Source organism: Cetobacterium sp. 2G large (assembly GCF_014250655.1).
Classification (GTDB): domain Bacteria; phylum Fusobacteriota; class Fusobacteriia; order Fusobacteriales; family Fusobacteriaceae; genus Cetobacterium_A; species Cetobacterium_A somerae.
On record NZ_JACHTH010000007.1, the window covers coordinates 230,686 to 288,356 of the forward strand.

At 29.0% G+C, this 57,671-nt stretch carries 48 protein-coding genes and 1 tRNA gene (2 of these 49 only partly in view); 10 read left to right on the forward strand and 39 right to left on the reverse strand.

Going from position 1 to position 57,671, the window contains the following annotated elements:
* The 21 genes from H5J23_RS11705 to H5J23_RS11805 form a co-directional block, all read right to left on the reverse strand.
* Positions 1–203 carry the beginning of a 1-propanol dehydrogenase PduQ gene (locus H5J23_RS11705; RefSeq protein WP_185892381.1) on the reverse strand. The gene continues 916 nt to the left of window position 1, outside the view, so 203 of the gene's 1,119 nt are visible here — the first part of the coding sequence; its start codon is at positions 201–203; its stop codon lies beyond the left edge, outside the window.
* An 8-nt stretch (positions 204–211) separates the two neighbouring features.
* Positions 212–658 (reverse strand): cupin domain-containing protein, encoded by a 447-nt coding sequence (locus H5J23_RS11710; protein WP_023050586.1) that lies wholly within the window; start codon positions 656–658, stop codon positions 212–214.
* Positions 655–1,743, reverse strand: coding sequence for an ethanolamine utilization protein EutH (gene eutH / locus H5J23_RS11715; RefSeq protein WP_023050585.1), 1,089 nt, complete (start codon positions 1,741–1,743; stop codon positions 655–657). The genes H5J23_RS11710 and eutH overlap by 4 nt, the downstream gene beginning before the upstream one ends.
* Positions 1,733–1,999, reverse strand: coding sequence for a hypothetical protein (locus H5J23_RS11720; RefSeq protein ID WP_185892383.1), 267 nt, complete (start codon positions 1,997–1,999; stop codon positions 1,733–1,735). The genes eutH and H5J23_RS11720 overlap by 11 nt, the downstream gene beginning before the upstream one ends.
* The gene (locus H5J23_RS11725; RefSeq protein WP_023050583.1) at positions 2,000–2,251 is read right to left on the reverse strand and encodes a EutN/CcmL family microcompartment protein; all 252 of its coding nucleotides are present in this window, start codon (positions 2,249–2,251) and stop codon (positions 2,000–2,002) included.
* A gap of 4 nt (positions 2,252–2,255) precedes the next feature.
* Positions 2,256–2,852 carry a hypothetical protein gene (locus H5J23_RS11730; RefSeq protein ID WP_185892385.1) on the reverse strand — a complete coding sequence of 199 codons (597 nt, stop codon included), beginning with the start codon at positions 2,850–2,852 and terminating at the stop codon, positions 2,256–2,258.
* Complete coding sequence (gene pduL / locus H5J23_RS11735; RefSeq protein WP_023050581.1) at positions 2,845–3,492, reverse strand: phosphate propanoyltransferase; 648 nt, start codon at positions 3,490–3,492, stop codon at positions 2,845–2,847. Before pduL ends, H5J23_RS11730 begins: the two co-directional genes overlap by 8 nt.
* Positions 3,479–4,237: a hypothetical protein gene (locus H5J23_RS11740; RefSeq protein ID WP_185892386.1), complete on the reverse strand. Its 759-nt coding sequence runs from the start codon at positions 4,235–4,237 to the stop codon at positions 3,479–3,481. The genes pduL and H5J23_RS11740 overlap by 14 nt, the downstream gene beginning before the upstream one ends.
* 11 nt (positions 4,238–4,248) lie before the next feature.
* Positions 4,249–5,685: an acetaldehyde dehydrogenase (acetylating) gene (locus H5J23_RS11745; RefSeq protein WP_185892388.1), complete on the reverse strand. Its 1,437-nt coding sequence runs from the start codon at positions 5,683–5,685 to the stop codon at positions 4,249–4,251.
* A 19-nt stretch (positions 5,686–5,704) separates the two neighbouring features.
* Complete coding sequence (locus H5J23_RS11750; RefSeq protein ID WP_170207986.1) at positions 5,705–6,223, reverse strand: BMC domain-containing protein; 519 nt, start codon at positions 6,221–6,223, stop codon at positions 5,705–5,707.
* 59 nt (positions 6,224–6,282) lie between these two features.
* Positions 6,283–6,567 (reverse strand): ethanolamine utilization microcompartment protein EutM, encoded by a 285-nt coding sequence (gene eutM / locus H5J23_RS11755; protein ID WP_023050577.1) that lies wholly within the window; start codon positions 6,565–6,567, stop codon positions 6,283–6,285.
* A gap of 17 nt (positions 6,568–6,584) precedes the next feature.
* Positions 6,585–6,989 (reverse strand): BMC domain-containing protein, encoded by a 405-nt coding sequence (locus H5J23_RS11760; RefSeq protein WP_023050576.1) that lies wholly within the window; start codon positions 6,987–6,989, stop codon positions 6,585–6,587.
* 17 nt (positions 6,990–7,006) lie between these two features.
* The gene (gene eutL / locus H5J23_RS11765) at positions 7,007–7,660 is read right to left on the reverse strand and encodes an ethanolamine utilization microcompartment protein EutL (RefSeq protein WP_023050575.1); all 654 of its coding nucleotides are present in this window, start codon (positions 7,658–7,660) and stop codon (positions 7,007–7,009) included.
* A gap of 10 nt (positions 7,661–7,670) precedes the next feature.
* Positions 7,671–8,549 carry an ethanolamine ammonia-lyase subunit EutC gene (gene eutC / locus H5J23_RS11770; protein WP_185892389.1) on the reverse strand — a complete coding sequence of 293 codons (879 nt, stop codon included), beginning with the start codon at positions 8,547–8,549 and terminating at the stop codon, positions 7,671–7,673.
* A gap of 12 nt (positions 8,550–8,561) precedes the next feature.
* Positions 8,562–9,926 (reverse strand): ethanolamine ammonia-lyase subunit EutB, encoded by a 1,365-nt coding sequence (locus H5J23_RS11775; RefSeq protein ID WP_023050573.1) that lies wholly within the window; start codon positions 9,924–9,926, stop codon positions 8,562–8,564.
* 28 nt (positions 9,927–9,954) lie between these two features.
* The gene (eutA, locus tag H5J23_RS11780) at positions 9,955–11,385 is read right to left on the reverse strand and encodes an ethanolamine ammonia-lyase reactivating factor EutA (RefSeq protein WP_185892391.1); all 1,431 of its coding nucleotides are present in this window, start codon (positions 11,383–11,385) and stop codon (positions 9,955–9,957) included.
* Between the two features lie 101 nt (positions 11,386–11,486).
* Positions 11,487–12,881, reverse strand: coding sequence for a sensor histidine kinase (locus tag H5J23_RS11785; protein WP_185892392.1), 1,395 nt, complete (start codon positions 12,879–12,881; stop codon positions 11,487–11,489).
* A complete protein-coding gene (locus H5J23_RS11790; protein ID WP_185892394.1) occupies positions 12,878–13,456 on the reverse strand; it encodes an ANTAR domain-containing response regulator in 579 nt (192 codons plus the stop codon). The genes H5J23_RS11785 and H5J23_RS11790 overlap by 4 nt, the downstream gene beginning before the upstream one ends.
* Before the next feature lie 4 nt (positions 13,457–13,460).
* The gene (locus H5J23_RS11795) at positions 13,461–13,880 is read right to left on the reverse strand and encodes a EutP/PduV family microcompartment system protein (RefSeq protein ID WP_185892396.1); all 420 of its coding nucleotides are present in this window, start codon (positions 13,878–13,880) and stop codon (positions 13,461–13,463) included.
* A gap of 3 nt (positions 13,881–13,883) precedes the next feature.
* Positions 13,884–14,225, reverse strand: coding sequence for an ethanolamine utilization microcompartment protein EutS (eutS, locus tag H5J23_RS11800; protein WP_023050568.1), 342 nt, complete (start codon positions 14,223–14,225; stop codon positions 13,884–13,886).
* A gap of 133 nt (positions 14,226–14,358) precedes the next feature.
* Positions 14,359–15,351, reverse strand: coding sequence for a D-cysteine desulfhydrase family protein (locus H5J23_RS11805; RefSeq protein ID WP_185892397.1), 993 nt, complete (start codon positions 15,349–15,351; stop codon positions 14,359–14,361).
* 168 nt (positions 15,352–15,519) lie between these two features.
* Here H5J23_RS11805 and H5J23_RS11810 point away from each other — a divergent pair, with 168 nt between their 5' ends.
* The 3 genes from H5J23_RS11810 (at position 15,520) to H5J23_RS11820 (ending at position 22,032) form a co-directional block, all read left to right on the forward strand.
* Positions 15,520–17,286, forward strand: coding sequence for a hypothetical protein (locus tag H5J23_RS11810; protein WP_185892399.1), 1,767 nt, complete (start codon positions 15,520–15,522; stop codon positions 17,284–17,286).
* A 2-nt stretch (positions 17,287–17,288) separates the two neighbouring features.
* On the forward strand, positions 17,289–21,806 hold the full coding sequence (locus tag H5J23_RS11815; RefSeq protein WP_185892401.1) for a discoidin domain-containing protein: 4,518 nt from the start codon (positions 17,289–17,291) through the stop codon (positions 21,804–21,806).
* Positions 21,807–21,956: 150 nt separating this feature from the next.
* Positions 21,957–22,032: transfer RNA gene (locus H5J23_RS11820), tRNA-Met, on the forward strand.
* A 102-nt stretch (positions 22,033–22,134) separates the two neighbouring features.
* Here H5J23_RS11820 and H5J23_RS11825 read toward each other — a convergent pair.
* Genes H5J23_RS11825 through H5J23_RS11835 form a run of 3 tightly spaced genes read right to left on the reverse strand, consistent with a single transcriptional unit; the run spans position 22,135 to position 24,995 of the window.
* Positions 22,135–23,601, reverse strand: a complete 1,467-nt coding sequence (locus H5J23_RS11825; protein ID WP_185892402.1) for a tripartite tricarboxylate transporter permease — start codon at positions 23,599–23,601, stop codon at positions 22,135–22,137.
* Positions 23,602–23,610: 9 nt separating this feature from the next.
* Positions 23,611–24,045, reverse strand: coding sequence for a tripartite tricarboxylate transporter TctB family protein (locus H5J23_RS11830; RefSeq protein ID WP_185892404.1), 435 nt, complete (start codon positions 24,043–24,045; stop codon positions 23,611–23,613).
* Positions 24,046–24,068: 23 nt separating this feature from the next.
* The gene (locus tag H5J23_RS11835; protein ID WP_185892406.1) at positions 24,069–24,995 is read right to left on the reverse strand and encodes a tripartite tricarboxylate transporter substrate binding protein; all 927 of its coding nucleotides are present in this window, start codon (positions 24,993–24,995) and stop codon (positions 24,069–24,071) included.
* 330 nt (positions 24,996–25,325) lie between these two features.
* Here H5J23_RS11835 and H5J23_RS11840 point away from each other — a divergent pair, with 330 nt between their 5' ends.
* Genes H5J23_RS11840 through H5J23_RS11850 form a run of 3 tightly spaced genes read left to right on the forward strand, consistent with a single transcriptional unit; the run spans position 25,326 to position 29,145 of the window.
* Positions 25,326–26,345 (forward strand): ABC transporter substrate-binding protein, encoded by a 1,020-nt coding sequence (locus H5J23_RS11840; RefSeq protein ID WP_185892408.1) that lies wholly within the window; start codon positions 25,326–25,328, stop codon positions 26,343–26,345.
* Positions 26,346–26,360: 15 nt separating this feature from the next.
* The gene (locus H5J23_RS11845; protein WP_185892410.1) at positions 26,361–28,058 is read left to right on the forward strand and encodes an iron ABC transporter permease; all 1,698 of its coding nucleotides are present in this window, start codon (positions 26,361–26,363) and stop codon (positions 28,056–28,058) included.
* Between the two features lie 13 nt (positions 28,059–28,071).
* Entirely contained in the window at positions 28,072–29,145 is a 1,074-nt protein-coding gene (locus tag H5J23_RS11850) for an ABC transporter ATP-binding protein (RefSeq protein ID WP_185892412.1), read from the forward strand.
* 77 nt (positions 29,146–29,222) lie between these two features.
* On the opposite strand, the gene H5J23_RS11855 is transcribed toward H5J23_RS11850, so the two are convergent.
* From H5J23_RS11855 to H5J23_RS11895, 9 genes are all read right to left on the reverse strand, one after another.
* Positions 29,223–29,672, reverse strand: coding sequence for a TSCPD domain-containing protein (locus H5J23_RS11855; RefSeq protein WP_185892414.1), 450 nt, complete (start codon positions 29,670–29,672; stop codon positions 29,223–29,225).
* Positions 29,673–30,055: 383 nt separating this feature from the next.
* Entirely contained in the window at positions 30,056–31,537 is a 1,482-nt protein-coding gene (locus tag H5J23_RS11860; RefSeq protein WP_185892415.1) for a bifunctional UDP-sugar hydrolase/5'-nucleotidase, read from the reverse strand.
* Positions 31,538–31,632: 95 nt separating this feature from the next.
* On the reverse strand, positions 31,633–31,926 hold the full coding sequence (locus H5J23_RS11865) for a nucleotidyltransferase family protein (protein WP_023050559.1): 294 nt from the start codon (positions 31,924–31,926) through the stop codon (positions 31,633–31,635).
* A complete protein-coding gene (locus H5J23_RS11870; RefSeq protein WP_185892417.1) occupies positions 31,927–32,328 on the reverse strand; it encodes a nucleotidyltransferase substrate binding protein in 402 nt (133 codons plus the stop codon). It abuts the gene before it with no gap.
* A 96-nt stretch (positions 32,329–32,424) separates the two neighbouring features.
* Complete coding sequence (locus H5J23_RS11875; RefSeq protein ID WP_185892419.1) at positions 32,425–34,176, reverse strand: bifunctional UDP-sugar hydrolase/5'-nucleotidase; 1,752 nt, start codon at positions 34,174–34,176, stop codon at positions 32,425–32,427.
* 122 nt (positions 34,177–34,298) lie between these two features.
* The gene (locus H5J23_RS11880; protein ID WP_185892421.1) at positions 34,299–35,261 is read right to left on the reverse strand and encodes an ROK family protein; all 963 of its coding nucleotides are present in this window, start codon (positions 35,259–35,261) and stop codon (positions 34,299–34,301) included.
* Positions 35,262–36,173: an ABC transporter substrate-binding protein gene (locus tag H5J23_RS11885; RefSeq protein ID WP_023050555.1), complete on the reverse strand. Its 912-nt coding sequence runs from the start codon at positions 36,171–36,173 to the stop codon at positions 35,262–35,264.
* A gap of 22 nt (positions 36,174–36,195) precedes the next feature.
* Positions 36,196–37,161: an ABC transporter permease gene (locus tag H5J23_RS11890; protein ID WP_211231174.1), complete on the reverse strand. Its 966-nt coding sequence runs from the start codon at positions 37,159–37,161 to the stop codon at positions 36,196–36,198.
* Between the two features lie 10 nt (positions 37,162–37,171).
* Positions 37,172–38,671, reverse strand: a complete 1,500-nt coding sequence (locus H5J23_RS11895; protein WP_185892423.1) for a sugar ABC transporter ATP-binding protein — start codon at positions 38,669–38,671, stop codon at positions 37,172–37,174.
* A gap of 214 nt (positions 38,672–38,885) precedes the next feature.
* Between H5J23_RS11895 and H5J23_RS11900 the strand changes: the two genes are divergently transcribed.
* Positions 38,886–43,940 carry an autotransporter outer membrane beta-barrel domain-containing protein gene (locus tag H5J23_RS11900; protein WP_185892425.1) on the forward strand — a complete coding sequence of 1,685 codons (5,055 nt, stop codon included), beginning with the start codon at positions 38,886–38,888 and terminating at the stop codon, positions 43,938–43,940.
* Between the two features lie 183 nt (positions 43,941–44,123).
* Here H5J23_RS11900 and H5J23_RS11905 read toward each other — a convergent pair whose 3' ends face one another.
* Positions 44,124–45,818 carry a flavocytochrome c gene (locus H5J23_RS11905; RefSeq protein WP_185892428.1) on the reverse strand — a complete coding sequence of 565 codons (1,695 nt, stop codon included), beginning with the start codon at positions 45,816–45,818 and terminating at the stop codon, positions 44,124–44,126.
* 167 nt (positions 45,819–45,985) lie between these two features.
* Here H5J23_RS11905 and H5J23_RS11910 point away from each other — a divergent pair, with 167 nt between their 5' ends.
* A complete protein-coding gene (locus H5J23_RS11910; protein WP_185892430.1) occupies positions 45,986–46,879 on the forward strand; it encodes a LysR family transcriptional regulator in 894 nt (297 codons plus the stop codon).
* 28 nt (positions 46,880–46,907) lie between these two features.
* On the opposite strand, the gene H5J23_RS11915 is transcribed toward H5J23_RS11910, so the two are convergent.
* Entirely contained in the window at positions 46,908–48,590 is a 1,683-nt protein-coding gene (locus H5J23_RS11915; protein WP_185892432.1) for an FAD-binding protein, read from the reverse strand.
* 82 nt (positions 48,591–48,672) lie between these two features.
* Positions 48,673–50,775, reverse strand: a complete 2,103-nt coding sequence (locus H5J23_RS11920; protein WP_185892435.1) for a BglG family transcription antiterminator — start codon at positions 50,773–50,775, stop codon at positions 48,673–48,675.
* 217 nt (positions 50,776–50,992) lie between these two features.
* Here H5J23_RS11920 and H5J23_RS11925 point away from each other — a divergent pair, with 217 nt between their 5' ends.
* Positions 50,993–52,927: a fructose-specific PTS transporter subunit EIIC gene (locus tag H5J23_RS11925; protein ID WP_185892437.1), complete on the forward strand. Its 1,935-nt coding sequence runs from the start codon at positions 50,993–50,995 to the stop codon at positions 52,925–52,927.
* Entirely contained in the window at positions 52,920–54,566 is a 1,647-nt protein-coding gene (treC, locus tag H5J23_RS11930) for an alpha,alpha-phosphotrehalase (protein WP_185892439.1), read from the forward strand. The genes H5J23_RS11925 and treC overlap by 8 nt, the downstream gene beginning before the upstream one ends.
* A gap of 41 nt (positions 54,567–54,607) precedes the next feature.
* Here the strand turns inward: treC and H5J23_RS11935 are convergent, their stop codons facing one another.
* The 3 genes in view from H5J23_RS11935 to H5J23_RS11945 are tightly spaced (at most 12 nt apart) and all read right to left on the reverse strand, a layout consistent with a single transcriptional unit that may run on beyond the window.
* Positions 54,608–55,756, reverse strand: coding sequence for a MalY/PatB family protein (locus tag H5J23_RS11935; RefSeq protein ID WP_185892441.1), 1,149 nt, complete (start codon positions 55,754–55,756; stop codon positions 54,608–54,610).
* A gap of 8 nt (positions 55,757–55,764) precedes the next feature.
* Entirely contained in the window at positions 55,765–57,528 is a 1,764-nt protein-coding gene (locus tag H5J23_RS11940; RefSeq protein ID WP_185892443.1) for a helix-turn-helix domain-containing protein, read from the reverse strand.
* A gap of 12 nt (positions 57,529–57,540) precedes the next feature.
* Positions 57,541–57,671 carry the 3' end of a M42 family metallopeptidase gene (locus H5J23_RS11945; RefSeq protein WP_185892445.1) on the reverse strand. 919 nt of this gene lie beyond the right edge of the window, so only the last 131 of its 1,050 coding nucleotides appear in the window; the start codon falls outside the window, past its right edge; it ends in the stop codon at positions 57,541–57,543.

Sequence of the window (57,671 nt, forward strand, 5' to 3'; positions counted from 1 at the left end):
TCTACTGTTGGATTAGGAGTTACATCTTTAAATATTTTTATTTTTGAATCTTTAGGTAATTTTTCTAAAATTTTATCCACTATTTTTAAATCTACCATAGCTTTATCTGTTACTATAAGGTAACTTGAATATTTTAATGTTTTTAAACAGTCTAAAGAATCTTCACCTGATTTTATTTTTGGTTTTATGAAATATTCTCTCATAACCCCACCTACTTCTGTTCCATCCAGTTAGCTGGATAGACAACATAGATAAACTTAGCATATTCTGTAGCTTTAAACTTTATACTTGATCCCTTTGGAATTAAAAGGACATCTCCTTTTTCACCTGTAATTGTTCTTCCATCTATTACAATTTCTAATTTACCCTCTATTACATAATCAATCTCATCATAATTTAATGTCCAATCGAAAGTACTTTTTGTCATCTCCATCATACCCGCACCAATTCTAGGGCTTTCTTCTAAAGAGAATAAATCTGTTACATAAACTTGATCTTGAGGATTTCCTGTATCAAACTTAACTTTTTCTATCTTTTCAGCTTTTACAACAGCCACACCAGATGGATCTACATACTTTATACTTTTTTCTCCTCTTAACTCTTTCTCTATAACTTTTCTAATTATTTTTTCTAGTTCTAACTCATCTATATTTATCATTTTGCTTCACCCTCTATATTTCTGAACATAAATTTTGCTAAAATAACTGCTGTTACTCCACCAACTAACTTTCCAACAACCATTGGGAATATCATTTGCGAATCTACTCCTGCAGTAAATCCTAAGTGATCTCCAAATACGAAAGCCGCACTTACAGCAAATGCTACGTTTATTACTTTACCTTTTTTATCCATCTCTTTCATTAATCCAAACATTGGGATATTGTTAGCAAGTGTTGCTACTAATCCTGCTGCTGCTTTTTCATTCATTCCCAATGATTCTCCAAGTTTTGTAAGTGGCTTATTTAAAACTTTAGTTAAGAATAATACTAACGGGAATGCACCAGCTAATGTAATTGCAATGCTTCCTACAATTTCAATACCATCTGTTATTGGAGCCATTCCTGGGATAACAACAATTCCTGTTAATGTTTCAATTATTGATGCAGCTAATCCAATTGTTATAACGATGACTACTCCTTTTCCAAAAATTGTGAATCCACTAGTCATCTTTTCAGGCATTTTCCAAAGACCTAAAGATATTAATGCTGAGAAGATTATTATTGGAAGTATATTTGAAAGTACTAACTCTAATGAGAATCCTGCTGTTAATCCACCAGCTAAACAACCAATTGGAATTGTAATCATACCTGCTAATATACCTTTTGCTAAGTATGGTCTATCCTCTTTTTCAATTATTCCAAGTGCTACTGGAATTGTGAAAACAAGAGTTGGACCCATCATTGCCCCTAGTATTAGCCCTGCAAATTTTCCAGCTTCAGGTGAAAGTGCTAGCTCCATTGCTAGTGGATATCCACCCATATCATTTGCCAATAATGTCGTAGCAAACATTGCTGGGTCTGCCCCAAGCATTGTATAAGCTGGAGAAATTATTGGACGAAGTATCTTGGCTAATACTGGAGCAAGTGATATTACTCCAACCATTGCTAGAGCTAGAGCACCCATTGCCATAATTCCCTCTTCAAACTTCTCACCATAACCAAATTTATTTCCCAAACACTTATCAATTGCTCCAATTACCATAAATAAAACCATTATATAAATGATAATCTCATTAATACCCATTATTTATACCCCCTTTAACTTTTTTTAAGACTTCACCGATTACTCTTTCATCTGATATATTAAAGTCTTTAGTCAAAATCAGTTTGATTCTTTCTTCTAAACTTTTGCAACTATCAGATACATATCTAATTTTTACCCCTTTATTTTTTAAATAATCATTTACTTTAGGAAGAAGAATCATATATTTTGACATATTTAATTCATCTCCTACTATAAACTCCTCTACATTTTCCAAGGTAATAAGTTTCTTTTTCATCTATTCACCTTCCTCAAATCCATCTATAATACCAATTGTTACTGCATCAATTGGTATACTTTCATTTTCTAAAACTTTTCTTGCTCCACTTCCTTTTGTTATAAGAACCATATCTCCTGTTCCAGCCCCAATATAATCACATACAACTATTTTTTCTCCGTTTTCAAGTTGAGCTATCATAAATTTCAAACCATTTAAAGACTCATCTTTTCTTGTTGCCCAAACATTTCCAATAATCTTTCCTATAACCATAAAATCACCCTTTTTTTATTTCTAAAGCTGAATTTTTTAAATATTCTTTGGCTGAGTCTGTTATAAAGATTTTATCTGAAATAACTATTTCATCTGCTGCTTCTCTTTCAATCTCTTTAACATCCTTTAAAGTCATCACTTTTTTATCAAAATATTTTTTCCTTTTAGTATTATCCAAATAATCAAGAACTTCCATTTTTTTAATAATTTTTATCCCCATATCTTTCAGTTCTTTTTCATAACTTAAATACTTATCGGCTATTTTTTTAACTTCACAACTGTAACTTCGCCAAGATATTCCCTCCTCTATTAAATATATATATTTATTTTTTAATAGAGATTTTATTATCAACTCTGTTTTTGGATTTATATATGTTGCATTTGAAATGGAAAATAACTCATCAATTTCCAATGAAAAAACTACTATTTTATCGCTTTCATCTGAAATCTCAAATCTTTTTTTTAACTCCTCTTTAAGTATTAAATCCTCTCCTAAAAGAGTTATTTTTTCTTTTATGTTTTGTTCTTGTGAACTATTTTTTTCTCTTATATACTTCTCTATCTCTTTTCTTATAATATCTAATAAATCATTTTCATTCATAAATCTCTCCATAAGAGTCTTTAGTTAAAAAACAAGCATTGGCTTCATCATAGTCTATATGCATATTTAGAGAAAATCTATTATTCACTCTCACAACAACATCTTCAAAAATCATTGGTCTTAAACTACCACAAATTTTTACTTTTACCTTATCCTTATCTTTTAAGTTTAACCTTCTTGAGTCTTCTTCTGTCATATGAATATGATTTTTAGCTACTATTACTCCCTCTTTTAACTTTAAGTATCTATCACCATTTGTTATTAAAATTCCTGGAGTATCCTTTGTACTTCCTGATTCTCTTAAAATAGGAGTTACACCTAAAGTTCTAGCATCTGTTAATGAAAGTTCAATTTGAGTACTTCCCCTAAATGGTCCTAAAACTATTACTCCTTCAATTACTCCTTTTGGACCAACTAGTCTAACTCTTTCCTTACAAGCATATTGTCCAGGTTGAGATAGATCTTTCACTTTATTAAATTGATATCTCTCTCCAAATAAAACCTCTGCATCCTCCTCTGAAAGGTGAATATGCCTACCTGAAGCTTCTATTGGAATTCTTTTCATATTTTTATACTCTTTTTGATTCAACTCTTTTTCTACAGCATCCTTTACTAATTTTACAATCTCATCGATTTCCATACTCTCCTGTCACCCCTCTTAACATCATTATATAGATAGCACTACTTAATCTATTTAGTGCTAATAGGATGTCTCTTCTTTCGATTGTTCCATTCTCTTTAACAAAAGCTTCTACACCTTTAATCTCTAACTCTCTAGATAGTGCTCTCATCTCATTTAATTTTATAACTGGATAACTATCCTTTGAACATATTCCAAAGAGATGCTCTCTATTAAAATATTTTTTAGGATTATGAGAGATATCTCTAATCTCATCTAAACTTTTTTCTAAAACCTTTATATCAACTAATGCCTCTCCTATAACCTCTGAAACTAAAATGTTTTTTATAAATTTTTCAATACTTTCTAAATCTTTTTGGAGTTTAACATTTTTAATCTCTTCTAAATCTTTCATTAAAACTAGCCAACGACTTTGAAAAGAATCTATTACACCTCTAAAAATTATCCTTTTATCATCTTTTTTTACTAAAACATTTCCATATATTTGAGTCATATACTCTGGTTTTTCAACGTAAAGCTCTCCTAATATTCCTTTGTACTTAGGTTTTGATTCTTCATTTCTTATCTCTTTAAACTCTCTAGCCTCTTCGGTTTTTCCAGCTATTTTATCAACTACTTTTATATCTTTATCTATTAAAAATTGTCTTGCTGAAGGAGTTAAAATTGTTCCTTTTTCTAAAGAAATCTCTTTCATATTTTCATCTTTTTTATAAAGAGATCTTAATTTTTCCTCTGTTAGAACCATAAGTACCTCTCCTATCTATTTAATATATCTGCTACTATTTTCTTTACCATCTCTTCTAATTTATCTTGTGATGTTTCACAGCTTTTCTTTTCCCCTTTTATATCCTCTAGCTCTCTAACTCCCCAAGCCACTCTTCTTATATTTATAAGATTTAATGGTGTTATATTATCAGAAGTTGAACTTCCTCCAACTGCACCACATCCTAGAGTTAGTGCTGGAGCAAGATTAGTTGTTCCACCAATTCCACCTAAAGCACCTGGTGTATTAACTAAAAGTCTTGAAACTGGTTTTTTTAGAGCAAACTCTCTTATAACCATCTCATTCTCAGAGTGAATAACCATAGTATGTCCTTTTCCTTCTACATTTAATATCTCAATAGATCTTTCACACGCTTCTTCCCAACTATTTTCAACATAAAATGCTAAAATTGGAGCTAATTTCTCTCTAGAGTATGGATTTCTTTTTGAAACTTCACACTCTTCTGAAATTAAAACTTTAGTGTCACATGGAACATTTATTCCTGCCATCTGTGCTAATCTTAAAGCATTTTTACCTACAATTTGTGGATTCATAGTTCCATTACTTCTTAAAATGAAATTAGCAAGTTTTTTAGATTCTTCTGGATTTAAGAAATATCCACCTTGAGCTAATAACTCCTCTTTCACCTGTTCTCTTATCACTTTTTCTACAATTATAGATTGCTCAGAAGCACATATAACACCATTATCAAAAGTTTTACTATCTATAATTCTTTTCACAGCTAATTTTATATTTGCACTTTTCTCTATAAATGCTGGTCCATTTCCTGGTCCAACTCCTATTGCTGGATTCCCTGAACTATATGCAGCTTTTACCATAGCTTCTCCACCAGTAGCTAAAATCAGTGCTGTATCCTCATGTTTCATTAGCTCCTCTGTTGCATCCATAGTTACTGTTTTTACTACACCTATTAATCCTTCAGGTGCTCCAGCTTTTTCTGCAATCTCTATCAATAGATTAGCTGTTTCAATTATACAATTTTTAGCATTTGGATGAGGACTTACAATTATTCCATTTCCAGCTTTTAATGATATTAATGTTTTATAAATTGTTGTAGATGTTGGATTTGTCGATGGAATTAATCCAGCTATAACACCTAAAGGAACACCAATCTCTAAAACTCCATTTTCATTTTTTAACTCACCAATAGTTTTCATATTTTTTATATACTCATATACATATTCTGAAGCGAACTTATTTTTTAGAACTTTATCTTGCCAATTTCCAAAACCAGTTTCTTCAACAGCCATCTTAGCTAATTTTTCACTGTACCCTTTTATTCCCTCTACCATAGAACATATAATACTATCTATTTTCTCTTGAGAAAATGTAGCATATATTTTCTGAGCTTCCTTTGATTTTCTTATTAAATCTCTTACCTCTTGTCTTGACATCAAATCTCTATCCATTTTGCCTCCCTATTAAAACTTAAATATAATCAAGTATGTTTTCAACTGGGTTATTTATTTTACTAATATCCATATATTTATAAGATGATCCTGTAACTAAAACTATTGCCTCATCTATAGAACTCGTTTCTCCTCCTACAACAAAATAACATTTTCCTGCTAGTGTCCATCCTAAAACTAATTTAACTATATCTACATCAACACTTTTAATCACATGATCTAAAACTTTAACACCATCAGCTATATTCAAAAATTCAACTACACCTATTGCTTTAAATTTTTTATCTTCTCTTTTTCTATTTAATGCTTCTAAAAGCTTTTCACTTACTCCAGAGATAACTTGTTTACAACGTTCCCCTGTTAAATCTTTTAATCCATCTTTAACTGAAGAGTTATCTCCATAAACTATAAAATAATATTTTCCAGGACAAGTTACTCCAGCCTTATATATTTTTAATTCATTAAATTTTATAATTTTATCTAATTCCTCAATTCCCTTTGGAATACTATTGAATTCAACTATACCTAACGCTTTCATCTCTTCTCCTTTCATTTTTTTTAGGGAGTGACTAGCATGTCACTCCCTAATATATTTTACTACTTTGCTTCTTTTGGTAAGATTGCCTCTACATCTGAGTGTGGTCTTGGAATTACGTGAACAGAGATTAACTCTCCAATTCTATCTGCAGCTGCTGCTCCAGCATCTGTTGCTGCTTTTACAGCTCCAACGTCTCCTCTAACTAAAACACTCACAAGTCCTCCTCCAACAATCTCTTTTCCTATTAAAGTTACGTTTGCTGCTTTCACCATTGCATCTGCTGCCTCTATCGCTGCTACTAATCCTCTTGTTTCTACCATTCCTAATGCATTTAAAGTTGCCATAAATATCCTCTCCTTATCTATTTTTTAGTTTTATCTCTTCTATTTACTACTGATTTTGTTTCTACTTCATCTACTATTTCTTCTACTATCACTTCATTTTCTTCTGGAAGCTCTACAATTATCTCTTCCTCTACTACCTTTTCTGTTGGAACCTCTTTTTTTTCTAACATATTGTATACTTCTTCAGTTGGTCTTGGGATTACATGACTTCCCATATAAACTCCTAATCTTTTAACTGCTTCAGCTGCTGCTTCTACTGCAACTTTTACAGCTCCAACATCACCAACTATTTCAACTGTCACTATTCCACCTTTTACAAGATGTCTATTTAGTACCTCTACATCTGCCGTCTTACACGCCACATCTACAGCCTCTATCGCTCCAACCATTCCTCTTGTTTCAATCATTCCTAACGCTTTCATAATTTAAACAACTCCTTTTAGAACTTTAATGGATTTTGAGCAACATATTTCACAGCATCAGCAAAAGCATCACATGCTGCTTTACATGCTGATTGACTACCTGTTAAAAGTCCTCCTCCAAAGTTAGTTTCTGATGGTGGTCCAAAGAAAGCTGCTAATCTTACATCTGCTGCTTTTAATGCTACATCAAGTGCATACATAGCTTCTAAAGGTGGTGCTATTAAATATGCTAAAGCTTCTCCCTCTGGTACTCCTGCAGTTTTTGACAAATAAGTTCCTGTTCTTGAAACACAGTGAGCATAATATGCAATTGTATCATCATCATTAGCACTATAGAAACATGCTTCATTTTCTATAAAGTCTACTATTGCATTTAATCCACTTTTTACTTCAGCAGGTGTAGGTCCAGCTATTATTCCAATAACTTCTCCAGCTAATTTTGTATTTGCATTTGCTGCTCCACCATAAAATGATCTACCATAAACTACTTCAACTTCTGACATTTTTGTTGCATAATCTAATGCTGTATATGTTACATCATCACAATCTGCTGTAACTATTCCAATACTCTTATACCCTTTTGGAAGTTTGAACTCTTCCGCCATTTTATCATCTACATTTGGTATTAGCTTAACTGCTAAAACACTTGGTTTTATAGGATCGTTTGTCATTTTTTCCTCCTTATAATTTTAAATCTTGTCCGCTTGCTTTAGCGTCTAATATTTTCTTAATTATATGTGCCACATGTGCTCCTGCTTCCACTGCTGGAGTTCCTTTTTCATGTATATTTGATACAACTGTTCTCTTAGCTTCTGGTATTCCTACATATCCTTTATACGTTATATATGCACTCATACTTTCTGCAGTTGCTAGCCCTGGTCTCTCTCCAATTAATACACAAGTTACTGTTGCACCAAGTGTTTCAGCTACGTCATCTGAAGCAGCAACTCTTCCATATTTCAAGAAAAATGGTGTTCCTGTATCTATTCCATAAGCTTTTAATCCATTTAATAGTGCTGGAAGTATATTTTCAACGTTTACTTCTACTGCTGTTGAACTAAGACCATCTGAAACATAAACTTGAACTGTTGGATTTTGTTTACATCTCTCTTTTAAAACCTTTACAGCTTCATCTGATAATCTTCTTCCTAAATCTGGTCTTGTTATATATTCATCTTTAGAGTTACATCTTGTTTGAACTGTAAATAGATTATTTTTAGCTAATACTTCATCTGAAACATCAGTAAATACAGCATCTTGTGCTGAAGCGTGGTCAGCTCTAAATCTTAACATTGTTGATGTTGTATATCTTGTTCCAGCTCTTCCAATTCCAACTCTTGCTGGTGTTTTTCTTTTATACTTTAATAACTCCTCTCTATTTTTTGGATTCACTACGTCTATAACTTCTCTTAAATCAATTTTAGTTATATCCTCTACCTCTTCCAAATTAGAAAGTGTTTTTTCAACTCTCTCTTTTACTTTTTCTAAAGCCTTTCCCTCTCCATCCATCTCTTTTAAAACTTGTGATATTATATCTTTCAACTCTTTTTCAGAAATCATTATTCTCTCCTCCTATAAAAATAGTGATGCATCTCCTGCAAGATTAGTTAAATTTCCATCCTCATCTCTGATACCTACTTTTTCTAGCCACTCCTCAAACTCTTTTATAGGTTTAACATTTAATGTTTCTCTTAAAGTTTGAATATCATGATATCCTGTAGTTTGGTAGTTTAACATAATATCATCTCCAGCTGGAACTCCCATAAAATAGTTACATCCAGCTGCTGTTAATAAAACAGCTAAGTTTTCAATATCGTTTTGGTCTGCCTTCATATGGTTTGTATAACAAACGTCAACTCCCATAGATAATCCATGAAGTTTTCCCATAAAGTGGTCTTCTAATCCAGCTCTTGTAACTTGTTTACTATCGTAAAGATACTCTGGACCTATAAATCCAACTACGGTATTAACTATAAATGGATCGTATTTTTTAGCAAATCCATAACATCTTGCTTCCATTGTTAATTGATCCACACCATTATGTCCATCTGAAGAAAGTTCAGAACCTTGTCCTGTTTCAAAATACATTACATTTGGTCCAGCTGCTGTTCCATGAGTTAAAGCTAACTGTCTTGCTTCCTCTATCATATCTCCTGTTATTCCAAAAGCTTCATTTGATTTTTGTGATCCAGCTATACTTTGGAATATTAAATCTGTAGGAGCTCCTTTTCTTATAGCTTCCATTTGAGTAGTTACGTGAGCTAGTACACATATTTGTGTTGGTATATTAAATTTTTTCTTTATCTCATCAAATCTTTGTAAAACTCTAACAACACTATCTACAGTATCATCAACTGGGTTTAATCCTATTAAAGCATCTCCAACTCCATAGCTTAATCCTTCTAGTAGTGAAATCATTATTCCATCTGGATCATCTGTTGTATGATTAGGTTGCAGTCTAGCTGCTAGAATCCCTTTTCCTCCAATTGTTGTGTTACAATGTTTTTTTACTTGAATTTTACTCGCCGCTCTAATCAAATCTAAATTTGACATTAACTTTGTAACTGCTGATATCATCTCTGAAGTTAATCCTCTTCTTATCCACTGAATCTCTCTATCTCCATTTTCAGTAGCTAATAACCACTCTCTTAATTCACCAACAGTCCATTCTTTTATCTCTTCATATACCTTTAAGTTTAAAGCGTCTATTATAATTCTTGTAACCTCATCTTGATCATAAGGAACTGCAGGATTCTCTTTAAACTCTTTAAGTTTTATATTAGATAATACCTCTTTTGCTGCCACTCTTTCCTTTGTACTTCTTGCTGCTATTCCAGCTAACTCATCACCTGATTTTTCTTCATTTGCTTTAGCCATAACATCATATAAATTTTCAAATACATAGTCTTGGCCAAAAAGTCTTGTGTGTAATCTCATCAAACTCACCCCAATCTATTTTTTTTATTTAATAACTTAAAACTAATGTCTTTACAATTACTGGTAATACGCTTCCACTTCCAAGAGGAAGTCCAATATCTACAAAGTCACCATCATTAACTTTTATACTGTCTATACAAACTATTGGAATCCTATTTTCAGATTCTAATATTAAGCACTGTCCTAAAACTTTTCCTATGTCTTCCTCTACTATAATCACTAGTCTTTTAAATCTTTTCATCACCTCATAAATATTTTTAGACATCTCTTGTATATCTTTATATTTAAGTCCTTTTCTACCGCTTAATCCAATGGCTACATCTTGATATCCATCATCTGCTTTAAACCACTCTAATTTTTTTTCCAAAACTTTTACTAAATCTTTATAATCAAAATTTTTATCTGCATCATTTATTTTCAATATAGGGAGATTTTTTATTGGAAGAACCTCTTTAGCGTAACTTATTGTACTTCCACTTATCTCAGTTGTATGAGAACCTGCTCCTACAACTGTAGCTCTTATAGTTTCTCCTAATCTCACTATATTTATTTTTTCTTTTTCAAATTTTCTTTTTATACAAACTCCTAAAAGTGGACCGATATCATCATAGGTATAGTAATCTTTCTTTTCAGGTTCAGTGTAGATAAAATCAGCTACACCTCCTGAGAAACTAATAAATTCACCTTTCAATAGAGTTCTATAGTCTTTATCTGTTATTAGTAATCTGTAATCTTCACTTTTAAGTTGATTATTTCTTACTGCTTCTAAAAGAATTTCAGCTATTTTATCACATAAAATTTCTAAATCTCTTTCACTAGCAATCTCTCCAACTTTTAAACTTCTTAAATTCAATCTTTCAATAAGCTTTTCATATTTTTTAAAAATATATGCTATCTTTAAACTATTTTTTTCAAACTTTATTAATCTACCACCTATATCTAAACAAGTTGTGTCTTCAACCTCACCCTTATCAAATAAAGAGATATTTGTTGTTCCACCACCTATATCTAAATTATAAATACTTGTATTATTCTCTTCTGAAAACTTCATAGCCCCAGAGCCTTTTCCAGATATTATACTTTCTAAATCTGGTCCAGCTGTTGCTACGACAAAATCTCCAGCCATTCCACTTAAAGCCTTTAGTACCTCTCTAGCATTACTTTTTCTAGCTGTTTCTCCAGTTATTATCACAGCTCCTGTACTTATCTTATCTCTAGGAACTTTAGAAGCTTCATACTCATCTTTTAATATTTTTTTTAAAGCTTCTATATCAATTTCGTAAGAATTTACAAGTGGTGTTGTATAGATTTTACTTCTGTAAAAAATCTCTTTGTCCACAATTTTTATTTGAGGAACTCTTGCTCCAGAAGATAGATTTTCTAAAGTTATTTTCGAAAAAACTAACTGGGTTGTAGATGTTCCAATATCAATTCCCACACTTATAATCTCTTCCTTCACTAAATTTACCTCCTAATTAGAACAAAAAAAGCTAAAGAAATATAGTTACCCACTATATTCTTTAGCTTCTTTGCTATTTTAAAATATACAACCTTGTATATTTAATATTCATTTTTTATTTCAAACTTGACTGTTGTACCTTTTCCTACTTCACTACTAATTTCAAAACTACCTTTTAACTGCTCTTTTATTATTTTTTCAACTATCATTAATCCTAAACCAGAAGATGATATCTTTTCTTTAGGAATTCCGACCCCATTGTCAGAAATTGTAATTCTTGAAAAGAAGTGATCTTTCTGAATAAGTATTTTTACCTTTCCAGCTACATCGTCTGGAAAAGCATAATCTACTATATTTTGGATAATTTCATTTATAACTAAAGCAATCGCTGTAGCTTTCTCAGATGAGATATTAAAGTTATCTCCAATAATAGTAAACTCTATTTTTTCTTTTTTGTCAATAGTTTTTGTTGAATAATTTTTGTATATTAAGTCAACTATTTCTCTGATATTAAGATTATCGAATCCTTTTTCGGACAAAACCTCATGTGTTATAGCTATACTTAAAATCCGACTGATAGTTTCATCTAAGATTTTTTTAACCTCTCTATTTTTAGATCTTCTACTTTGAATCCTTAATAAACTAGCAATTGTTTGCAAATTATTTTTTACTCTGTGGTGTATCTCTTTGATTGCCACAGATTTCAAAATTATCTCTTGCTCTTTACTTTTCTCTTGGGTTATATCTCTAACTATCATAATCACATTTTGCCTTTTTTTATTTTCTAGAGTTGCGAAATAACTAACTGATAAAACCATATCTAATATACTTATCTCAACTACATCTATCTTTTTATTTTGTAATATATTATTAAACTCCACGCTGTTGATAACTATATTTTGAAATGTTTCACCTACAATATTTTTTCCAAATCCCATTTTTTCATAAATAGATTTAGCTACTCCATTGGCATAAGTTACAGTTTCATTATTATTAAATATAACTATTCCATCTTTTATAAGCTCTGGTATTGTATATCTACTTTCTAAAAAGTTACTCATTAACTCCTCAGGAGTTTCTACATCTCCTATTTTTAAAAGGGTTTTCTTTTTATCAGAATGCTCTAATATCAAAACACCAATAATCTCATTACTCTCATTTTTTATAGCAATTACATTTTGTAAAACTGTTTCTCCCTCTTGAGTTATAGCTTTATAATTTTTAGATGGCATTCCAGTTTGTAAAGTTCTTAAAACAGCTGGTTCATTTTTATAAAGAGCTACCTCTCCAGCTATATTTTTAGAATACATACTTCCTGTTTCAGGTTTCGAATGATGTACTACTAAAGCTTTCTCTCCATCTTTTGTAGGACAATCTATAAATGTGTCCACACCTAAAACGTTACTTAAAATTATAGCTGTTTCCTCTAATTTTTGTATTTTATCTATATCTTGCGTTGTTAGAGTAGCACACATTTTACAATAAGTTTTTATCATAACAGCTCTCCAGTAGTATTTATAATTTCAGATAGCTGACAGATTGAAATTCTCTTTTCCATACTTATTTTTCTAATTTTTGTATATGCTTCATCCTCAGTTAAAGAGTATTTACACATTAAAATACCTTTGGCTTTCTCTAACATCTTTCTCTCTTTTAGTTTTCTTTCACTTAACTCTAAAGCATTTTTTAGTTTTATTTTTTCACTATAATTTTTATACAACAAATCCATCTGTGACAAAAGAATCTTTTCATCTAATGGTTTTATTAAATACCCTGACACATCATATTCAGTAGCCTCTTTTATATAGTTTTCCACGCTATAAGCTGTTAGCATAATTATGCAATTTTTATACTCCTTTTCTTTTAAAATTTTTGCCACATTTGTTCCTAAAAGAAAAGGCATCTTCAAATCTAAAAGTAAAATATCTGGAGTATGTCTAAGCGCTAGTTCAACAGCTTCTAGTCCATCCTTAGCTTCCCCTAAAACATCGTACTCATTTTCTTTTAACATCTCCACAAGATCCATTCTTATCAATGAATCATCCTCTGCTACAACAACGGTTTTTCTCATTAACTCACCTCAAAAAAGTTTTTAAGCACTCCACTCCCTTTAAACTTTTCAAGTCCAAAGGAAAGATCTTTTCAACTCCTGCATTCTCTAGTATCTTTTCGGCATCTTTACAATTTTCCTCTAAATCAATTTTAGTTATTGCCCCCAAGACTTTTTTTCCTAGAAACATACTTGCAAAATTTGGTGGATATAGATTTTCCTCATCTGTTGCTGATTGAATTAATATTATGATATCTGCATCTATAGAAACAACATTTAAAGCTTTATAGTATACTTTATTTTCTAAATACTCTCCTGGTGTATCAATTATCTTTCCAATATAATCTACCATCTGTGTTTTTTTGTACTCAACTTTTTGATTATTTAAAATTTGAGTTAATGTTGTTTTTCCACTTCCAGTTTTTCCTACTAACATTATTTTCATATCTTAAGACCTCGAAATATTTGTAATCGAAAAATTTAAAGATGTTTTTAAGTATTCCATAATTGCTTCTAAAGAACTTTCTATACTTGAAACATCTCCTGTTATAACTAAAGTTCCACTAAATCTGTCTAAAAATCCTATCTCTATTGCTCCTGATTTTGTTGCTATATCTGCTGCTATTATTGCTGCTTCTCCTGGAGTTATTGTCAATATCCCTATAGCATTTTTATTTTCAACATTTAGCCCCATTTTTTTATAGATATCTATATTTGGATGAGCTATTAGATGTGCTAGTGTCACTTGCTTTCCTGGTACATACTCCTGAATCATTCTAACTTTTTCCATAGTTATACCTCTTTTGTTTTTATTTTACTTCATTTGTTTACAATTAAATCACAAATGTCCATTTTTTTCAAGGATAAAAAAATTGCAACTTCTATAAAGTTGCAACCTACATAGTTTTTATATCAAAATATTTTTAGCTTTTAAATTCAAATTGATTTTTTTTAGGAAACAATCCAAATAAACCTCCAGTATGAACAAATAAAATATTTTTAGAGTTTTTGAAACTTCCTTTTTTTATTTCTTTATGAAGTCCAAACATAGCTTTCCCAGTGTACACAGGATCTAAAATTACTCCCTCTTTTTTTGCTAAATCCCATATAAAATTTAATTCCTCTTGAGTACTTAAAGCATACCCATCTCCTACATAACCATCAATTATATCCATATTCTCAGATTTTACTTTTTCTAAATCTTTTTCATTTAAATACTCCTTACTCTCTTCAATAATCTCTTTTACTTTTTCTTTGAAAAATTCAGCAGTATCACAAACATTAAATCCTACAACTCTTCTTTTTCCATCTAAATATATATCATTTCCCATATGAATTCCAGCATATGTCCCACCAGAGCCTACAGCTACTACAATAGTATCAAATTTTATATCTGATTTTTCCTCAAACTCTAATACCTCTTTAACAAAATTTATATACCCTAAACTTCCAACTCCATTAGATGCACCTTCAGGTATTATATAGCCTTTTCGTCCATCTTTTTCCAGCTCTTTTACTATATTTTCCATTATCTCTTGTCTACTATTACTATATTCATCTGATGTTATAAATCTAATATCAGCTCCTAAAAGTCTGTCAACAAAGTAGTTTCCATCTACCTCAGGTTCCTCATTAGTTCTTAAAACTAAAACTGATGAAAGCCCTGCTTTTATGGCTGCTGCTGCAGTTGATCTAGCATGATTTGATTGTATTCCACCACAAGTAATTAATGTATCACATCCCTGGTCTATAGCCTCTTTAATTGAATACTCCAACTTTCTAACTTTATTTCCAGATACTTCACTTCCCGTTTGATCATCTCTTTTGAAAAAAATATTAACTCCCAACTCCGCTGAAATTTTTTCTAATTTTTCAATCTTTGTAGGTAAATTTGCAATATTAATTTTGTTGTTCATTAAATTTCCCCCTTTTTATTATAAGTTCTGATTTTTTAAGATTATATCACATTAATTTTATATAGGTAAAAAACTTTATTTAAAATAAAATTTTTACTATTGACTTAACAATACATTGAATGTAAAATTATTTCATAATAGTTTAAGGAAATACAAAAGGAGTGAAATGTGAATAATAAAATACCTAACGATTCAATTACAGCATCAGCAAATTTATCTCATTTTGGTAATAATGAAGTTTCTTTAGTTCTTGACGGCAATTTAGAAACTGTTTATGCTTCTAATGGAAGTTATCCTACTGGCTCTTACGGTGATATCTATTTTAAGCTACCTCAACATAGAGTGCTTGAAAAAATAGATTTTTATACAAGTAATCTTAGAGGATGGGGACTCATTCAAAGTTTTGAAGTTCTATATAAAAATAATATATCTACAGCAGACTGGATCTCTGTATTTAGATCATCTAATTGGGAAACAAGTGAAGGTTTAAGAACAGCTGAATTTTCTCCAATTTTTGCCAATGAAATTTGTATTCGAGTTCATGGAAGTAACGGAAGATTTATTACTATGAATGAAATAAGTTTTTACAGTAGTTTAATGCAAGAGCTAAATATGCTCACATTTTTCGATGAAATCAATGGTGATTTTATACTTTCGGATTTTTTAACTTTAGCAATAATTGATGAAGTTCAAAATGATATAAAAGATTTTCCAGAGTTATACAGTGTTAGTGAAATAGTTAAATACCTATTTTTCTCTAAAATGACTACAATTAAATATAATGAAGTTGCAATCTCTAAAAACAATTCAATAACTATTGATGAGTTTTGCAATACTTTAAAAATTGTTAAAACAGATAAACTTAACTCTTTAGGAATGTTTGTTAAGAATAGTAAAAATGTAATATTCATATCTAACTCTGATTGTGAAATAGTTTGTTTTGAAGATAGAAAAGATTTTCATTACAATAAAACTATAAAATTAGCAAGAGGAATAAATAAAGTTTTTATCCCTAAATCTGGAGAACTTTTTCTAATAGGTGACCTTAATGAAAATATATATATTAGAGGATACGGATTTGATGAAACAAATGTATTTAAAATGGGAGAAAGTAAGTTCAACCAATTTTTAAACTTACAAAATGGTAGAAAAAATATGTTTATCGAGGGGAAAAACTTTATTGCTAATATTGATATTAATTGGATTAAAAACAGTTTCGATGAACATCGTTTTTTAGATGCAATTATCACTATTGATGCTTACTATGACTACTTATATGCAATCTTGGATACACCTTTATATTTTGATAAAAATATAATTAAAAGATTATTATGGCAGGGAGATTCTGAAGAAAGAGTTGGAATAAAAAATACAGATATTGGAAGTATTTTAAACTTTGGTGGAGATGCAAGTTTATTTTTCAAAAATGGAATTCACAATTTTGCAACACCTTTAATTTGTAGATTAACTGCTGAAGAAATGGTTTCTAATAAATTTTTCTCTAAAGAATTAAGTGACCTTTTAAAACTTGGATTTTATAAAACTTTTGAATTTAAATACAATAAAGTTTTAGCTCTAACAGGAGAAAATAAAAAAGATATATTTATAAAAATCATGCTGTATTCAAATTCTGATAGATTTATAACTAGACTTTTTAGAAAATACTACACATATGAATTTTCTGAAAATGAAAATCCTCTAGATAAATTAGCTCTTTGGTTAAGTGAGTTAATTTGTAGAAATGTAGCTTCTCTTTTCATACAAAAAGGATATACTCTTTCACAAGACACTATTAATCTTTGCAATAAATATCCTAATCTATTTTTAGATATAGATAATATAACTTTTGAAAATCATAAGGAATTTTTTAGAAGAGAAAGAGAGTTGTTCAATCAATATTACTTAAATAGAATACAGCAGGAGGTGACAAGATAGATATGGATTTAAAAGAGTTCGTTCCAGAATTGATTTTTATTAGAAATGGTAATGCACCTAGTTCAAAAACTTTCACTTTAAAACTCAACGATTACTCAGTGGTTACTAATTTAATTTTAGAGAGCCAAAACAATATTTTTCCTTCATCTTTAAATATTCAATTTAAAGATTTTTTAAATAATACTATAAATCTATATGCTAGAGAAATTAGTGAAGAAGGAAATATTCAAAAATGGGAACTTGATCCTGTGTTAACAAGAGAGGTTAAAGTTTTAATAGAAGATGACGAAGCCTCGATTATAAATGTTACTCCTGTTATTGTAAACGGAAGAAAGTATTATAAAAATGAAGATGTTGATACAAGAATAAAATTAAATGAAGTAGAGATTAGTTCTGAAAACCAAAATAAAGAGTTTTATTTTAAACTTCAAGAATCAAGAATTGTAGATAGAATAAAGTTTATTCCTAATGGAGAGTTCGAATTATTTTATTCATCTGGTGATAACCAAGATTTTGTAAAAATAACTGTTGAAGCTGATAGCAGTAGTGGAACTTATAAATTTTTACCTATTATGATGAAAAAACTATTTATAAGAAGTAGTAATCCTCTGACAGTAAACTTTTTAGAGAATACAAATATATTCATCTTTAACTACATCTCTTATGAAATAGACTCTCTTTTCACAGATAATACCTTTACAGCATTAAATGAAGGTATTACCTATAATACAATAAAAGCTATTAGCTCTAAAGTACATACTACTGAAGAGTATATTTTAAAGTTAAATTTAGCTAAAAAACTACTAACTGGAAAAGAGGATGGAAAAACTATGATATACAGAAATGATAAGTTTGAAATGTGGAAAGAGTTTTCTCTAAGCGAAAACCTAGCTCATGGTTATATTGAAGTTGAATATACTGATAACTATGGAAATATTTTTACAAAAGTTCCTCTATCTATTGATGAAAATAAAGTTACATTTAAACCATTTTTTGCAAAAGATATAACTTTTAAAATATATGGAGCAAACCAAGAAAATCTTACTATTACTGGTGCTCCTTTTAGAGAGGATTATTACTCTGAAATCGATGAGGATACTAGAATAGATAAATCTACAATTACAGCTACATCTGGTTGCGGTCATTATGCACATCTTGTAGCTCAAAGAGCTGTTGACGGAGATGAAGCAACTCAGTTTCATAGTAATCCATTTACATCTATAGGTTATGGAGATGTATATTTTTCTTTTAGCCAAGAAAAAGTTATTGATAGAGTTCATGTTTTAACAAGACCTAACTCTTTAGGAAGAATTCAAAACTACACTTTACTTTATAAAGAAAGCTCAGAAGATGAGTGGATGGAAGTTGCTCAATGTTTAATGGATGGGATTTCTGGCAACTGGAGAAACGTTCACTTTAAACCAATCTTAGCTAAAGAACTTTGTGTTAGAGTTACGAAAGGAAATGATGATCATGTTTTAATATATGAAACTGAATTTTTCCGATATAATCGTCTTTACGATACTTTAATGGAATGTTTTACAGATGAAACTAAAACATCTTTAGTTGATAAGGTTGACTTAGAATATTTAAGATATTTAAGAACACTTTTGGCTAATACTGCTGAATATAACTCTATTTATAAAGAGATTGAAAACCTTTATTTAGAAAGCATTGAACCTAACGTATTTAAAGCTGAAAATCTAAAAGAATACTCTGTAGTTACAGGATTACAATTTGTTGCTTTAGAAAATATTTTAAGAGCGGATATTAGATATTTCGATAAGCAAGAAAAAGCATTTAAGCTAAAAAATATTGAGATTAGTCATTTAGAAAACAATCAAAAAGTTGTTAATTTTACAGAAATATACACAGATAACTTTGAACTTTTAATCTATGGAACTTACGAAATTTATGGTGTTGAAGCAATTATAGAAAATATTGAAAACTACTCTTTCAATACTGATGAAGATACAAAATATAATAATGACAATGTAATAATTGATTATTATGCAGTAGATAACGTAATCTATAATATGATTAAATTCTCTGAAAAAAAATTAATTTCGAAATTTTTAACAACTTTTGAAGATAGATTCTCAATTTATTGTGAAAACCCATTGACAAAAGAAAGATATCTTTACAATGAAAATAATCAGTTTAATTCTAGAATTGAACCTATGTTTATTTCAGAGCTTTTTATTAAAACTGCAAATCGTAGAATAAGAAAAGATGAACTTTCTACTTATATCCATAACTTTTTAGAAGACGATTTAAATGAGCTTTTTGTTGATAAAACTTTTACATCTCTAAAGGATGATGTAACATTTGAAAAAATACTAAAATTAGAGGAAAGAGTTCTCGTAACTCAAGAGTATATAGATAAAATTCAATTGGCTAAAGATTTATTCAGAGAAAGGGTTTTTTATAAAGATATCGATTATTCTAACAATGATTTAAGAGTTATTAATCATCTTAAACTTAAATTAAAAAATAATATTAACACTTTATATGGAGTTGAAATACTTTATGTGGATAGCTTAGGAAATAATAGAGTTTTAAAAACTACAAACTATACATTAAAAGAGAACGAAATTGATATAAATTTCTCTTCTATATACACCCAAGACTTCAAAGTTAGAGTTTTTCTAGAAGAGATTGAAAAATGGAAACCTCACTATATCGAAATTATTCCATGTACTCAAAGTGATTATTACGTAATAAACGACTTATTTACTGAAATTCCACAAAATACAATAAAAGGTATATCTAGATGTGGTTCACATAAACCTATTGAAAATGCTCTTGATGGAGATTTAGAAACTAATTTTTATGGAAGCAGTATAGGAGATGTTGAATTTATTTTTGAAACGCCTAAAGTTGTGGATCAATTTAGATATGTTTGTAAATCTATAAACGGTAATATAAAAAGTGGTGAAATTTATTATAAAGAAACTAGCAGTGACCAATGGAGATTTGCTACTACCTTCTCAATAGGTAACTCTGCTAATGATGAAGTAAAAATTTTAAAAATTCCACCTGTTTTAGCTAAAGAGGTTATGATAAGAACTTTAGAATCAAGTAGTAACTCAGTATCTCTTTATGAAGTAAATTTCAAAATTTACAATCCTATTCATGCTAGAATAAAAGATATATTTAATGATGATTTTACAAAAGTAAAACCTGGAATCGGAATTAAAGATATTGAAGAGATTGAAAAATATGTAACTGAAGACAAAGAGTTAATTGTAGCTTTAGAACTAGCAAAAGTTTTTATAAATAATAATAGCTCTAATCCTTTTGATGTTCTTTCAATTAAAGCTTTAGAAAAAACTAATAGTTTTTACTTTAATCGAATAAATGCAAATAGTACTGGAAATCTTTATATGACTCCTCACTATTTAAAACCAAACCAAGATTATATATTTGTCTTTAACAGAACTATTACAGGAACTTTAACTAGCTTCTTAGGAAAACCAAATCCTAACTGTAACTTTAATTTTAAACAAGGAATAAATATTATAAATCCTGGTGACCAACAGGGACAACTATTTTTACAAGGTTCTAGAGAATCTGAAATTAGAATGTATACTTTAAGTGAATTAGATAACGGATTAACTTATCGTTATGGATATGATTCTTTTAAAGAGTTTTATCAAAAATCTAAAATAGAGAGTATTATGCCTGAATATCACAGTTGTAATTTAGCTTATATCGAAGGAGTTAATACAATAGCTGCTTTTGACATCGATTGGTTAAAAAGTAATATTAAACCTGAAAACTTTTTAGACGTTCTAAGAACTAGAGATGAATATATCGACTTTTTATATAATTTAGTTGGAGCTAATAAAGCGTTTGATGAGCCTATCCCTTACAAAAGATTAATGTGGACAGGATTAAGTACAAATAATCCTCACGCTGGTGTTGGTACTGGAAATGGATATACAGCTTATAGTGGAGGCCCTTTAGCATTTAATCATTTAACTAAAGAAAGATATGCACATCACTGGGTTGTTGGACACGAAGTTGGACATGAGCTTGATAACAATGGTTATTTAATGGGATTATTCGGTGAAGTTTTCAATAACTGGTTTGCTGAATCTGGAATATTAGAGTATATCCATGGCGGTGGATGGTCTAATGACAACATCATCACAAATGAAGAAATCTCAATATATGATGCTGACTATTGGGGAAAGCTTGCTTTCTGGTTTAAAATGAGATATTTCTATAATGATAAAGAGTTTATAATAAAAATGAATGAGTATATGCAAGCAAATCCTACAACTTCAAATGAAGATGCTGCTTCTAAACTTGCTATGTTCACTTCAGATATATTAAATAGAGATACTAGTGACTACTTCTTACGTCATAGTTTCCCAATTTCTCAAGAAGCTATCGATGTTTGTAAAACATATCCACCTTTTGCTATTCCTATTTGGCAAATAAATTGGAACAACAAAGAGGAGTTTATAGCTGAAGAAAATAGATTATTCTTAGAAAAACTTATAACTGTATAATTTTAAAATAAGCTTTAAAAGAGTTGTGGAGCAGTATTTCTTCATAACTCTTTTTCTATATTAGTATAATTTTTTAAAACAATTTAATTTATTTGTATTTTTTTATTGACACACTCTAAGTTACGTGTTATACTTATTTAGTAAAGGTAACGCGGGATAGAGCAGTTGGCAGCTCGTCGGGCTCATAACCCGAAGGTCGTTGGTTCGAGTCCAGCTCCCGCCACCAAAATTTAATATATGAACTTTTGACTGTCAGTTTTGGCAGTTTTTTTTATTTTTTGTAATTTATTATAAAAAAATTGCAGAATAAAATCTGCAATTTTTTAATCTATTTATTTTTTTTATAAGCTGAGTATAAAGATAATATTGTCAAAATTAAAAATACTATAGTTATTGGTCTTGTCCATAAAAAAGAATATGACCCTTCATACATTAAAATTGATTTTCTTAAATTAGTTTCTAGCATAGGACCCAAAATTACTGCTAAAACAATTGGAGAACTTGGCATTTTTATTTTACTCATAATATATCCAATAATACCAAAGCTCAATGTTACAATAACGTCAAATATGCTATTATTCATAGAGTATGATCCTACTGTTGATAAAATAAGAATACTTGGTATCATTAATAACTTTGGAATTTCTACAATTCTACTATAAAACTTAATTCCTCCTAGGCCTACAAATAAAAGAATAATATTTCCTAAAATCATAGCACTAAATAATCCGTATACTATCTCTGGATTTTGTTCAAATAAAAGTGGTCCTGGTGTTAATCCCTGAACTATTAATGCTCCTAATAAAACTGCAGCTACAGCATCGCCGGGAACTCCCAGCGTTAACAAAGGTACTAATGCTCCTCCTGTTACCCCATTATTTCCAGCTTCTGGTGCTGAAATTCCAATTAAACTTCCACTTCCAAATTTTTCATTTTTGTTGCTTCTTTTAGCTTCATTATAGCATACAAAAGCTGCTATATCTGCTCCCGCTCCAGGTATAGACCCTATAAAAGTTCCTAAAACTCCTGATTTTATCATCGTTGGAAGAGATTTTTTTATCTCTGAAAAAGTCATATAATTTTTATCCATTTTTATGTCATTTTTTATATGCTTTTCTTTTAACATAATTTCTATTTGATTAAAAACTTCTGAAACTGCAAATAAACCAATTAATACTGGAATAACAGATAGTCCATTTAATAAATCCACTATGTCGAACGAGTATCTTGGAAAACTTGTTATTGGATCCATTCCCACAGTAGAAATTAACAATCCTATAAATCCTGCTATAATTCCTTTTAGAAAGTTTTCAGAAGATATACTTGCAATTATTGTAAGTCCAAATAATGCCAATGAAAAATATTCTGGTGCGCTAAACTTTAAAGCAAATCTAGCCAAATATGGTGAAATTGTAACTAACGCTAAACAACTTATTAATCCCCCAATTACAGAGGCTATTGTTGATGCACTTAGTGCTTTTGCTGCTTGCCCTTTTTTTACTAATGGATATCCATCTAAACAAGTTGCTGCTGATGCAGGTGTTCCAGGTGTATTTAAAAGTATCGCTGATATTGATCCTCCATAAATAGCTCCTATATATATTCCTACAAGCATAATAAGCCCTGTAACTGCATCCATTCCAAAAGTAAATGGTAGAAGTATTGCCACTCCCATCGTTGCTGTTAATCCTGGAAGAGCTCCTATAACAACTCCTCCTGTTACTCCAGCGATAAGATAAAATAAATTTCCTAATTGTAACGCTGTTCCAAACCCTTCTAATAAATGATTAAACATAACTTCCTCCTATAAAATTCCTGTTGGTAGAGAAACATTAAATACCTTTGAGAACAAGTAGTATATCCCAATAGGAAAAATTATTGAAAATACTATGCTCATAATTATATTTTTTCTATCCAACGTCATTATTACACTAATAGAGAAAATTATTGTAGCTAATAAATAACCTATTTTTTCCATCAAAAATAGATAAACAACACATAAACCTATTATTATAAATGTATTTTTATTATGTTTGCTAAATTTATATATATTCTTGTCTTTAAAACTTTTTATAAACATCAGTACTGAAAGAATTCCTAAGATTATACAAACTAATTTTGGAAAAAACCCAGCTCCTAACCCATTATCTGTCATAAATCCACTTTCAAAACCTCTAGCTAAGTAGTATCCTATTAAACTTACAAGTAAAAGAAATATTGAAAATACTTTTTCTATCATTATTTATTATACTCCTTCTCTTCTTAATTTAAACTTTCTATAATTTTATTTATAGTCACTGTATCTTCTTCTATAAATTTTCCGAAATCTTCACCATTTAAATACTTAATTCCGAAGTTTGAACTATCCATAAACTCTTTAAACTCTTCTGAGTTTGCTGCTGTTTCAAATGCCTGATTTAATTTTGTTATAACTTCTGGAGATGTTCCTTTTGGTACAGCTAATCCTCTCCAAGTTCCTGAAACTATATCATACCCTTGCTCTTTTAATGTTGGAACTTCATTTAAATTTTCTAATCTCTCACTAGCCATTATTCCAATAGGTTTTAATTGACCACTTTTAATTTGTCCAATAGCTTCTCCTGGATTTACTATCGTTAAATCCGCATGATTTCCTAATACTGCTGGAATTGCTTCAGATGCTCCATTATATGGAATGTGATTAAACTTAACACCTTCTTCGATTTCAATTGCCAAAGCATAAAAGTTTGGTTTTGCTGTACTTGCAAATTTTAATTTTCCAGGATTAGCTTTTGCATCGTCTAGCAATTCTTTTATCGAATTATATTTTGAATCTTTATTTACTAATACTATTGCTGGGTCCATATTAATTAAGCTAACTAAATCAAAATCCTTATATGAAATAGGTGATAATTTCATAAGTGGCAATGATATTATCTCCCTTGTTATCATTGTTACAGTATAACCGTCTTTTTTTGACTTTGCCCCATAAGTCATTCCAACAGCTCCCGCTCCTCCAGTTTTATTAACTATAATTACTGGTTTTCCTAATTCTTTCTCAGCTATATTTGATAATTTTCTAGCAACTGCATCTGTTCCTCCACCTGCACCAAATGGTACAACTAAATTTACATTTTTTGTTGGAAACTCTTTTCCAAATGTAAGTAATGATGCCCCTAAAAATAAAATTGACCAAATTTTCTTTTTCATTAAAAACTCCTCCTGAACTTAATTTTAATTATTTTTATAAAATAACTTTTCATGTTAATATATACACTAATTTGTGCATAAAATAAACATTTATAATTGTAGAAAAGTTTCGTATATGAAATTTTTATGTATATTTTTTATATTTTTTTGTCCTTAAATATGTATATTCCTTATATTCTAATAAAATTTATCACTATTTATTGTTTCGTATATGAAATATAATTTGTATACATTTTATTTTTTTATTACAAATTTTTATACTTTACTCTTGTTTATTAGAAAAAATTGAGGTATATAGAGATTATTATAAGTTTTTTTGGGAGGTATATTATGAAAAAAATTTTTACACTTTTAATCTCTTTACTTTTATCTATTGGTATTTTTTCAGCTGAAGAGAAAGAGACTGGTGAATTGCTTATTTATGCTGGACTTATGGAAGACCACGCAATTGCAGCTGCTAAAGAGTTTGAAAAAGAAACTGGAATCAAAACAAAATTCGTTAGAATGAGTAGTGGAGAAATTTTAGCTAGAGTTAGAGCTGAAAAAAATAATATGACTGCTTCTGTTTGGTATGGAGGACCTATTGATGCTTTTGTAGCTGCTAATGAAGAGGGACTTATTCAACCTTATAAATCTCCAAATGCTGCTGATATTGGTGATAAATTTAAAGATCCAAATGGAGTTTGGACTGGAATCTATGTAGGATATTTAGGTTTTGTTGCTAATAAAGAAATTTTAAAAGAACTAGGAATTGAAATGCCAAAATCTTGGCAAGACCTTTTAAAACCAGAGTACAAAGGAGAAATTGTTACAGCTCATCCTGGTTCATCTGGTACTGCATATACAATGTTAGCTACTGTTATTCAACTTATGGGACCTGAAGAGGGAATGAAATATATGCAAAAACTTAATGGGCAAGTTAGACAGTATACAAAATCTGGAACTGCTCCTGGTAGAATGGTTGGTCTTGGAGAAACTGCTATTGGAATCACTTTTCTACACGATGCTATAAAATATAGAAAAGAAGGATATGAAGATATTATAATGGCTGCACCTGCTGAAGGAACAGGTTTTGAAATTGGTGGAGTTGCTGTTTTAGCTAATGGTCCAGATCAAGTTTCAGCTAAAAAATTTGTGGATTGGTCACTATCTAAAAAAGCACAAGAGCTTGGACAAACTGTAGGTTCTTATCAATTTTTAACAAATACAACTGCTATTCCTCCTTCTGAAGTTGAAGAGATTAAAGGAGCAAAACTAATAGAGTACGACTTTGATTGGGCTGGTAAAAATAGAAAAAATCTTTTAGATGAATTTAGTAAAGCTACAAAAGCTGAAGTTCCTACAAAATAGTAAGGAGATAACTATATGAATGTACAAAATAAAACAAAGGTTCAATTAAAAATTTCAAATGAAATCAAAAGTTTCAAAAAATTTTTTAATGACCCTATTCTTTTCTCTACAATTATTTTTGTAATAGTTATTATATTACTTTTTACAATACTTCCTTTATTCAATATTTTAAAGGAAAGTTTTACTGCTAATAATACTTTTTCTTTCCAACATTATATAGAGGTTATGAACCTTCCTGAAAGTTTAAATATCATCAAAAATACCATTTTATTAGGTATCGTAACCTCTATTTTTTCTACTGGAATTGGATTTTTCTTTGCCTATGGTATGACCTATTTAGAACTGCCTCTTAAGAAAATCTTTAATAGTGTCGCTATTCTTCCTATAGTTTCACCACCTTTTGTTGTAGCTTTATCTGCCATTTTGCTTCTTGGAAGAAGAGGTTTTATAACACGAGGGATTTTAGGAATAAAAAATGCTGACATCTATGGTTTTCATGGCTTAGTTTTAGTACAAGTTTTAACCTTTTTTCCTGTTGCATATTTGATGCTAATAGGTTTATTACAAAGAATTGATCCATCTGTAGAAGAAGCTGCTAGGGATTTAGGTGCATCTCGGTGGGATGTTTTTAAAACTATAACCTTCCCTCTAATGATTCCAGGAATTGCCAATGCTTTTTTAGTTATTTTTATTCAAACTATAGCTGATTTTAGTAATCCTATGGTTATTGGTGGAAACTTTACAACTGTTGCTGTTCAGGTTTATCTTCAAGGGATAGGAAACTATGATATGGGAAGTGCCACTGCTCTTTCTATAATTCTCGTTTTAATATCTCTTTCTATATTTGTAACTCAAAAGTATTACATAAGTAAAAAGTCTTATGTTACTGTAACTGGAAAAGTTTCTAGAGAACGTGAAAAAATAAAGGAAAAATCTATAACACTGCCTATTTTTATAATTATGTCTCTTTTAACTATTTTTGTACTTATGATGTATATTACAATACCAATTGGTTCTCTTGTTAAACTTTGGGGAATAAACTACTCTCCATCTTTAGATCATTATAAATATGTTTTTGACTTAGGTATGAAACCTATTATTGATACAACTATTTTATCCTTAATATCTACTCCTATAACTGGAATCTTAGCTATGATTATTGCATTTTTAATAATTAGAGGAAAGTTTATTGGAAAAGGATTTATAGAATTTTCTACAATGATGGCCATTGCAATTCCTGGAACTATAGTTGGACTTGGTTATGTTATCACGTATAATACCAAACCTTTTATTTTAACTGGAACTGCAACTATCTTAATAATAGCTTTTATCATGAGAAATATGCCAATTGGAATTCGTTCTGGTATGGCTGCCCTTCAACAAATTGATCCATCTATTGAAGAAGCTGCAATGGTTTTAGGTGCAAATAGTAAGAAAGTATTTACTTCTATTACTCTTCCTATGGTTAAACCTGCATTTTTTAGTGGATTAGTCTACGCATTTGTTAGAAGCATGACTTTAGTTAGTACTGTTATATTCTTAGTTTCTGCAAATTATAATCTTCTAACAGTTGCTATTATGAATCAAATTGATGTAGGAAAAATAGGTGTTGCTTCAGCATATTGTACAATTTTAATCATCGTTGTTTTCTTGGTTATTGGAATTATGAAAATGGTCTTAAAACAGATGGGAATCGATGAAATTACAGAATAATAGGAGATAGAATATGGGTGCTAAAAGAGTTAAATTTGAAAATTTAAATAAAATTTTTTTAACAGATGATGATCGACAAGTTAAAGCTGTAGATAATTTTAATTTAGATATTAATCCTGGGGAGTTTGTTTGTTTACTTGGGCCATCTGGTTGCGGTAAAACAACTACTTTAAGAATGCTTGCTGGTTTTGAAATTCCAACAGATGGTCATATCTACATTGGAGATGAAAATGTTGAGCGAATAACTCCTGATAAAAGAGATACTGCAATGGTTTTTCAGAACTATGCACTGTTCCCTCACATGAATGTTTTTGATAATATCGCTTATGGATTAAAGTTACAAAAATTATCTAAAATAGAGATTAATGAACGAGTAAATAAAATACTTTCTCTTATGAAAATGGAGGATTTTGCCAACAGAGTTCCATCCCAAATGTCTGGAGGTCAACAACAAAGAGTTTCTTTAGCTAGAGCTTTAGTAATGGAACCTGGAGTTTTACTATTTGATGAGCCTCTTTCTAACTTAGATGCTAAACTTCGTATACATATGAGAGACGAGATTAGGAAAATCCAACAAGAAGTTGGCATAACATCAATATATGTAACTCATGATCAATCTGAGGCAATGGGACTTTCTGATAAAATTGTTATAATGAAAGATGGTAAAATTCAACAAGTTGGATCTCCAATAGAGGTTTATCAAAGACCTATCAACGAATTTGTTGCCAACTTCATTGGAAAAGCAAATATTTTTCCAGCTATTGTTTTAGAATCTTCTGAAACTTTTACAATTGTTAAAATTTATGAAAAAGAGTACAAGGTAGAGCACAATGAAAAATTAGAGATAAACTCTACGGTAAAAGTTTTAGCAAGACCTGAAACTATTTTAATTGGTGCTTCTGAAATGAATGGACTAGTTACAAGAAGTATGTTTATGGGAGGACATCATGAATATGAGATTCTCATTGATTCTAACTTTAAAATTGAAGTTTCTTTAAATAATCCCATGAATAAAAAAATATATAAAGTTGGAGAAAAAATAGAGTTTGGATTGGATATTAATTCTCTTCATATAATCAAAGAGTAGTCGTATTTTCCTCTCATAAAAAGCAAAGGTGCAGTTCAAAACTAAACGAACTTGCACCTTTTTAATTTTTTTAATTCTTATGAGAACTGAGCATCACATAGTCCACAACCTGAGCAAACATGCCCATTGTAAGAGAATGCAATTTTCTGAGCTCTTTGTTTTTTTCTTAACTCTGCCACATGTCCCTCTCCCTCTCCATTAACATGATATTTTAGCATTTCAACTAAATTATCCATACATGAAGATAACCCTTTTATTGGAGCTCCTGAACATGGATTATCATCTAAAAGAGCGATAACTTTATCTACTTCCATTCCTGGTAGCAACTTAGATATTGCATTTAAGTTTCCTGGACATCCTTTCACTGCTGAAAATGATGCTATTTTCCCATCTTTAACTTCTACAGTCATCTCTTTAGAGCAGGCTCCATAAGGTACCTCTGTAAACTTAACATCTTTTTTTACTTCTGCATTAGCAAAAGTACTTATCATTAAAGCTCCAGCTAATAAAAATAAATTTCTTTTCATAATTTTTTCCCCCTTGTATTTTTATATTGTTAATATAGCTATATAGCTCATTATTTTCAATATGTCAAATAAAAAATTACTGTTTTTCCTTAATTTGTATTACATTTTATATATACCCTTTCTATATCATTTATATAGCTTTATATATCATTTTTTTGTCTTCTTAACTCTAACTAGGTCAATTTCAAACGAACGCCTTAAATCTCATTTAATAGCGTCATTTTTCTGTACTTTTGTTTTCAAAATAGTAACTCTACATTTTCATACCTATTTTTAAGTCTTTTTTTATATAAACTCCATATTTTAAATACTTTAGTCTAGTTTTTACCTCTTTCCTCTTAATTTTGATTAAAAAAAATTGCAGATTTTACTCTGCAATTCCTTTATTTTACAACTATTCTTCCCTCTAATTTAGGGTTTAACACCTTTATTTTTTTCACATAATCAATAAAGATATCTGAATCAATATTTTTTTCTGAATCTATCTCTACTACTCCCATAGTATTTTTTAACATTTGAAACCCGTCTCCTCCATTTTTTATGTATAAAGGAAGAGCAACTGTATAAATAGTTTCTAATTGAATAGGTTTACCATTTATAGTAACATTGCTTACTCTTGATCCCATTTCATTTTTAGGGTTATAACTATATTCCATTCCTGAAACCTGTAAAAATCTTCCAGCTTTCTTATCCACACTACTAACTCCATGTTCCAATGCTTCTACTATAGTTTTTCCACTATATTTAAAAGCACCAACTTTATTTGAAAATGGAAGAATTGATATTGCATCTCTTAATCTAAAATCTCCAGATTCTATATTTGCTCTAATTCCTCCACCATTCATAAATGCAATCTCTGTATTAAAGTGATTTTTATAAGCATCTGCTATTAGATTTCCTACATTACTTTCCTCATATCTAGCATGATGATTCTCTCCAAATCCTGAATCTAGTTTTACATTGTTTTTTGCAATAACAGTTCCTAAATCTCTATCTAATTTTTCTTTATAAAACTCTTCTAATTTTAACATCTCCTTATCTGAAGGAACAGAATTATCCACTGGCAAAAATTCTAGACTTTGTTTTATTTTTCCATCTTTATTTTTAAATATATCAATTTTTACAATAGATCCCATATTTCCTTGTGGAGAGACAATTGGCTTTTCTCCTACATATGTCACAAAATTATATTTTTCAGATTTTTCTTCTGCTAATACTGCATTTATTTCTGGATATTTTTCTAAAATCTCTATATTAAGCTCTGGTTCTGATTGAGTTAAAAGAACTATGAAATCAACTTTTTCTTTTTTTAGTTTTTCTAAATTTTCTCCAATGCTTTTTATTATATCCTCTTGATAAATTTCAGTTGTTTGAATTGTTGTTTCCATTCCATCAGTAGTTCCTAGAAATCCAACTTTAAAATCTCCTATCTTTTTTACAATATACTCTTTAGAATTATTAAAAGGCTTTCCTGAGCTTTCTTTTAAGTTAGTACTTATCCATTGAAACTTAGATTTATTAACTAAGTTTCTAGCTTCAGTTACTCCAAAATCAAACTCATGTTGTCCAAAATTTGAAATATCTATAGGCATTTTATTAAAAGCTTCAATCATTGGAAATCCATGATAAACAGCTCCAAATAAAACTCCCCCTCCTAAATCTCCACCTTGAAGCACTATAGTATTTTTATTTTCTTTTTTTACAGAATCAACTAAAGTTTTAGCTCTAGCAACTCCTCCTCTCTCTCCATGCTTATCTACAACTGGATAAATCACATGAGAGTCATTAAAATATAGTAGTGTCGCTTTTTCTTGAGCAACAACCAATGACGAAATAAGTAAAAAACTAAGTAATAATTTTTTCAAAATACACCCTCCAATAAAATAATTAAATTTAAATCTGAAGTATTATATCACATATACCAACTATAAAGCAAAAAGCTGTAGATTTCTCCACAGCTTTAACCATTAATAATTACACCTTCACTATCTATATTCTCTTTAAAATCTTGATTGCTTATAGATATATAATTTACAACATCCACAGTATATATTATGCTACTTTCCTCAAAATAATCTCTTATTTTATACATAATTTTATCTACATCACCTTTTATCGCAATATCTATATCTGAAACTCTACTGTAATCTCCTCTTGCTCTAGATCCAAATATAACAATCTCATCTATCTCAGGAAATAGATAATACAAAACTTTTATCTCATCTAACTCTCTTTCCTTCAAACCAAACTTCATTTAAAAGTTCATCTCCTTTAAAAAGTGAAATAACAAATCTAATTCTTTAAAATATTTTTTTGTTATTCTTAAATATATATCATCTGCCATTGATTGACTATAAATATGTGATGTTAAATTTCTATCATCTATCATCTCTATCCAAATCTCACCACTTTTTATAATTCCAGCTTTATATGCTTCTCTCACAACACTTTTTGGTGTATTCACACAATCTATTCCTTCATTCACTAGATATGTTTTTAGTATTTTCCAAGATAACTCTAACGTGAATTCAAATCTTTGAATTACTCCATCCTTTAGTGTTGATAACTCTATTTTTTTACTATCTTTTATGGCTTCATCTAATCTTGAAACAGCGTTCTCTAAATCTTTAATTTTTTCACTCCATCTCTTTCCCATAAAAACATCACCCTATTCTAACTTTTTTATATATTGTATCATATCTATCTTGCTTAAGCAAAAAAGCTGTAGATTTCTCCACAGCTTTAATATTTTTTATTTATTTTTTATATCCTCAACAGTTATTGATCTTATATTTGTAGCTCTTCCCTCTTTTGGTAGAGTTATTTTTCCTTCATTTATAAGTTCAACTGCAATAGCTTGATTTTTATCTCCTGGTAGTCCTATTATTTCCCAGTTATTATCTGGCAATCCATCAATTACCTTTTTCTCTTGGACATATTTCATAGATAGTTGTTGAATAGTCCCCTCTGCTTTCCCATAAGCAGTTTTAGAATCCCATAAAATAGGTATATTTCTATTTTCAAATATGCCACCTTTTTTAGCTAACATATCGAATCTATATGAATTCATTCCAACTTTAACTTTCATATCATCTGTTATTGGAGTTCCATCCATAAGTTTTAAATCTTTTATTCTATTTCCTTTTTCCTCTCTTAAATCAATCTTATATTGTGCTCCACCAAATTGATCATATAAGCTATATTTAAAAGATCTTTTATCTAAATCAAAACTTATTGTTAAATCTCCAGGTTTTAAAGTATTAAAATATTCAGCAGACCACTCCATATAATTTTTTAGGTCTTTCCCTGTGAATTCATATACAGTAATCTCTCCACCTGTATAACGATAGTTATAAGCAATATCTTTTTTCTTTACCTCACCTGCATCCCATTTAGAGTCATCTCTATCTAAAGAAAGTGCAACAACTTGTGCATCACTATAATTTAACATAACATTATGTAAAAAAGTGGCAAGTCCTGTATCCTCTACATAGATGCTTGGAATTCCTTTAACCTTATCCTTTGGTACAAGAGGATTACTTGCTTTTCCTATAACTATGTTAGCTTCCTCTCTTAACTTTTCATGATAAGGAGCATATATTTTATCTACTCTTTCACTATTTTCAACACCTTTTAAAGAAACAGTTTTAGCCTCTTTTGATACAAGTTTTGATTTTTTATTAGTGTCAAACTTTAAATCAACTATTGATAAGTCTTGTCCATATTTATAAGGTGCTGTTATTACCACACCATTTTCAACTATACTTGAAACCTCTTTATGTGCATGTCCTGATAGGATAACATCTATTTCTGGAATTGCATTTGCTATATCTTTCACTCCACTTCCAGGAACACCATTCTCATTATCATATCCCATATGAGCAACTAAAACTATAGCATCCACTTTTCCTTTTAATTTTTCAACCTGTGCTTTTATAGCTGGAATTGAATCCATAACCTCTAAATCTTTTACATTTCCTGTATCTGCTTCAAACTTTGTAATAAGAGGAGTTGTTACACCAATAAATCCAACTTTAATTCCATCTTTTTCCATTATTGTAGAACCTTCTAGAAACTCTTTTCCATCTTTTTTATAAAAAAGATTTGATGCTAAAGATTTTCCTTTAAAATCCTGTGTGTACTTTGATAAAACATCTAATCCAAAGTTAAACTCATGATTTCCTGGAACAAATACATCATACTCCATTACATTCATAACTTTTGCTACTGGATTTGGAAAAACTTTTGAGAACTTTTCAACAGAGTTGTCTTGAATTGCATCACCAACATCAACTAAGATAACATTGTTGCTCTTTTCTTTTTCTTTAGACACATATGTATCTATTTGGCTAAAACTTCCAGAAACATATGAATCTCCTGAATACTCCCAAGGAATAATTCTTCCATGTACATCTGAGCTAGATATTATTTTTATATCCACCTCTTTAGCCAATAAAAACGATGTTGTTAAAGTTCCTATTAGCACCACATTTTTTAATCTCATTTAATCTCCTCCTGATTTTGTATTATACAGATTAACACTATTGTAATTCTTTTTTTTATTAGTAGCAAGTTTTTGTTAAGAAATTAAAAAATTGCAGACAAAATCTGCAATTTTTTATATTTTCAATACTCTCCACTAGCTACTATTATAGCTGCTAAATCTCCAACATTTTCACTTAACTCTGCTGGTACAATTTTACAACCATTTAACGATTGTTCTATACACTCTTTTTCTAAAATTAAATCAACAATAGGTTTAAGCAGATTTTCACATCTACTATAGATACTTCCAATCACTATTGCTTCAGGATTTAATATATCTATTAATATTGAAAGACCTTGACCTAATCGCCTTGCACTTTCATCTATTATTTTTTTAGATAATACCTCTCCTTCAAAGGCCAATATCAATATATCTTTAGCTTCTATAGAACCTCTTTCATACTTTTCTTTTAATGGGCCAGAATATCCTTTGCCTAACTCTTCTTTTAAAAATATTTCTCCAAGTTTTACTATTCCGCCACCACTACAATATCCTTCAAAAGACCCAGCTTTACCAAATCCAACTGGTCCTGTAGTATTTAATCTAATGTGCCCAACCTCTCCTGCACAATCTTGTTTTCCACAATACAATTTATTATTTAGTATTAGTCCTGCTCCCATTCCAGTTCCAAAAGTTAAAAAAACTAAATTTTCAAAACCTTTACCTGCTCCTAGTTTCCATTCAGCTAAAGCACAGGCATTTGCGTCATTTTGTAAATATACTTTTGTATTAAAGCTGCTTTTTAAAATCTCTATTATATTAACATTGTCCCATCCTGGAAGATTAGGAGGAGAAAGTATCACTCCCTCCCTACTATTTAGTGGACCTCCACAACTTATACCTATTCCTAAAATATCCTCTTTAGTTATAGCCATCTCTTTCAATTGAATATCTATATTCTCCACTATTCTTTCTATACTTTTTAAAGGTAATTTAGTTTCTGCAGTTAAAAACCTTTTTTTATTAAGTATATTAAAATTTTTATCAGCAACAACTGTTGCTATTTTAGTGCCTCCTATATCTATTCCCACATAGTAATTCATCTATTTTAAATCTCCTACTGTTACAACTTTAACTCCAGTATCCACATGCTTTGGAACCTCTTTACCATTTATATTATCATAAGCTGCCGCTACTCCATCATATCCCATTTTCTCAGGATTTTGAACCATAGAAGCTTGAATAGAACCATTCTTTAATCCAGTTATAGTATCTTTAGAGAAATCAAATCCTACTAACTTAATTTTTCCAATATTTCCACTTTCCTCTAAAGCTCTCGAAATTCCTACTGTTGATCCTTCGTTAGAACCATAGAATGCTACTAAATCTGGATTTGCTGTCATCATATCAGTAGCTTGATTTAATGCTACAGCTTTATCTCCATTTGAATATTGAATTCCTGCTACTTTCATATTTGGATATTTCTCTTTCAATCTATCTTCAAATCCAGAAGATCTAGCTATAGCTGTTCCTGCTCCTGGCTGAGCATTGATAATTCCAACTTTTCCTTTTTCATTAACTAATTTTGCTAAAGTATCAGCTGCTAAAGCTCCTGCTGCGTAATTATCTGTAGATAGGAATGTTACATACCCTTCTGCATCAACTGGAGAATCTATTATAACAACTGGTATTTTCTCATCAATAGCTCTTTCCACAACAGGTCCTAATGCAGATTTATCAGATGGTGCTAAAAGAATTGCATCTACTTTCTGGTTTATAGCATCTTCAACCATTCTTGTTTGCTCATTTGGATCAACTTTTCCCGCTGGAGCTCTAAATATAATATCCACATCCCCTAACTCTTTAGCTTTAGTTTCTGCCCCTTTTTTTACTGATAACCAATGCTCATCCATTGAATCCATAGTTATTAAAACAAACTTCTTTTGTGCAAAAGCACCTGTAGCTAACCCTAAAAATAGTGATGATAATAATAGTAACTTTGAAACCTTTCTCATTTACTCCCTCCTCAATTAACTTTTATTTTCTTTTAATTCTATCAGCAAATACTGCTAATATAATAACTATTCCAATTAAAATCTCTTGTAGAAATGCTGAAACACCCATTAAATTTAATCCATTTCTTAAAACTCCAATTACTAGAGCTCCAATTAGTGTTCCTGTTATTATTCCCTCTCCTCCAGCTAAACTTGTTCCTCCAATTACAGCTGAAGCTACTGCAAATAGTTCATATCCCATCCCTGCACTTGGTTGTCCTGAAGCTATTCTAGAGGCTAATATTATTCCAGAACACGCTGCTAAAAATCCTGAAAATACGTAAACTTGAATCAATGTTTTTTTTGTGTTTATTCCTGATAATCTAGCCGCTTCAATATTACTTCCACATGCATATATATGTGTTCCAAGCTTTGTTTTAGAAAGAATAAAACCAAATATACCTGTTAATAAAAACATAATAATTACAGAAAATGGGACATCTAAAACTTTTCCATTTCCAATATATCTAAAAGCTTTTGGTAATCCACTAACTGGTATTCCATTAGTTATTACAAGAGCCAATCCTCTAACTATACTCATACTTCCTAAAGTTACTACAAATGGTGGTAAATCACCTAAAACTATTAGTAATCCATTTATAAGACCAGATATAATTCCAGTTATCAATCCTAACATAATAGCAATTATCATTGGAACTCCATTAACTAAAGCAAGAGATGTTACTATTCCAGCTATAGCCATATTTGATCCAATTGATAAATCTATTCCAGTTGTTATAAGTACAAAAGTTTGACCAATAGCTATTATAGCTATAATTGATGTTTGTAACGCTACTGTCATCATATTGTTCATTGTAAAAAAATATGGTGATGCCATTGAAAAAAATATCATCATTGCCACTAATCCACTTAATACTGATAAAATCTGAAAGTTTTCCTCTCCAACTTTTCCTCTAACCTCTTTTAGTACTCCAATTTTTGTACTCACTTTACCCTCCTTAATCATTAAATTTTGTAGCGTAGTGCATTATCTCCTCTTGAGTAGTCTCTCTTGTATTTAAATTTGCACGAATTTTTTTATTACACATAACAACTATTCTATCTGTAACTCCCAAAATCTCAGGGAGTTCCGAAGATACAACTATTACCCCTATCCCATCTTTTTTTAATTGATTTATTATCTTATAGATTTCAATTTTTGCATTTACGTCTATTCCTCTAGTTGGTTCATCAAATATAACAATTTTAGGATTATTTAAAAGCCACTTTCCTATTACAATCTTTTGTTGATTTCCTCCACTAAGATTTTTTACTTTTTGATAAACTGTAGGTGTTTTTATAGCTAACGCTTCTACCATTGAGTCACTTTTTTCTAAAAGTTCTTTTTTTCTTATTTTACCTAAAATTTTTGAACTTATTTTATCTAGTATTGGAAAACTTATATTTTGAACAACACTCATATTTATGGCAAGACCCTCTTTTTTTCTATCCTCTGCGATATAAGATATACCCTCTTTTATAGCTTCCATTGGAGATGAGATATTAACTTGATTTCCATTTATATAGATTTCTCCCGAACATTTTCCATAAGCACCAAAAATCCCTTTACAAAGTTCTGTTCTTCCTGCTCCAACCAATCCAGCGACTCCTAAAACCTCGCCCTCATAAAGTTCCATACTTATATCTTTAAAATAGTTATTTTTAGAATAATTTCTTATCTCTAAAATTTTATCTACTCCTCTTTTCACATCTATTCTTGGAAATTTTTCATCTACACTTCTTCCAACCATAAAAGCTATTATTTCATCTAAAGTTAAATTGTTAAATTTATCTGTTACAACCCATTTTCCATCTCTAAATATAGTAACCCTATCTGTTATCTCTTTTAATTCATCTAATTTATGTGATATATAAACAATACCTTTTTTAGCTTTTTTCAACTCTTTTATAACTTCAAAAAGTTGAGCAATCTCCCTTTCACTTAAAGATGAAGTTGGCTCATCCATTATTATAATATCTGCATTCTGTGATAACGCTTTTGCTATTTCTACAATTTGTTGATTTGATATTGAAAGGTTTTTAACTTTTTCCTTTGGATTTATATTAGATTTCAATGTAATCAAAAGCTTTCCAGCTTCCTCTTCCATTTTTTTTCTATCTAGACGAACTCCATTTACAAACTCTCTACTTAAAAATATATTCTCTGCTACTGAAAGATGAGGACAAAGATTTAGCTCTTGATAAATTATCCCAATACCTAGCTCTGCTGCATGTATCGGTGATTTTATCTCCTCTTTTTTTCCTTTTATATATATTTCTCCACCATCTTTTTGATGAACACCTGAAAAAATTTTCATCATAGTCGATTTTCCTGCTCCATTTTCACCTAAAAGAGCATGAACCTCTCCAGTTTTTAATGAAAAATTTACTCCATCTAAAGCTACAACTCCTGGAAAAATTTTTCTAATATCTTTAGCTTCTAATAGATAACTTTCCATTCACTCCTCCCTATTTTTTATTTTCAGTATCTTTATATACTTTATTAAGACTATTTTGTCAATTTTTTATATATGGAACTATTTATTATTTTATTATTTTCTTTTGGAAGTTTTTTTAAAAAATAAAAAAAAAATTTCTAATAGAATTTTTTTTTATACTTATGTTAACATATAATGTTGAATTAATAATATTATATAAGGGGGGAATTGAAAATTGTATAATGAAGAAAAATTACTAAAAAGATTTTTAAAAAAGAAAATTAAATTTAGTTTAGGATTTTTAGTTTCATTTTTGATAACTGGTAGTATGGGTTTTGCAACTGATTTTATTGTAAACACTGAAGACTTTGAATTTGGTCCAGAAGATACAAGCTATTCTTTTATAAATGTTGAAAAGGGTGATTATTTTTTAAATAATGGTAAAATATCCTTTATCGATAAAATAGGTGGTATTTTATGGGGATATTCGAGCAATATTATAAACGGTGAAAATGGAGAACTTTATATAAAAACACCATCTGAAGAACTTCCAAATTCTAATATGGCTCAAGGAATTTATGGAGATAACTGTAATATCACAAACAATGGTAAAATCATTATTGAAGGTGTTGAAACTTCAAATAATAGAAAAACTTTTGGTACTGCTATAGCTGCACATGGAAAAAGTTTTGTTACAAATAATGGTAAAATTATTGTTACAGGATTATCTGCTAATGGGGTTTTTAGTAATGGAGCTACTGTTATAAACGAAGCCAATGGTGAGATTACTGTTAAATCAAATGATGGTGCTAGTGGAATATCTTTATCTAATCAAAACGATATTAATGGAAACCAGCTTCCAGATACAGAAGCCTATGCTGTAAATAAAGGTAGTATCATTGTTGAGGGCGAAAATTCTATTGGTATTAATAACCAACGAAAGTCTACGTTTATTAACGAAGGAACTATTTTAACTACTGGTAATAGTAGTTTTGGAATTTATACTCAAATGAATGGTGTTTCATCTAATGATGGAATAATTAAAACTACTGGTGATTACGGAACAGGAGTCAAAATAGAAAACTCTCAATTTTTAAATAAAACAAATGGAAATATTACTACTAACGGTAATTTTGCAGTTGGAATATATTTAAATAATTATAGCAAGGGAAAAAATAGTGGTAATATTAAAACTACTGGATTAAGCTCTATGGGAGTTCTAGTAAACCATAATTCTCAATTCGAAAATACGGGACTTATTGAAGTTAATGGAGATGCTTTTAATAATCATAATGTCAATTCTGGAATTGACATTCAAAATACATCTAAAGCTTTAAATAATGGTAATATTAAAACTACTGGTAAAGCTGCTTTTGGAATACGAAATAATGGTATTGCTATTAATGATGAAGATGGAGTTATCGAAACTGAAGGATTAAATGGTAATGGAATTTGTTCTCAAAAAAACTCTTTAACTGACGAAGGTATTGCTATTAATTTGGGTAAAGTTATCACTAAAGGCGAAGGTGCTAAAGGAATTACTGTTAACGGAAACGATGCTAAAGGATTAAATAATGGAAGTATTTTAACTACTGGTAATAATTCTAATGGTATGGATGCTTGGCAAGGTATTATTGAAAACAACGGTTCTATATCAACTTTAGGAAATTTTGCTAATGGTATGAAAATAGATAATTCAATAGCTATAAATGGAAAATCTGGAATCATAACCACTGAAGGAAATACTTCTAGAGGTATTGCTGGATTTAATAGTGGTAAAATTGAAAACTATGGAAGAATTGAAACTACTGGTATAAAAGCTAGAGGCATTCATTTAAATGGTAAGGAAATAATTGGAATAAATCATAAATCGGGACTTATTAAAACTTTAGGTGAAAAATCTTATGGTATGAGAGCATTCAATGGAGCTTCACTTGAGAATCATGGAACTATTTTAACTGGTGATAAAAAGGATTCATCTAAAGGATTTAAAGCATATGGTATGAATGCTTTTAGAAGTATTTTTCTTGGAAAAGTAGAATCTGATTCTGATGTTTTAGAAACTGTAGTTTACGATTATAAAGATGATTATGCTAGCAACGATTGTAAAGTTTTAAATACAGGTACTATTGAAACCTATGGTGATTTTACACACGGAATAAATATATTCTCTGGAAATAATGTTATAAATAGTGGAGATATATCTACTGATGGAGTTGAAGCATCTGGAATTGCTATAAACTATTCTGGTACTGGTGAAAATTCAGGAAAAATTCAAACTACTGGGGATGAAGCCAAAGGCATAAAAGTTATATCTATGACATACTCCTCTGACGAAATAGAATATGAACTTAATGGTGAAGAAAAATACAAATATTTAATATCTAAAAATGATGACAAAGCTACCTTTATAAATCACAAAAATGGAAATATCATTACTAAAGGGGATTCTGCTTATGGTGTTTATTTAGATAGCCATATAGCTAATGATGAAACTATCGATTTAGCTAATAAACTTGGAATTATCTTAGAAGAAACTGAAATTAAAAAAGCTGAATTTACTAACAATGGTAATATTGAAACTCATGGAGATTCTGCTTATGGTATTTTTTCATCTGCCTCTATTGTTAATAATAATGGAAAAATTCATACAAGAGGTAAAGGTGCTTACGGTATTTATGCTATAAATGGTTCAGAAGTTAATCATACTGGGAAGATTCATGTGAATGATCCTCAAGCTTTTGGTATTGTATATGATTCTACATCGATTGTAAATATATCTAAAAATGCCGAAATTAAAGTTAACGGAAAAGGTTCTAATGCTATTAAAATGTTAGAAAACATTCAAAGAGATTACTCGATGAAGTCATCTAAAATTAATAACTATGGTGATATATCTATTGAAGGAGAAAACTCAAAAGGAATTGTCTTACAGAGCCAAGGTGAAGCTATGAATAGTGGAACTATCGATATTATTGGAGAAAATGCTATTGGTATGCTTGCTAATGGTTATAACTCTTTAATAATTAACTCTGGATTAATCTCTCTAAATCTTCAAGATAAAAGTATTGCTATGAAAGGAGAAAATGGAGCTACTGTTACAAATAGTGGAACTATAAAACTTAAAGATTTTACTGATATAAATATAACTCAAAAGGATTTAAATAATATATTAAATGTTGATAAAAATAGTTCATTAATTAATAATGGTTTAGTTGTTAATTCACAGGATAAAATTGTTATTTCTTCTGGAGAAGTTGTTGAAAATGAAATTATAAGCATTGAAAAAGATGAGATATTTAAAAGTAATGATACAATTACTATAACAGGAAATAAATTAGAGGGTATTTTAAATCAAGGGGAAAATTTTGTTGAAAATAACAATAAATATCTTTTAAAAGTTGAAAATAGCGATAGTGAACTTTTAATTTCAGGAACTATCAATGCTGGAAAAAATGCTATTGAAGTTGGTAAAAACTCTAGTATTAACTTCACTGGAACCGTTAATAGCTTGGAAAATGCTTTTAATCTAAATAGTTCAAATTTAAAAAGTATTAATGGAAATATTGTAGGAAATATTGTTTTAAGTGGTGATAACTCAATATCTTTATCTAATTCTGAAATTGCCGGTGATATTATCGGAAATGATAATTCTATAAATGATATTAAAATAGAAGATTCAACGTCTATAAAAGGTAATATTTTATTAGGAAGCGGAAATGATAACTTAAGCATTGATTCATCATCTGCTAATCTACTACTTTCGTCTGCTATAATAGATGGAGGAAATGGAAATGATTCAATTACTATTGGAGAAAAGGATAGTCTAACAATTGTAAAAGCAACTCTTAAAAATTTTGATAATAACTATTTTTTAGGAACTGTTTATTTGGATCATAATGCAAAAATTCTATCTGAATCATCTACAACTTTATATAGTTTAAAAAATTCTAATATTGGTGATATAAATATTCCATCTGGCTCTACTTTAATTTTAGGAGTTAATGAAAATGGTGAACACTCTTTAGATAGTATCTCAGGAAATACTATTTCTGCTCAAGATGGAGGAACATTAATTATTCAAAGTGATAATATTAAAATTAATAACTCTGGAAAATATGAGTTAAATTTATCAGGAACAAATATTGATTTACTTGATGATAACATATCAACTTCTCAATTTATCTATAATATTTCAAAAGTAAACGAAGATATTTTAGAGCTTTCTATGAAATCATTAGATAATATAGGAATAAGTAATGATTATAAAAATATTTATGATAGTCTTATATCATCAGGATTCATTTCTGATTTAAACTCTACGAAACTTGGAAATGAAAAGGAATTAGAATCAATTTTATATCAAACTAAGTACAAAACTCCATATAGTTACTCTATTAAATCTAGTAAAAATTTTATAGATGCCTGGAATAATGGGATTACATCTTTAAATAATATTATTATAAAAGAAAAATGGAATGTTACTGGAAAAGTTATTGGTAGCTACGATAATTTTAAAGGAGATTACTCTCACAATTCTAACCAAAGTGGGCTACTTGCTTCTGGTGAATATGGAATAAGTCAAAATGCATCATTTGGATTAAATTTTGGTGGTGGAAAAAGTAATATCAAACTTGATGATAACTCTTCTAAATTAGAAAGTGATAATTTTTATTTTGGATTATTTTCTAGAAAAACTATTGGAAATTTAAATTTTTTAGGAGCTTTAGGTTATCAAAAAGATAGATATGAGGCAAAAAGATCTGTTACTAACAATGTTGATTATTTCACTTTTGATAAAAATTATGATTTAGATGGATTAAACTTTTTATTAGAAAGTAAATACATTTATTTAATTAACGATGAGTTCTTTTTAGAACCAAAATTAAGTTTCAATTATAATTATTTATCTCAAGAAAGCTTATCTGAAAATAATAAAACTATGGCGCTAAGTGTTAGTAAAGAAACTGCTAATATCTTTGAGGGAAGTTTTGAAATTGATTTTAAGAAAAACATTTATAGTTATAAAGGATTTAGTGGTAGTCTATTTACTGGAATAGGTTACTCTTATATTGGAGGGGATATTAATAAAAACTTAGATGCTTATTTTGAAAATGGATCTAAATTTGAAATTCAAGGTCCTGATTTCGGTGGAAATAAAGGAAAGTTGTCTATTGGAGGAGAACTTTCTAATCAATTAGGGTATTCTTATGGAGTAAAATTAGATTATAACTTTGGTAAAAATACTAGAGATACTCAAGTTGTTGTTTCTTTAGGATATCAATTCTAAAAACTTATTAAACTTTGGGAGTTTTCTACATTTAGTGTAAACTCTAAAAAATTTAGAGTAATATTTTATATTTTTTAGGGGATGATTTTTTTTGATCATCCCTTTTTAAATATCCATTTTTATATATTTTAGAGAAATCTTAATAAAGTGGAAAAATAGTCCACTTTATTAATTTTATATTTTTTACTTTACCTCTTTAGCTGCATTTTCTCCAGCTATTTTTCCAAATACAATTATATCTGTAACAGCATTTCCACCTATTCTATTACCACCATGTACTCCACCAGTTATCTCTCCTGCTGCATAAAGTCCCTGGATTTTATCTCCATTTTTATCTAATACTTCTGCATTTTCATTTATTTTAACTCCACCCATTGTGTGGTGTATTGCTGGTGAAACTTCTATTGCATAAAAAGGTGCTTTTACTATCTCTCTAGGTAATCCCTTTTTCCCAAAATCTGAATCTTTTCCATTTTTAACAAAACTATTATATTTAGTTATTGTTTTTTCTAACTCTTTAGAATCTACTCCAATAATTTTAGATAATTCTGAAATATTATTAGCTTCTTTTGTTAATCCTTTTTTTACATAACCATTTATAGCAGATAAACTCTCTCTCGTTTGTTGGTCAAAAATAAGAAAAGCTGATTTTCCTTTTTGCTCTAACTCAGCTTTAGAAACAACATCTCTTGTTTCTAACTCATTTATGAATCTTTTTCCATCTCTATTTACAAGAATCGCTCCCTCTCCTCTTACACTCTCTGTAATCATATTAGGCGTTTGATGGACAACAGTAGGATGAGTTTGAATCTGTTTCATATCTACAACATCTCCACCAACTTCTTGAATAAGTTTTATTCCTTCACCAGTAATTGCAGGGTTATTTGTAGTTCCAAATCCTTTTAAGTTAGGATTATATTCACTAACCATATCAGCATTTGCTCCAAATCCACCAGTTGCCATAATAATAGCTTTTGCATTAATCTTATACTCTTTACCATTATTTTCAACTAATACTCCGCTTACTTTATTATTTTCCATTAAAATTTTTACTACTCTATTGTTTGTTTTAGTTTCAACTCCCATATTTTCAAGAGTAGAATTTAGTGCATCAACTATAACAGGTCCTACTGCTTTTCCTCCTGTAGGTCTATGTATTCTCTTAACACTTTGTCCTCCAGAAAATGATACCTCTGTTAAATCAGTACCTTTAGAAATTAACCAGTCGATAGCATACTTAGATTCTTCTGTTAATTTTTTCAAAAGAGATGGATTATTCAGATTTTTACCACCCTTCATTGTATCGTTATAATATAATTCAGCTGAATCTTCTATTCCTAATTTTTTCTGAATACTTGTATCTGCTGCATTAATTCCACCTGTAGCATAATTAGTATTTCCTCCAACCATAGGCATTTTCTCTAGTAAAATTACTCTAGCTCCATTTTCTTTTGCAGCAATAGCAGCTGAAAGTCCTGCTCCACCACCACCTACAACAACAATATCTGTTTCCAAGTCTTTTAACTCTTCATTTATTGTAGCTTTTTTAGCGACTTTATTTAATATTACTCCTGATGAAGCAATAGCTTTTCCCACAGCTTCTTTTATTCCCTCACTTGTATAAGTTGCACCTGCTATATTATCAATATCTAATGATTGTGAGCTTAAAATTTCATCATTAATTTTTTTCATAGCTCTTCTTGTAAATCCAGATTCTTCGTGTTTAACTACTTCAATATCAGTTATTTTTTTGTTCTCTACAGAAACTTTAACCTTAATATCACCGTTATACCCTTTTCCACTTCCTACAAACTCCTCTTTAGACGCCATAACTAAACTTGACACTAAAGATAACATAATTAAACTCTTTTTTAACATCCCCTTAATTTCACTCCTTTTATAAATTTCTACTTTGTATACAATATATTATACTTTCTTTTTTATTGATTATCCAATAGGAAATACTATATAATCTTTATAAGATATTTTAATAAAGTTTACAGTTTATATAAAAATATTTTATATAAATTTTAAAAGGAGATTTTATGGATTTAAATAAATTGAACTATATAATAGTAATTGCAGAGGAAAAAAGTTTTTCTAAAGCTGCTAAAAAACTTTTTATATCTCAACCAGCTCTAAGTCAATATGTATCAACCATTGAAAATGAACTCAATATGAAAATATTTGATAGAAATAAATATCCTATTAAATTAACAGTAGCTGGAGAAATTTTTATAAAAAATGCTAAAGAGTTATTAAATTTAAAAGCTAAAATGATAAGAGATATAAATAGTAGTACCAAAGTATTTTCTGGAACTTTAAAAATAGGAATCTCTCCTTTTAGGAGTCCCTATATACTTCCAAATATTCTTTCTCAAATGAAAAAGCTATATCCTGATATCAAATTATTCATAGTTGAAAAGTATGCTAAAGAGTTAGAGAAACTTTTGGAAAAAGGAGATATAGATATTGCAATAATGTCATTACCTTTTACTAGTAAAACTCTTTCTTTTAAAGAGTTTTGTGATGAAGAAACTTATATAATAACACCTAAAACTGAATATTATTCTAATCTTTCAGAAAATGGTGAAATCTCTTTAGAAAAATTAAAAGATGAACAATTTATACTTCCTTCTAAAAAAATTAAGGCTCGAGAAAAAATAGATTTATTATTTTATAATAACCATCTCTTCCCACAAATATTTTTAGAAGCTGAAACACAGGAAACTATCCTATCATTTGTACATGTTGGTTTAGGAATCGGTTTTGCTTCAAATATGAGTCTAAATCACAGAGATTGGAAAAAGGATTTAAATGTATTTTCAATAAAAGAGGAAAAAATTTTCAGAAAATTTGCTGTAGTTTATAGACAGGATAAAATTTTAAACGAAGTAGAATTACAATTAATTGATTTTATTCATATGAACATAAAATAAGAACCACTTTCGTGGTTCTTATTTATTTCTATTTTTTATTTATAAACTTTACTGCATTTTCTCCAGCTACACGTCCAAATATTACAGAAGCACTATATGCTGCACTTGTACTTGTTACCTCTCCAGCTGCAAAAAGTCCTTTCACTATTTCTCCATTATTTTGAATAACCTCAGTTTTCTCGTTAGCTACAACTCCACCTCTTGTCATATGAACAGCTGGCTCAACTAAAACTGCATAGAATGGTCCACTCATATCAAACTCTCTTTTTGCTTTAGCCTCTCTAAATGGATCTTTTACCTCTCCACGTACTCCTTTATTATAAGTTACCACTGTTTCTTTAAATGTTGCCACTGGTACTCCCATTTTCTCTGCTAACTCCTCTATTGAGTTCGCAACTAAATGGTATCCTTTTTTCGTATGTTTTTGTAAACGATAGCTCGAATCATATAACTTTTTATCAAATACATAGAACACTTTAGCTTCTGGTTGAGCTAACATCTTTTTAGCCATATCCATTCTTTCATCTTTAGTTATATGTTCCTTTGTAAATCTCTCTCCATTTATATTAACTAACATCATTCCATCACCATTAGGACCTGCTAAATCTCTTGTTGATCCTAAAATAAATGGTATCAGATTCATTACTTCTAAATTAGCTAATTGAATATTATTTTTTTCAAATACTGGAATTAAATCTCCTGTAGCACTAATTTGATTTGAGTGCTGTAATTTCTCTGTTCCTGGAGCATATTTTGCTAATAACTCTGGATTAGCTGAGAATCCACCTGTTGCAACTACTACAGCTTTTGCATTTATATCATAAAAATTATTTTTATTTTGAACTTTTACCCCTGTTGCAACACCGTTATTTATAATTAAATCTAAACCTTTTGTTGAAGTACGAATATCTACTCCTAACTCTTTTGCTCTAGCTTCCATTTTATCTTGTATAACTTCACCAGCATACACATTCTTTTCAGCCATGTGCCCTCTTTTTCCATAATGGTAATTTAATTTAATCCCCATCTCTCTTAACCATTTATCTAAAACAAAAGCTCCTTCAGCTTGAGTTTTTGTACGTTCTGGTGTATCCATTGGATTTGTGTTGTCCTTTATTAAACTTTCTACTGTATCATTCATTCCATTAGCTTTTTGAGCCTCTGAATTTATTAAATCATAGAAGTTCATATCAAACTTTCCATTACCACTTAGCATATCCATTTTTTCAATTAAAATTACATTTTTTAGACCCTGCTCTTTTGCTGATATAGCTGCTGCTAATCCAGCTGGTCCTCCTCCTACAATTACAAGATCTGTAGATACAGGCTCTAAATAGGCAACTGGTAACTCAGGTCCTTTTGTTCTTGCTGTAATTCTTCCATAATCTTTTCCTAGTTGTTTATAAACATCATTTACCGCTCTTTTTATAGCTGTAGATGTATGCGTTGCTCCAGAAACACTATCTACTATTGGTGATTGAGCCTCTAAAATTCTCTCTTTTAGCATAGGAAAAGCTCTTGTCATAACAGGAACTGTTTCATTGTGTGATACAACTTTTATATCTTTAACTTCTTGTCCCTCTGCTATAACCTCTAACTTTATTTCACCAGAATACCCATTGGCCTTTGTTAAAAAAGTACGTTCCTTTGATAGTGTTGCTTGACTTAAAACTAGTAATGATGCTACTAGTAGTATGATTCTTTTGTTCATTTATTTTTTATCCCCCTGTGTGTGTTTTTCGATATATAATAACACTTTTTTCACATTAAAACAAGTTTTTAGTTCACATATTCTACTTTTTACCAAAATTACTTAGAAATTCATACTTTTTAATTGTATCTATTATTTTCTTTTGAGATTGTGTAGTTGATAAAATTTTATCAAATTCATATTTTTTTAACAATTCTACAAATTGCACTAAAGCATCTAGATGCTCTTTTCCATCATATGAACAAAAAGCTAGTATATATTTTGCAAATACTTTTCCAGGAAATTCAACAGGTGATGAGCATATAGTTAATGACATTCCTGTTTTCAATACATTATTTTTATTTTTAGCATGAGGTAAGGCTACTAAATTATCCATTACTATGTAAGAACCATTAATTTTTATAGCTTCTATCATGTCCTCTGTATATGATGATAAAGTGCAATTATTTTTCTCTAATAATTTTCCAGAAGCTTTAATTGCCTCTTCCCATGTATATACATTACAGTCTAAGGAGATACTCTCTTTTAATAAAAATGAGGAAAGAGGTTTGTAATTTTCTTTTAAATCATCAATTATCAAATCATCATACTCATTTTTTAATTTATTAATAAGAACTTTTTCATTTTTAATCTCTGTTTCCTCTTTTATAATTCTCATAAGATTACTTAAAGTTATTTTTTTCTCATATTTTGGAAAATCTAACTTATCAAGATTTGAAAAATCTTCTCCATTTAATAAAGTATTAACTACAATAACTGGAAATTCCAAATAGTTCACATCTATATTATTTATATTTGTAATAATAATATCTACATTTTTATTTTCCAAATATTTATCTAATTGATTCAAAGGAATCGTTCCAATTATATTTACATCATACCTATTTTTTATTTGTTGAGCAATTAACTTAGATGTTCCAAATCCTAATCCACAAACTATTAAAAGGTTTTTCAATTCTTTTTTTATGGACTTATTTCTATCCATAGCCGATTTAAAATGCACGCCTATAAATGCAATTTCGTTATCGGAAATAGATTTGTTTAAAAAATCTTCAAGATAAGATAAAGATAGTTTAGTTTTTTCAAAAATAACTCTATCAATTTTTAAAAATTCATCAACTATAGAGTTTTCTAGTTCAATATTATTTTTTGCTCTATAAATAGTTGGTTTTATATGATTAATTAGCCCTTCTAACAATATATTATCGCTATTTAAATCAATTTCTATCGCCTCAGAAAAATATCTGATTATTTTTTTTACTAAAATCTCTATCTCTATCCAGTTTTCATATATAGAAAAACTTGTTGAGTAACTATGACTTCCTAAAAGATAATCTGTAAATTTAATAAGTTCATATCGATTTAAACTAATATTTTCTGAAACTTCAATTAGTGAAACTGCTTTACTTACGAGACGATACTCTAAGGTATTCAAAAAAAAGTTTTCATTTTTGCAAGTAGTTAAACAGTTCTTATATTTTAATCTATTAATAAGTACAAATGTGTAGTTAATTAAAATATTGTATGCTTCATCAGAAATCACTTTATTAAGAGAGTTGATTAAATAATTAATAAACACTTTAACTTGATTAATGTTTATATTTTTAAAGTATTTATTCAAGCTCTTTCTAAAAAATTCTAATTTAAAATCTATTATTTCAGAGTTATATTTAAACTGATTTAACAACTTCAATTGTATTTTTCTAATAGATTCTTCTTCTCCAACTAATTTTAAACCTTTTTGAGGATTTAAAACTAATTTTAAGTTATAGTTAGCAAGTATATCCTCACTATTTTTTAAAGTCACTTTTATACTTGAACGACTTAAATCAAACTCTTCACATAAATCTGATATATTAATCTCTTCTTCAAAAACTATTTTAATAAGAATTAGTTCATCTCGATATTCGCTTTTAGAAAAAGAGTTAGTACTATTAAGTATTCTTAACAATTCTATTAAAGAGGTCTTTTGAAATTCTAAAACACCTTTACTTAGTTTATTGATAATTGACAAACTGTTTTTTTCTAAATATTCATTTATTGTTTCTAAATCATAACGAATACTTCGATCACTAACATCTAACATTAAACTCAATTCCTTGATAGTAATAATTTTTTCTTGCTTAATTAATAATTCTAAAATAGAAATAATTCTTTTATTAATTTTTTCCTCCTTATTTTTCAAAAAAAATTGAAAAAATATAACTTGTTAATTTTATAAAAATAAATCAATTCAATTTAATTATAACACTAAAGAATCAAAAAACGTACTTTTTAAACAAAAAATTTCATTTTTTTGTGAAAAAAATAGAAAATTTACAAATTACTATAAAATTGATACTCTAATTTATAGGGTATTAAATCAAATTTTTTCAAAAAGTTTTAATTAAAAGGAGAAACAAATGAATTTTAAAAATTTAGTAAACGAAAATTTAGTTCTTTTAAATCTTGATTTAAAAGATAAAAAAGATATTATTAAAGTTTTAGTTGATAAACTTTATGATAATGGAAGAATCACTTCTAAAGAGATTTTTTATAAAACAGTTATGGAAAGGGAACTATCATCACCTACAGGATTAGAAGAAGGATTAGCCATTCCTCACGGAAAAGACGAATGCGTAAAAGAGGCATCTATTGCCATTGCTAGATTGAAAAATCCTATTTCCACTTGGGAATCAGTTGATGAAGATAATGAAGTTAATTTAGTTTTTTTAATTGCAATTCCTAAAAAAGAAGAGGGATCAAGTCATATTGAAATTTTAAGTAAACTTACAACTTCTTTTATGAAAGAGGGGTTTATACAAGATTTACAAAATTCTCAAACTACTAAAGAACTTTTAAATATAGTTTATTCTATTGAGGAGGAAAAAAACGAAAATACTAATGAAAACAAATATTTTAAAGATAAACCATTGGTTTTAGCCGTTACTGCATGTCCTACTGGAATCGCTCACACCTACTTAGCTGCTGAGGCGTTGGAAAAAGCTGCAAAAGAGTTACAAATAAATATTTGTGTGGAAAAGCAAGGAGCTCGTGGAATTGAGGGAAGACATTCTGAAGAACTTATAACAAAAGCTGATGCCATCATATTCGCAACTGATGTTTCTGTTAAAGAAAAAGAAAGATTTATTGGAAAAAAATATATACAAACAAGAGTTGCTGTACCACTAAAAAAAGGTAAAGAAACTATATTAGAAGCTCTAAATAATCCTGATGGAATTATTGAAGCTAATCAAATAAAATCTGAAAATAATACTGATGATAAAAATGAAAATTCTAATAAACTGTTTAGCCTTCAAGAGATTAAAAGAGCTTGTTTAACAGGAATTTCGTATATGCTTCCTTTAGTTGTTGCTGGAGCTGTTATTATGGGATTATCTAGAATTGGAGCTTCTTTCTTTGAGATTGGAAACATTTGGGATAGTTCTTATGCTCAATCTAGCGAACCATTAGTTAGGTTACTTCATACTTTAGACAAACTTGGTGGAAAAACTTTAAGTTTAATGTTACCTTTTATCGGTGGATATGTAGCTTTTGCTATTGGTGATAAAGTTGCTATAGCTCCAGGATTTGTTGGTGGACTACTAGCTGCAGATTCTAACTCAGGATTTTTAGGAGCTCTTGTTGCTGGTATTTTAGCTGGTTATTCAACAAAAATAATAATAAAAAAAGTCAAATTACCAGCATTTGCTTCAGGAGTTACTTCTATATTTATAGCACCTATTTGTGCTGTTTTAATAACTGGGCTAAGTATTATTTATGTAATTGGAGACCCTGTTGCAACTTTAAATAAATCTCTTGAAATTTGGCTAATGGGAATGAATGGTTCTAACAGACTGATTTTAGCTGCAATTATTGGTGGAATGATGGGAGCTGACTTAGGAGGACCTATTAATAAAGCCGCTCTTACAACAGCCCTAGCTTTAGTAGCTTCGGGAATAACTGTTCCAAATACTGCTGCAATGATAGGAATTGTTGTTCCTCCTTTAGGATTAGGATTTGCAACTATTTTATCTAAAAAGAAATATAGTTTAGCTTTACAAGAAGCTGGAAAATCAGCTATTTTAATGGGATTAGTTGGTGTTACAGAGGGGGCAATTCCATTTGCCATTGAATCTCCAATAAAAGTTATTTCATCAACTATTTTAGGTTCTGCTCTAGCTGCTGCTTTAGCTGTTTATCTAGGTGCAAATAATCCTCTTCCAATATCTGGGTTTTATGGATGGTTTGCAGTTCAAAATTGGCCAATTTACATCTTATCAATATTTATAGGTTCATTGTTTATAGCAATAATGAATATTTCTTTAAGAAAAGAGGAGAGCAAAGAGAATGTTTAAAGATAAAGTTGTATATCAAATATATCCTAAATCATTTAAAGACAGTAATAATGATGGAGTTGGGGATTTAAAAGGAATTATTGAAAAATTAGATTATTTAAAATATTTAGGAGTAGATTATTTATGGATAACACCATTTTTCATCTCTCCACAAAAAGATAACGGATATGATGTTGAAGATTACTATAATATTGATCCTACTTATGGTACTATGGATGACTTTGATATGTTAATTAAAGAATCTAAAAAAAGAGGAATAGAATTAATGTTAGATATGGTTTTTAATCATACTTCAACAGAGCATGAATGGTTTAAAAAAGCATTAGCAGGAGAGAAAAAATACCAAGATTATTACATTTTTAAAAAGAGTAAAAATCCTGAAATTCCTCCTACTAATTGGGAATCAAAATTTGGTGGAAACGCTTGGAAATACTCTAAAGAAGTTGGAATGCATTATCTTCATTTATTTGACGAAACTCAAGCAGATCTTAACTGGGAAAATCCTGAAGTTAGAGATGAAATGAAAAAAATAGTTAAATTTTGGATGAATAAAGGGGTTAAAGGATTTAGATTTGATGTTGTTAACCTTATTTCTAAACCATTTATATATGAAGATGATAATATTGGAGATGGAAGAAGATTCTACACCGATGGTCCTAAAATACATGAATATTTAAAAGAGCTAAATATTGACTCTTTTGGAAGCGATAAAGAGGTTATAACTGTAGGAGAAATGTCTTCTACAACTCTTGAAAACTGCGTTAAATACGCTGGTGAAAATGAAAATGAACTTTCTATGGTATTTAATTTTCATCATTTAAAAATAGATTATAAAAATAAAGATAAATGGAGTTTACAAGCTCCAGATTTTGAAGAGTTAAAATCAATTTTAAATGAATGGCAATTGGGAATGCAAAATAATCACGCTTGGACAGCGCTTTTCTGGTGTAATCATGATCAACCGAGAGTTGTCTCTAGATTAGGAGATGACCAAAAAAATTGGAATAAATCAGCTAAGATGTTAGCAACATTAACTCATTGTCTAAGAGGAACTCCTTATATTTATCAAGGAGAGGAGATTGGGATGACCAACTCTTACTTTGAAGATATTGAAACTTTTAAGGATGTTGAGTCTCATAACTACTATAGAATTTTAAAAGAAAAAGGACTAACAGAAGATGAAGCTCTAAAAGTAATCCAAGCTCGTTCTAGAGACAACGGAAGAACTCCAGTTCAGTGGGACGACACTACAAACGCTGGTTTTAGTGAAGTTAATCCTTGGATTAAAGTAATCCAAAATTACAAAAAAATCAATATTAAGTCTCAAATAGATGATAGAAATAGTATTTTAAATTATTACAAAGAGCTTATACAACTTAGAAAAAAATATAAAGTTATTTCTCATGGAGATTTCAAACCTCTTCTACTAGAAGAGAAAAATATATATATTTACAAAAGAAGTTTTAAAAATGAAAATATCATTGTTATTACAAATTTTAGCGAGGAAAAAACTATTAATTTATCTAATGAAAATATTAATGAATATAGATGCCTTCTTTCAAATACTGAATTTATCAATAATAATGGAATTTTAAATTTAAAACCTTATGACGCAATTATATTATATAAAAAAAATTAATTTAAAAAAGTTGTAGAATAATATCTACAACTTTTACTTTTTTAACAATCTAGAGCTACCTTTATTCCATTAACAGCTATTTTTACTTTTTCCAAAGAACATCCTACATTTAATCTTATTTTATAAGGATCTCCATAAGTCTCTCCAGACATTATAGCTACTTTTCCAACTTCAATTAATCTTCTTTGAAATTCTTTTGGATTAATTTTTGTTTCTTTAAAATCTATCCACATTAAATACGTTCCATTTGGAACATAAGCCTTTAAGCCTTTGTATCCATCAAGTTCTTTTACAACGTATTCACAATTATCAGTTAAATGTTTATTTAAATCATCCAACCAATACTCACATTCATTATAAGCAGCCATTGTTGATAACATTCCCATAATCATAGGAGATCCTAAAGCATGTTTTTCTTTGACTAAGTATAAAAATTTTTCTCTTAAATCTTTATCTGGAATAATCACATAAGATCCACCTAGCGCTGGTGTATTAAAACTTTTTGAAGCTGAAGATGCAATAACAGTTTTCTCTTCTCTTAATTTTACAATTGGAGTTACATCTTTTCTAGCTATATCCATATGAATATCATCAGATATTAAATATACATTATACTCTTTACAAAGTTCAACTAATTTACTTAACTCTTCTCTACTCCACACTTTCCCAACTGGATTTTCTGGATTACACAATAAAAATACTTTAACCCCATTTTTAAATTCATCCTCTATTTTTTTAAAATTTGTCCTGTACTCTCCTTTAAAAACTTCGATTAACTCTATATCTACAACATTATAATTATTAAGTATTTTTGTAAATCCGTCATATCTTGGAGTATGAGTTAATATTTTTTCACCATCTTTTAGAAGTTCTTCTAATAATATAGATATACTATATATAACTGCTGGGGAATATACTATCCATTCCTCTTCTATAACAGTTTTATATCTTTTTAAATACCAATTTTTTATTGCTCCCTTATACTCTGAATGATTCCAACGAGAGTAACCAAATATTCCATGAAATAAAACTTTTTCTAAAGATTTTATAATCTCTTTTGGACTTTGTAAATCCATATCTGAAATTGAAAAAGGGGTTAAGTCTTTTGTTCCTTCTCCAAATCTATCTTCTATATAATCCCATTGCGTCGAATAAGTCCCTCTTCTATCTATAACTTTATTAAAATTCATTATGCCCCCTAATCTATTATATTTACTATTTTCTCAATCACGGATTTTTGTGATTGAAGTTTTGATAATTCTTTCAATCCATTTACCTCTATAAGCTTTTGTAAATCCCTTAATACACCTAGATAATTATACTTATCTACATTTGAAAGTAAAATAAAATACTTAATATCTTTATCTTCAAACTTTATATTATTTTCATTAAAAATTAGAGAGATTCCTAATCTTTTATTATATTTTGTCTCTTTTCCATAAAATATAAGTGTACTCTCATTATCTATATAATCAAACTCTTTATTAGCTAACATACTGTAAACAGAATCTATAAACTCTCTTTCTATAAAACTATTTTCATAAAGATTGCTTATAAATACATCTACTAACTCTTTTATATCATAACATTTTGTAAACTTTATATCTTTCTCTGTTATTATATCTAGTAAACTAAGTTGCTTATTTGTTTTTATATCATTTTCTATCAAGTTAGGGTAAAGTTCTAATAGTTCCTTTGCAATTATATCTATAGAAGATTTTTCAGAATTTTTTTCAATAATACCTAATATTTTATTTAACTTTATCTTTTCTATTTTCTGTTTTCTTAAGTGTTTACATACTATTTGAGATATCAGCATAAACTCTTCATCTCTAAGCGGTTCTTTTAGATATTTATTAATCTCATCTCTATTTTTAGATATCTCCTCATAAACTCTACTTTCAATTTCATTTAATTCTAATTTATAATTTAATATAAAGTTATTTTTTACTCTATATATTGCAGCTGTTAAATACTCAATAATCTCTTCTAAAAACTCTTTATCATTTATTAAATTTTTTATTTTTGTTTCACTTAAAACATTTAGCAACTTACATACAAAACTATCTATTAAAAATCTATTTTCATAAAAACTTTCTGAGTTATGACCACTTAAAAAATATTCAGAAAGATGTAGTGCCTCATACATGTATCTATTGTTATTTTTAAAGATATCTTTTTGAATTATTTTATAATAAGATGTATTCTTTAAAAATTCCCAATTATTTTTTTTAACTAAAATATAACCTTTATTAATTCTTTCAAAAGTAATTATTAAATATATAAAAATTATATTTTTGAATTCTTTTTCAAACTTTATTTTTAATTTTTTCTCGAAAATTTTTAGAATATCAAAACATCTATTAATATTTTGATTACTTAAATAATTTTGTAAAATTAACACTATATCTTTTTGAAAGAAGAATAACTTATCTATATATTTTAATTCCTCTTCATTTAAATAGATATATTTTAGAGCATAAATCATTTTTAAATGTCTTAATTTTTTTTCATTACCTTTAACAAATATTTTCCCAAAACTATTTTCCAAATAAAGTTGATACTTTTCTAGAATTTTCTCAATATCTTTTAAATCTTTTCTAAGAGTTGTTATACTTACTTGTAAATATTCTTCAATAGCTTTCAAACTTATAGTATCTCGAAAAAAAAGACATATTAAAATATACTCTTCTCTCTCTTCTTTAGAAAAAATATAATTTTTTTTATTTTTTTCACCGCAAAATTTTTTTACTAACTCTTCATTTATATCAAAATTTATTACCCCATTAATTACTTCTATGTTGTTTCCAGCTGAAAATTTTTTTAAATAATGATTTATATTATCTATTGAATACCTTATATTTCTGTCTGTTGTTTTGAAATTTAATGCCAATTCTTTTAGATTTATTTTTTCATTGGAAACTAATCTAATTATCTCAAAATCTTTTCTATTTAAACTCAAAAAAATCCCCCTTTATTTTTTATAAGAATAAACTTTATTTAAAATCTCTTCATCTATATTCCTTATAAACTCTTCTAATACATTATAACACTCTAAGTAGTCTTTTTCATTTAATATCGTATAAGGAGTGTGACAATTTTTTA

Bases quoted from the DNA above. Each gene is read 5' to 3' on its own strand.
- H5J23_RS11710 (WP_023050586.1), bottom strand. From the start codon at position 658: ATGATAAATATAGATGAGTTAGAACTAGAAAAAATAATTAGAAAAGTT.
- eutH (WP_023050585.1), bottom strand. From the start codon at position 1,743: ATGGGTATTAATGAGATTATCATTTATATAATGGTTTTATTTATGGTA.
- H5J23_RS11720 (WP_185892383.1), bottom strand. From the start codon at position 1,999: ATGAAAAAGAAACTTATTACCTTGGAAAATGTAGAGGAGTTTATAGTA.
- H5J23_RS11725 (WP_023050583.1), bottom strand. From the start codon at position 2,251: ATGGTTATAGGAAAGATTATTGGAAATGTTTGGGCAACAAGAAAAGAT.
- H5J23_RS11730 (WP_185892385.1), bottom strand. From the start codon at position 2,852: ATGAATGAAAATGATTTATTAGATATTATAAGAAAAGAGATAGAGAAG.
- pduL (WP_023050581.1), bottom strand. From the start codon at position 3,492: ATGGAAATCGATGAGATTGTAAAATTAGTAAAGGATGCTGTAGAAAAA.
- H5J23_RS11740 (WP_185892386.1), bottom strand. From the start codon at position 4,237: ATGGTTCTAACAGAGGAAAAATTAAGATCTCTTTATAAAAAAGATGAA.
- H5J23_RS11745 (WP_185892388.1), bottom strand. From the start codon at position 5,685: ATGGATAGAGATTTGATGTCAAGACAAGAGGTAAGAGATTTAATAAGA.
- H5J23_RS11750 (WP_170207986.1), bottom strand. From the start codon at position 6,223: ATGAAAGCGTTAGGTATAGTTGAATTCAATAGTATTCCAAAGGGAATT.
- eutM (WP_023050577.1), bottom strand. From the start codon at position 6,567: ATGGCAACTTTAAATGCATTAGGAATGGTAGAAACAAGAGGATTAGTA.
- H5J23_RS11760 (WP_023050576.1), bottom strand. From the start codon at position 6,989: ATGAAAGCGTTAGGAATGATTGAAACAAGAGGAATGGTTGGAGCGATA.
- eutL (WP_023050575.1), bottom strand. From the start codon at position 7,660: ATGACAAACGATCCTATAAAACCAAGTGTTTTAGCAGTTAAGCTAATA.
- eutC (WP_185892389.1), bottom strand. From the start codon at position 8,549: ATGATTTCTGAAAAAGAGTTGAAAGATATAATATCACAAGTTTTAAAA.
- H5J23_RS11775 (WP_023050573.1), bottom strand. From the start codon at position 9,926: ATGAGATTACACACAAGACTTTTTGGCCAAGACTATGTATTTGAAAAT.
- H5J23_RS11785 (WP_185892392.1), bottom strand. From the start codon at position 12,881: ATGATAAAAACTTATTGTAAAATGTGTGCTACTCTAACAACGCAAGAT.
- H5J23_RS11790 (WP_185892394.1), bottom strand. From the start codon at position 13,456: ATGAGAAAAACCGTTGTTGTAGCAGAGGATGATTCATTGATAAGAATG.
- H5J23_RS11795 (WP_185892396.1), bottom strand. From the start codon at position 13,880: ATGAAAATAATGTTAGTAGGAAAAACTGGAAGTGGAAAAACAACATTA.
- eutS (WP_023050568.1), bottom strand. From the start codon at position 14,225: ATGGAAAAAGTTAGAATGATTCAGGAGTATGTACCAGGAAAGCAAGTG.
- H5J23_RS11805 (WP_185892397.1), bottom strand. From the start codon at position 15,351: ATGAACAACAAAATTAATATTGCAAATTTACCTACAAAGATTGAAAAA.
- H5J23_RS11815 (WP_185892401.1), top strand. From the start codon at position 17,289: ATGGATTTAAAAGAGTTCGTTCCAGAATTGATTTTTATTAGAAATGGT.
- H5J23_RS11825 (WP_185892402.1), bottom strand. From the start codon at position 23,601: ATGTTTAATCATTTATTAGAAGGGTTTGGAACAGCGTTACAATTAGGA.
- H5J23_RS11830 (WP_185892404.1), bottom strand. From the start codon at position 24,045: ATGATAGAAAAAGTATTTTCAATATTTCTTTTACTTGTAAGTTTAATA.
- H5J23_RS11835 (WP_185892406.1), bottom strand. From the start codon at position 24,995: ATGAAAAAGAAAATTTGGTCAATTTTATTTTTAGGGGCATCATTACTT.
- H5J23_RS11840 (WP_185892408.1), top strand. From the start codon at position 25,326: ATGAAAAAAATTTTTACACTTTTAATCTCTTTACTTTTATCTATTGGT.
- H5J23_RS11845 (WP_185892410.1), top strand. From the start codon at position 26,361: ATGAATGTACAAAATAAAACAAAGGTTCAATTAAAAATTTCAAATGAA.
- H5J23_RS11850 (WP_185892412.1), top strand. From the start codon at position 28,072: ATGGGTGCTAAAAGAGTTAAATTTGAAAATTTAAATAAAATTTTTTTA.
- H5J23_RS11855 (WP_185892414.1), bottom strand. From the start codon at position 29,672: ATGAAAAGAAATTTATTTTTATTAGCTGGAGCTTTAATGATAAGTACT.
- H5J23_RS11865 (WP_023050559.1), bottom strand. From the start codon at position 31,926: ATGAAGTTTGGTTTGAAGGAAAGAGAGTTAGATGAGATAAAAGTTTTG.
- H5J23_RS11870 (WP_185892417.1), bottom strand. From the start codon at position 32,328: ATGGGAAAGAGATGGAGTGAAAAAATTAAAGATTTAGAGAACGCTGTT.
- H5J23_RS11875 (WP_185892419.1), bottom strand. From the start codon at position 34,176: ATGAGATTAAAAAATGTGGTGCTAATAGGAACTTTAACAACATCGTTT.
- H5J23_RS11880 (WP_185892421.1), bottom strand. From the start codon at position 35,261: ATGAATTACTATGTGGGAATAGATATAGGAGGCACTAAAATAGCAACA.
- H5J23_RS11885 (WP_023050555.1), bottom strand. From the start codon at position 36,173: ATGAGAAAGGTTTCAAAGTTACTATTATTATCATCACTATTTTTAGGG.
- H5J23_RS11895 (WP_185892423.1), bottom strand. From the start codon at position 38,671: ATGGAAAGTTATCTATTAGAAGCTAAAGATATTAGAAAAATTTTTCCA.
- H5J23_RS11905 (WP_185892428.1), bottom strand. From the start codon at position 45,818: ATGTTAAAAAAGAGTTTAATTATGTTATCTTTAGTGTCAAGTTTAGTT.
- H5J23_RS11910 (WP_185892430.1), top strand. From the start codon at position 45,986: ATGGATTTAAATAAATTGAACTATATAATAGTAATTGCAGAGGAAAAA.
- H5J23_RS11915 (WP_185892432.1), bottom strand. From the start codon at position 48,590: ATGAACAAAAGAATCATACTACTAGTAGCATCATTACTAGTTTTAAGT.
- H5J23_RS11925 (WP_185892437.1), top strand. From the start codon at position 50,993: ATGAATTTTAAAAATTTAGTAAACGAAAATTTAGTTCTTTTAAATCTT.
- treC (WP_185892439.1), top strand. From the start codon at position 52,920: ATGTTTAAAGATAAAGTTGTATATCAAATATATCCTAAATCATTTAAA.
- H5J23_RS11935 (WP_185892441.1), bottom strand. From the start codon at position 55,756: ATGAATTTTAATAAAGTTATAGATAGAAGAGGGACTTATTCGACGCAA.